The following is a 56,377-nucleotide window of genomic DNA, read 5'->3' as shown; positions in this document are numbered from 1 at the left end:
GCTCGGGCAACGGCGGCGCGTCGACGATCAGTTCGGCCGGCACGAGCACCGCCGCCGTGATGCCGGTGCCTTCGGCCAGCCGCAGCGAAACGTCGATGTGGTGGCGCTGCGCGAGCGTCGCGACCACGTACAGGCCCATCCGGCGCGAGACCTCGACGTCGACGTCCGGCGGGTTGGCCAGGCGCGCATTGGTGCGGTCGATCTCGGCCTGCGGCATGCCGGCGCCGCGGTCGGTGATCTCGATGCGCCAGCCGCCGTCGGGCGTTTCGGCGCTTTCGACGGTGACGGTCGTGCGTTCCGACGAGTAGCGCGTGGCGTTCTCGAGCAGCTCGGACACCACGTGCACGAGGTCGTTCACGGCCTCGCCGCGCACCGCGAGCGTCGGCGCGGAGCCGAGCTCGATGCGCTGGTAATCCTCCACTTCGGACAGTGCGGCGCCCACGATCTCGTCGGCCACCACCGGTCCGCTGTCCTCGCGCACGAGGTCGGTGCCCGAGAGCACCAGCAGGTTCTCGCTGTTGCGGCGCATGCGCGTAGCGAGGTGGTCGAGCTCGAACAGGCCCGCGAGCGTGTCCGGGTCCTGCTCGCCGGCCTCCATGCGGTCGAGCACCGACAGCTGTCGTTCGACGAGATCTTGGCTTCGCTGCGAGAGGTTGACGAACATCGAGTTGACGTTCTCGCGCAGCATCGCCTGCTCGGCCGCGAGCCGCACGGCCTCGCCGTGGACCGCGTCGAACGCCCGCGCGACCTGGCCCACCTCTTCGCGCGTGAACACGGGCACGGGCGCGACGGCCGCGCGGTGGCGCAGGTTCTCCGGCGCCGGATCGGGATCGGTCAGCAGCCGCTGCACGGCCTCGGGCAGCCGGTGGTCGGCCACGTCCAGCGCCGTGCGCCGCAGCACGCGCAGCGGCCGCAGCAGCGAACGCGCGATGACCACGGACAGGATGCCGGCCACGAGCAGCACGGCGAGCACGATGCCGCCGTCCCAGATCGTCGACGTGCGGGCGCGCGCGGCGAGCGAATCGGTCTGCTCCTGGAGCTGCACGAGCAGCGCTTCCTGCACCTGGTGGGCGAGGTTCACGGTGTAGGTGGCCGCGGTGTCCCACTGGTTGGGGTCCAGACCTTGCAGCGACTGGCCGTTCTCCGCCCGGGTCAGCGCCGAGTCGACCATGTCGTTGCCGATGTCGACGACGAGGCCGATCACCGTGTCGTCGTACATCCGCTGCTGGTCTGGCGTCGCGAAGGTGCGGTAGTCGTTGCGCGCGGCGTTGAGCTCGGCCTCGGCGCCCAGCAGCGCGCGCGTGCGGTCGCGGTTGAGGCTGCCCTCGGCGAGCGCCTCGGACATGATCGCGCGCTTGACCGACATCTGGTCCTTGATCCGCGCGAGGGCGTTGCCGGCGAGGCGGAGCCGGGCGAGATCGGGGTCGGACACGTCGGCGGCGGCCATGTCGCTGATGTCGAGCAGGCCGGAGATCAGCTCGCTGTAGGAGCGGAGCACGGCGTCGGCGGGGAACGCGGAGTGCTCGGCGGAGTAGCGCAGGCCGCTGAGCACCCGCAGCCGGTCGTCGCTCTGCTGCAGGCTGCTGGCGGCCACGGCGTCGAGGCGCGGCTTGCTGTCGGCGAGCGTCTTCTCGAACGTGCCGATCGCCTGGTCCACGCGCGTGCGCTGGCCCGTGAGGTCGGTGGTGGCGCCGTGGCGGTTGCCGGCGACGAACCGCACCGTGACGTCGCGCTCGCGCTGCAGCTGGTGCAGGACCTCGGCCACGGTGCTGTCGACACGGCCGCGGGCGGCGAACTCGGCGAGCTGCTGGGCGTCGCGCAGGTCCGTGGTCACGCGCAGGCCCACGAGCCCGATCACGGCGAGCGCGGGGATCAGCAGGACGACGAAGAGCTTGGTCCGCAGGTGCCAGTTGCGAAGGCGCCAGCGGCCCCCGACCTGTCTGGCGGCAGCGGGATCCGTCGCGTCGCCCGTTCGGGGACGCTGGTCGCGACGGCTCACCTAAGCTTCCTTTTCCACCGCGGCACCTCATCCGCGGACGACATCGGGGGTGTCCGGTTCGAGCCTACTCGACAGTAGCTTCGCTCGACCGGATCGGGAAGCCGCACTGGCGGGGTCGCGGCCCTGTCGGGGATCGTATGGGCAGCGGCCCATACGATCCAGCGTGATGGCGAGATTCTCCCGGTGGGTGAGAGCGGATGAACGTGCGTGCACTGGTGTTGCCGCTGGTGGCGGTCTTGCTGGCCGTCAGCGGCTGCTCGCTGTTCGATTCCGGTGACGCGGCGGCGCCGGCGCGATTGGAGCGGACCACCCTGCGCGTGGGCGTTGGCGGGCCGATCGACACCGCCCCCCTGCGCATCGCTGCGGCGGCCGGGAAGTTCCGCGAAGCCGGGCTGAACGTGACGCTCGTGGACCTCGGGACCGAGGACGGCTTGGCGAAACTCGGCTCGGGACAGCTGGACGTGACGTTCGCCAGCGACGTGTCCCTTTTCCGCGCCGCCAACGCCGGGACCGCGTTGCAGCTTCAAGGCGAGGCGTACACGTCGGGCAACAACACGATCGCCCTCGTGACGCTGCCGAACTCCGACTACACCGAGCCGACGGCGAAGAAGTCGCCGAAGATCGCGGTGGACGACCTCGACGACATCGGCGCGCTGACCGCCCGTTCCGTGCTCGCGACCGCCGGCGTCGACGCGGCGAAGATCCACTTCGTGGCCAAGCCGTTCGACCGGATGCCCGACGCGTTGCAGGCCGGCGAAGCCGACGCGGCGCTGATGGTGGAGCCGTACATCACGCGAGCGGAGAAGGAGCTCGGCGCGCAGATCCTCGCCGACGGGTCCAGTGGCGCCACCCTCGACTTCCCCGCTTCGGGCTACGCGACGACCGGCGCGTTCGCGCGCGACAACCCGCGCACGCTGGCCGCGTTCCGCCGCGTGCTCATGCAGGCGCAGCAGACGGCCGCCGACCCGGCGATCGTCCGCGACGCGCTGCCGACGTTCTCCGACATCGACCCGACCACGGCGGCGCTGATCTCGCTGGGCACCTACCCGACCACGCTGTCGGGCATCCGGCTGCAGCGCGTGGCCGACCTCATGCACACGTCGGGCCTGATCACGAGCCGGCTCGACGTGCAGGCGATGCTGCCGGCCGAGGACCAGCCCTAGATGTTCTCGCCCGCGGGCTGCAGGCAGACCGTGCGCTCGGGCGGGCCGGCGTAGACGAGGGCGGTGTCGGCGGCGCCGCAGGAGCTCTCGTCGCTGCTGCCCTGGTGGACGACCGCGCGGGCCTCGGCGTCGGGGTCGCTGCAGGTGACCTTGCTGATCGCGGCCTCGTCGTCGACGTCGCGCAGGCAGTCGCCGGACGACACGTTGAGCGCCAGGCACAGCGTCTCGCGCGGCGTGCTGGTGCGGCTGGAGCTGCTCGTGCTCCGGAAGAGCTGGAAGCGCACGTAGTCGCCGCCGCGGCAGCTCGCGGTGCCGTTTTCGACGTCGTCGACGCGGTAGGTCGCGCGCTGCTCGGAGCAGCTCACACCGTGGTAACTCTGCGTGCCGACACTTTCGTCGGACAGGTACAGGCAGCTGCCCGCCACCGGCGTGCCCGACGAGCGGGCGATCGCGGCCACGCCGAACGCGGCGAGCACGCCGACGCCGAGCGCCACCACGATTCCGGCTGCTACCAGCACCTTTGCGGTGCTCGAGAGCGGCCGGGATGCGCCCGGCCGGGGCGGCACGGCGCCCGGCGGCTGGAACGGGTTGGCGGCCGACGGCACGCCGAACGGTGGTGTGGTCAAAGATCCCCTCCAGCTTTTCCTGCCGATCATCTTGGCACCCGGACGGCCGCGACGGGAGGGGACGGCTCGGGGGAACGTATAAAGGACGGGTGACTGATGGCCCCCTGATCGTCCAGTCCGACAAGACCGTGCTGCTCGAGGTCGACAACCCTCAGGCCGACGACGCGCGGATCGCGATCGCGCCGTTCGCCGAGCTGGAACGCGCGCCCGAGCACGTGCACACGTACCGCATCACGCCGCTGGCGTTGTGGAACGCGCGCGCCGCCGGGCACGACGCCGAGCAGGTGGTGGACGCGCTCACCACGTACTCGCGCTTCCCCGTGCCGCAGCCGCTGCTGATCGACGTGGTCGACGTGATGGGCCGCTTCGGGCGGCTGCAGATCACCAACCACCCCGCCCACGGCCTGGTGATGTCGACCACGGACCGCGCGGTGCTGGAAGAGGTGTCGCGGCACAAGAAGATCAGCCCGATGCTGGGCGCGCGCATCGACGAGGACACGGTGCTCGTGCACCCGTCCGAACGCGGGCGGCTCAAGCAGGCGCTGCTGAAGGTCGGCTGGCCGGCGGAGGACCTCGCGGGTTACGTCGACGGCGAAGCGCACTCCATCGACCTCGACGAGCAGGACTGGCACCTGCGCGACTACCAGCGCCAGGCGGCGGAAGCGTTCTGGGCCGGCGGCTCGGGCGTCGTCGTTCTGCCTTGCGGCGCGGGCAAAACGCTGGTGGGCGCCGCCGCCATGGCACACGCCAAGGCGACCACGCTGATCCTGGTGACCAACACCGTCGCCGGCCGGCAGTGGAAGCGCGAGCTGGTGGCGCGCACGTCGCTGACCGAGGACGAGATCGGCGAGTACTCCGGCGAGAAGAAGGAGATCCGCCCGGTCACGATCGCGACGTACCAGGTCGTGACGCGCAAGACCAAGGGCGAGTACCGGCACCTGGAGCTGTTCGACTCGCGTGACTGGGGCCTGGTCGTTTACGACGAGGTGCACCTGCTGCCGGCGCCGGTGTTCCGCATGACGGCGGATCTGCAGTCCCGGCGCCGCCTGGGCCTGACGGCGACCCTGGTGCGCGAGGACGGCCGCGAGGGTGACGTGTTCTCCCTGATCGGGCCCAAGCGGTACGACGTTCCCTGGCGCGACATCGAGGCGCAGGGCTGGATCGCGCCCGCCGAGTGCACCGAGGTCCGCGTGACCCTGACGGACGCCGAGCGCCTCGCGTACGCGACTTCGGAGCCGGACGAGCGCTACAAGCTCGCGGCGACGGCGATGACGAAGATGCCCGTGATCAAGTCCATTGTGGAGCGTCACGCCGGCGAGCCGACCCTGGTGATCGGGGCGTACCTCGACCAGCTGGAAATGCTGGGCGCGGAGCTGGACGCGCCCGTGATCCAGGGGTCGACGCGCAACAAGGAGCGCGAGGAGCTGTTCGACCGCTTCCGCCGCGGCGAGCTGCGGACGCTGGTGGTGTCGAAGGTGGCGAACTTCTCCATCGACCTGCCGGAAGCGTCGGTGGCCATCCAGATCTCGGGCACGTTCGGCTCCCGCCAGGAAGAGGCGCAGCGGCTCGGGCGGCTGCTGCGCCCCAAGGGCGACGGGCGGCAGGCGCACTTCTATTCGATCGTGTCGCGGGACACGGTCGACACGGAGTACGCGGCGCACCGGCAGCGGTTCCTGGCGGAGCAGGGGTACGCGTACCACATCGTCGACGCGGAGGACCTGCGCCGGCCGCTGTAGTCACTCGTTCACCTAGTCACTGTTTCGGGGTCAGCAGGACGATCGGGATGACGCGCTCGGTCTTCTGCGCGTATTCGTTGTAGAGCGGGAAGATCTCGGCCATCTTCGGCCAGAGCTTCTCGCGCTCTTCGTCGGTCGCCACGCGGGCACGTGCGTCGAACCGCTGGGCGCCGACCTGCACGCCGACGCCGGCCTCGGCTTCGATGTTCTTGAACCAGTCGGGGTGGTCGTCTTCGCCGCCCTTGGAGGCGACCACGACGAAGTCGTCGCCCTCGGTGCCGTAGATCAGGCAGGTGCGGCGGGGCTCGCCGGTCTTGCGGCCGGTGCTGGCGAGGATGAGGGTGTAGAGGCCGTTCTGCTCGTGGCCCTCCCGGCCGCCCGAGCTCACGTACTTGCGGGTCTGCTCGGCGACCCAGTCCCACTTCGAGTCGGTGGCGCGGTCGATGTCCTCGGCGATGGCCATGGTGGTGGTCCTTTCCGGTGCTTGGTCTCTCGTTCGGCCCTGGGACGCAGCCGGTCGGCGGTTCCCGACATCGACCGGACGGAAAAGTACCGGTTTCGCGGTCGCGGTGTTCCCCGGTCGCCGACGAGTGGACTTCGCCTCACCCATCTGTCGCAGTGACCTCACCTGTCACAGCAGCTCGCTCGGCGGTCCTTGACCTGCCGTTTTCCACGTTCACTCGAACGGATGAGCGAAACTTTTCCTGGAAATTGTCGGTCCCTCGAACTACTGTTCGACGTGCAGGACCGAACACCAGTTCGAGGGGAAGCTCATGACGATCGCACCGTTCCGCCCCGGCCTCGGGGCACCGCCGGTCCAGACGTTGCCGCCCGGGCGGTGGCACGGCCGCATCTGGGTGTCCGACGAGCCGCTCGCGCGGCCGCACCGGTACCTGGAGTGCGTCGCGGAGTTCGAGCGCTCCGGGCTCTGGCCCGTGATCATCCCGCACGACCAGCGCTTCGCCGCACGCGGCGAGGACTGGCTCGACGACCGCGGCCGCCTCGCCCCGGCCGGCCACCGCGTCGACTCCGCGGACCCCGCCGCCGCCCTCGCCCGCTGGTGGGACACCTCCTGCTGCGACGGCGCGTGCCTGCGCCCCTTCGGCACCCGCTTCCCCGGCCTCGCGCGCCGCTCCCACCGCCGCGCCGACGCCCTCGCCGAGGCCGGCAACACCGGCTCCATCCTGGCCAACCGCAGCGCCCACCGCCTCGGCCTCGTCCAGACCGACCGCCCGGCCGACATCCCCGCCCACCTCGGCTGGACGGGCATGATCAAGTCCACCGACCAGGTCGCGGAGCTCTCCGCCGTCCTCCGCAGCTGGGAAGACCGCTTCGGCGCCACCCTCCTCTCCCTGGGCTTCGACACCCTCACTCTCTCCGTCTCCGCCCCACCCCGCACCCAGGCCCGCGCCCTCACCGTGGCGGCCGAGCACCGCGCCTTCAGCCTCCCCACGTACCTCTCCCAGCCCGGCACCCTCCGCGAATACGCGAGCGGCCTCGTGCAGACCCGCCTGTGGACCTTCTCGTGGGCCTGACGACCCCCACCCACGCCGGCGGGCATCCGAACTGGATCGGGGCCGCCGATCCAACGCTGGCCGGCCTCCCCCGGAGCCCGGCCGGCGCGCCTGCCGCTGGCCGGCCTCCCGAACCCTGCAGCCCGGCCGACGCACCGACCCCCTGGCCGGTCTCCCAGCCCCCGAGCCCGGCCTGCGCACCCGCCGCTGGCCGGTCTCCCGAACCCCGGAGCCCGGCCGACGCACCGACCCCCTGGCCGGTCTCCCAGCCCCCGAGCCCGGCCTGCGCGCCCACGCTCAACCGACGACTCGCCCGGGGCAGGCCACTGCCCATCACCAGCCGCGCCAGCCGGAGCCCCGGAGTCCGGCCGGCGCACCGACTGTCCGCGGCCGATCCGCGCGGAAAATCCAGCGCCCCTCCATCAGCCGCGTCGGCCGGCCAGCTCCCGGACCCGAGCCCAGCCGTCCGTCGGCTCAAGGCAATCCGCCACCCACCGCCACCCGCGTCGGCCTCCCAAACCCGAGCCTGGCCGGCGCACTCAACCCAAGCCGACGAGCCGCCTGCCGGCTGCCACCCGCCCGCGCCGACCGTTCTCGGGGACCTCAAGTCGAGTCGGCGCACTCAACGCCGTCCGGCGAGCCGCCCTGCGGCGCCATTGGTTTCGCCTGCCCGCGTTGGCTGGCCTCCCGGTCCCCGATTCCGGCCGACGCGCCCACACCTCACGGGACGATCTGCGCGGAAAATCCGCCGCCCCGTCGTGGCTGCGCCAGCCGACTTTCCACACCGCGAGCACGAGCTGCCCATCCAAACCCCGGCCGACGCCCGCCGGCTCCATCACCAGCCACGCCGGCTCTGCCGACCCGAGCCGGCCGATACACCTATCCCGACCGACGACCAACCCCGGGCAATCCACCGCCCACCACGAGCCGCGCCGGTCGGCTCCCGGACCCCGAGTCCGGCCGGCGCACCCCCGTCGCCGTCGTTGGGCGGCGGCGGGGCTAGGTCGTCCGCCGAATCGCCATCACGCTGAGTGAGACAGGACGTGAGACAGATGTCCTCCCGGTTGGGTCGGCTGTCCCGAAGTTCGGTGCGGGTGTCCGGGCGGCGGGAGCGCGGGCGGGTTTACCGGAATCTGCCGAGGGGAATCACGCCGCGGAGGAAGGGGGTGAGGGAGATCGCCGGGATTCGGATCGGGACGTCGGGGTGGCGGTATCCGCCGTGGCGTCGCGAGTTCTACCCCGAGGGGCTGGCGCAGCGCCGCGAGCTGGAGTACCTGTCGCGGCGGTTGAACTCCGTAGAGCTCAACGGGTCGTTCTACTCACTGCAGACCCCCGACCGCTACCGGGCCTGGGCCGACCAGACGCCGGCCGACTTCGTGTTCGCCGTGAAGGGCGGGCGCTTCATCACGCACCTCAAGCAGCTGCGTGACGTCGAGCCGGCCGTCGCCAACTTCTTCGCGTCCGGCGTGCTCGCGCTCGGCGAAAAACTGGGCCCGGTGCTGTGGCAGCTGCCCGCGCGGCTCGAGTTCGACCCCGACCGCGTCGAGACGTTCCTCGGCCTGCTGCCCCGCACCACCACCGAAGCCGCCGCCCTCGGCGCGAAGCACGACGACAAGCTGAAGACACCGCCCCACCTCGAAGCCGGCAAGAACCGCCCCCTCCGGCACGCGCTCGAAGTCCGCCACCCCAGCTTCGTCACCCCGGAAGCCCTCGACCTGCTGCGCAAGCACGACGTCGCCCTCGTCGTCGCCGACACCGCCGGCCGCTGGCCGTACCGCGAGGACCAGACCGCGGACTTCACCTACGTCCGCCTCCACGGCGACGTCGAGCTCTACACCAGCGGCTACACCGAATCCGCCCTGCGCACCTGGGCCACCAAGATCACCGCCTGGCACGCCGACGGCCAGCGCGACGTCCACGTCTACTTCGACAACGACGTCAAAGTCGAAGCACCCCGCAACGCCATCACCCTCTCGAACCTCCTGCACCCCAACCCGCCGCCGGCACAGTGAGCGCACAGTGAGCGCCATCCGGTTGGCTGAGGCGTACGGGTGCAGGTGGTCTGCCTGCTGTCTCTGGGGGTCGGCACGCAGACCACCCGCACCACGTGCCTCTGGCAACTCGCCACACCACACGGCAATCCCCGCGGTGGCCTGGCAATTCTCAGTCTGAACAGGCAATCCACGACGAGACCTGGCAATCCGCCACGCCGCCCGGCACCATGCCAGCCGTCTCGGCAACTTCCCCAGCGTGCCAAACGAGTGGCAGTCGCCAAGTCGACCGGCACCTTGCCAAACCCCGCCGCAACATTCCCCGCTGACCGGCACATCGCCACCGCGACCGGCCTACTGCCGAACCGAATGGCATGCCGGCCTCGAGCGGCGAAACGTCTCGGCCAACTTCACATGAACACCGCGCGGCGGCACGGGAACCGATGGCCCCACGCCGAAGGGCAAGCCGACCGCGGCCGGCAACTCACCCCGAAACCAACGCCGCCAGCTTGGCGCGGACGTCAGCCGCATCCGGATGGGCGAGGTCGGTGAGCAGGCGGGCGGAGCGGAGCCAGCAGTCGCGAGCGGCGGCGGGGTGGCCGAGGCGCAGGTGGGCTGTGCCGAGCTGCGCGAGGACGTCGGCGGCTTCGTAGTGTTCGTCCATCGCGAAGAACATGTCCACGGCGTCCGACATGCACTCGATGCCCTCGGCGGCCCGGCTCAAGCCGAGGAGGGCTTTGGCGCGGGTGGTCAGGGAAAAGCGGCCGTCCAGCGAAGACGGCGCCAAGGCCAAAGCCTCGTCCGCCAGGGCCAAGGCACGCGGGAAATCCCCGAAGCGGCAGCACAAATCCCCCAGCGCACGCAGCACGTTGGCCTCGAAGCCGGTCATCCGCAGGTCCCGCACGATCTCCAGGGCCCGTGTGCCGTGGGCGAGCGCGGCGGGGAAGTCGGACGACGAATCGGCCGCCATCGCCAGGTTGTACAGCGCCCGCGCCTCGCCCTCACGCGAGCCGAGTTCGCGTTGCAGCACCAGCGCTTGCTCGAGGTACCGCCGGGCCGATGCGTAATCGCGCACGACGCCGTCGATCACCCCGAGGCAGTTCAGGATCCCAGCCTCACCGCCCCGGTCACCGGACAACCTCGTGCCGCGCAGAGCCAGCTCGTTGAGCGCCCGCCAGTCGTCGACGCGGGCGCGGCCGGCGAAGTACGTGAACATCAGCCAAGTGAGCTTCCAGCAATGCGCGTACTCCCGCAGCCGGAACGCCAGGTGCACGGCGGCGACGAGATTCCCGTACTCCGCGGCGAACCACGCCAGCCCGGCGTGGTAGTCGGCGAACTCGAGGCCACCGTCCACACGCAACTCCAGCGAGCCGTAGATCCGCTCGGGCCGCATCGCCCGCGAAGCGTTGAACGCCGAAGAAAGATAGAAATCCAACAGCCGCGAGCGCGCCGCCGCCGTCTCCTCCGTACTGTCCACATGGTACGCGAGCTCTGCCGCATACGCCCGGATCAGATCGTGGAACTGGTACCGCCCGGGCTGCGGCTGAGTGAGCAAGTGCGCGGACACGAGAGCGTCCAAAGCCGGCCCTGGCGGCGACCCCAACAGCACCTCGGCGACAGCCGGCGTCACGTCCGGCCCCGAAGGCAAACCGAGCAACCGCAACAATCGCGCCGCATCCGGCGGCAACGCCCGATACGAGTACGAAAACACCGACCGGATGTTCGTCTCCTCGCCATCACCGAGATCGAACAACCCGAGCCGGTCCGGCTCCGCATCCAGCGCATCCACAAAGGACCCCAGCGGGTGGTCCGGGAACTGCGCCGCCCGAACGGCCAGGATCCGGATCGCCAGCGGAAGGCCGCCGCAGTACTCCACAAAGCGTGCCGTGGCACCAGGATCCGCGTTGACGCGATCGACCCCGATCGCCGACGCCAGCAGCTCGACGGCGCCCGCCTCGTCCAGCTCCTCCAGCGCGATCCGGCGCGCGCCGTGCGTCGCGACGAGGCCGCGCAGCTGCCAGCGGCTCGTGACCACGACCAGGCAGCCGGGTCCCGGCAGGAGCGGCCGTACCTGCTCGGTGCTGTTGGCGTTGTCCAGCACCACGAGCAGCCGCCGTCCCGCCGTGTGCGTGCGCCAGGTCGCGGCGCGACCGTCCACATCGGCCGGGATCTGGTCACAAGGGACACCCAGCGACGACAGCAGCGTCTCCAGCGCCGCCAACGGTTCCACCGGCTCGCCCGGACCGTACCCACGCAGGTTCAGGAACACCTGTCCGCCCAGGAACCGGTCCGCGATCTCGTGTGCGAAGTGGACGGACAACGTCGTTTTCCCCATGCCACCCATGCCTTCCACGGAGGCGATGGGGATCGACGTGCTGTCCTCGGCCGGAAGCAACGCGTGCAAAGCTTTCAAGTCCGCTTCACGCCCGGCGAACGTGCCGAGGTCGGCCGGCAGCTGGTGCGGCACCTGTGGCTCGACCGCCGGCTGATAAGGCGCCCCACCCAGCACGAGCCGGTGCACGCGCTGCAGGCCGGCGCCGGGATCGAGACCCAGCTCCTCGGCGAGCACCGCGCTGATCCGCCGGTACACCTCCAGCGCCTCGGCCTGCCGCCCGGAATGGAACAACGCGAGCACGAGCTGCTCGTGCAGCCGTTCCCGCAACGGGTGTTCCCGGGTCAGCCGCGTCAGCTCGGGCACGACGGTGCCGAACTCGCCGACGGCGATCAGCGCGTCGGCCCACAGCTCGCCTACGCGGGTGCGTTCCTCGGCGAGCTGGCCGGCCTCGTCGCGGTGCAGGGCGTCGGACTCCACGTTCTGCAGCGCCGGCCCACGCCACTCCGCAAGTGCGTCCGCGAACAACCCCGCGGCCCGACGATGTTCGCCTTGTTCGAAAGCTGTCCGCCCCCGCGCCGCGAGTGTGCGAAAACGACCAAGATCCGTGAGCAACGGATCAAGCTCCAGGAGATAACCACCACGTTCTGTGCGAATCGCAACACCCGGCAGCGCACGCCGAAGCCGCAGCACGTACGTCTGGAGCGCGCCCTTGGAGCGGCGCTGGTCGTCGTCCCACAGCCAGCGGCCGAGCTCGTCCACGGACACCACGCGGTTCGCGCGCAGGAGCAGCCCGGCGAGCACGATCAGCGGGCGGCTCCCGCCGAGCGGCACGGCGCGGCCCCCGGCCACGACCTCGGCCGGGCCGAGCACCCGGAAGTCGAGGCCGTCCACCCGTCTCATTCTGGCCGGTCGCCGCCCGATCGGCACGTGCCTTCGCCAGTGGCATGATCTGCGGTGATGAAGGTCTACGCGCTGCCCCTGCACAACCGGTTCCGGGACATCACCGTCCGTGAAGGCGTCCTGCTCGAAGGGCCCGCCGGGTGGGGCGAATTCTGCCCGTTCGCGGACTATTCGGACGCCGAGAGCGTGCCGTGGCTGGCGAGCGCCCTGGAGGCGAGCGAGCAGGGCTGGCCCGCGGCGGTGCGCGAACGTGTCGAGGTCAACACGACCGTCCCCGTCGTGCCGCCGGACCGCGCCCACGCGCTGGTCCGCGCGTCCGGCTGCCGCACGGCGAAGGTGAAGGTCGCCGACAAGCGCTCCACGCTCGCCGACGACTGCGCCCGCCTCGAAGCCGTCCGCGACGCCCTCGGCCCGGCCGGCGCCGTCCGCGTCGACGCCAACATGGCCTGGGACGTCGACACCGCCGTCACCGCGCTCGCCGCACTCGACAAGGCGGCCGGCGGCCTGGAGTACGCCGAACAGCCGTGCCGGACCATCGACGAGCTGGCCGCCGTCCGGCGCCGCGTGTCCGTGCGCATCGCCGCCGACGAGTCGATCCGCCGCGCCGAGGACCCGCTGAAGGTCGCCGTCGCCGGGGCCGCCGACATCGCCGTGCTGAAGGTCGCCCCCCTCGGCGGCGTGCGGCGCGCGCTGGAGGTGGCCGAGGCGTGCGGGCTGCCGTGCGTCGTGTCGTCCGCCGTGGAGACCAGCGTGGGCCTCGCCGCCGGCCTGGCCCTCGCCGGCGCCCTTCCGCAGCTCGACTTCGCCTGCGGCCTGGGCACGATGTCCCTGCTGACCGGCGACGTCAGCACCACCTCACTGTCCCCTGTAGACGGTTACCTCCCGGTCCTGCCGCAGGCGCCGGCACCGGACCGGTTCGACGAGTTCGCCGCCGCGCCCGACGTCACAAAGTCCTGGCTGGCACGACTGGAGCGGGTGCGCGCGCTGCGCTGAACCTCAGCGCCACCAGGAGAGGTGGGCGCGGACCAGCCAGGCATCCGCCCACGCCCGGTCCGGCCCCTCGGGCAGCGGAGACCCACCGGCCACCAACGACTCCAGCTCACGCTCCAGCTCCTCGGCCGCCGCCAACGCCTCGGCCTGCGAGTGACGGCCGCGGCGGAGGTCGCGGAGCCAGGTGAGCCACGGGTCGGCGATGGGGAGCGTCAGCCGGCCCGTGCGGAGGAGTTCGACGCCCTGGACGCCGAGGCGGACCATGTGCATGGCGTACTTGGTGTCGAAGCCGTACTTCTCGATGAGCTCCGGGCGGTTGCCGGCTTCGAGCAGGCGGCGGCGCTGGTCGCCGAGGTAGCCGGCGAAGCGCACGCCCGCGCGGCGGGACACGATGCGGTGGGCGTTGGCGCGCAGCTCGCGGCCGAGGTCGGTGAGGTGCACGATCTCCGCGTCCGGGGCGAAGAGCGGCAGCACCATCGTCGGATTGCCGGCGAGCTCGAGGCGCATCCACTTGCGCACCGAGTAGACGATCAGGTCGAGGTCACCCGGGCCCGAGCGCGCGCCTTCGGGCTGGGTGCGGAAGGTGTACTGCTCGAAGCGGCGCATGCCGACGACGTACTCGGCCGGCTCGAGGCACAGGCCCATCTCGTCGCGGTCCTCCTGGCCGTCGACGGCCGTGCCGTGCAGCCCGGAACCCACCTGGCAGCGCAGGATCGTGCCGCGCTCGGCGAGGGCGGCGAATTCGGGGCTGTCGTTGTTCATGCCGGAAGTTGTACCGGCGGCGTCCGACGATGACATCCGAATTTCCCTGACCTCGCCTCAGGGTCGGAGTCCAGGGTCGGTCTCCGGGCCGTTCCCCGATGTGCCGAGGAGCCGCGCGGCGGAGTATTCATGGCATGACGAACAGCGTGTACACCCCGGAAACCAAGAAGCTCTACCGCAGCCGCACCGACCGCATGCTGACCGGCGTGTGCGGCGGCTGGGCCGACTACCTCGGCGTCGACCCGACGATGGTCCGCATCGCGGTCGTGGCCGCGACGGTGCTGTCGGCCGGGATCATGTTGCCGGTTTACGTGGCCGCCGCCGTGCTGACACCCGAAGCCACCCAAGCCGCCTGACCCACCGCGGCCGGGGAGGGCCGCGACACTGGGAGAAGGGGTGGCACGACCAAGGGGGACCGAACGGCCCGGGCGTGGGGAGCGCCTGGGCCGTTCGCTGTGTCCACATCGGACTACCCGGGCATCCGGCGGCCACGGACCGACGGCCCAACAGCAGACAGCACGATCCGACCCGCTTCGCCGCCTGCACGCCGCTGCCACCGGCGCCTGTCGATCCCGCGCCGCACGCAACACAATCACGCCGGCCGGCGCGCACATCGGCACCGCCGACAACCGAGCGACGCCGGCCAAACCACACCCGCCGACACACCGCACGAGCACGCCAGCCGACTTACGACACCGCGCCGCCGAATCGGCCACAGCCACAAACCGACCCACGCTCGCACAAGCACGCCGGCCGAGCTACCACACCGCGTTCACACCAACACCGGTCAAAACGGCATCCACGACCCGACCGCCGGCACGAACTGCAGCCGCCGTACGGGAGCACGCCGCCGACTTGTCACACCGTGTCGCCGCACCGACCGACACCGGTCGAAACCGCGTGCGAAACGGACCGCTGGCACGGACTGAGGCCGACGCGCCGCGAGCGCGCCAGCCGACGACACCGCGCCTCTGTACCGACACCGCACCCGAGACCCGAACCGACCCGACGGCACGAAACCGTGGCCCACAAAGGGAAAAGCCCGGTCCACCGAAGTGGACCGGGCTTTTCCGGATCTAGCGTCAAACAGCAGCCGAACTCAGAAGTCCATGCCGCCCATGCCGCCGGACGGGTCGGCCGGAGCGGCGGCAGCCTTCTCCGGCTTGTCCGCGACGACGGCCTCGGTGGTGAGGAACAGCGCCGCGATGGAGGCGGCGTTCTGGAGCGCGGAGCGGGTGACCTTCGTGGGGTCCGGCACGCCGGCGGCGAGCAGGTCCTCGTAGACACCGGTGGCGGCGTTGAGGCCGTGGCCCTGCGGGAGGGACTTGACCTTCTCCGCCACGACGCCGCCCTCGAGGCCGGCGTTGATGGCGATCTGCTTGAGCGGCGCCTCGACGGCGACCTTGACGATGTTGGCACCAGTGGCCTCGTCGCCCTCGAGCTTCAGGCCCGCGAAGGCAGCCTCGGCGGCCTGGATCAGAGCCACGCCACCACCGGCGACGATGCCCTCTTCCACGGCGGCCTTGGCGTTGCGCACCGCGTCCTCGATGCGGTGCTTGCGCTCCTTGAGCTCGACCTCCGTCGCGGCACCGGCCTTGATGACGGCGACGCCGCCGGCCAGCTTCGCGAGGCGCTCCTGCAGCTTCTCACGGTCGTAGTCGGAGTCCGAGTTCTCGATCTCCGCGCGGATCTGGTTGACGCGACCCTGGATCTGGTCGGCGTCGCCCGCACCCTCGACGATCGTGGTCTCGTCGCGCGTGATCACGGCCTTGCGGGCGCGGCCCAGCAGCGACAGGTCCGCGTTCTCCAGCTTGAGGCCGACGTCCTCCGAGATCACCTGGCCACCGGACAGGATCGCGATGTCCTGCAGGATGGCCTTGCGGCGGTCACCGAAGCCCGGGGCCTTGACGGCGACGGACTTGAAGGTGCCGCGGATCTTGTTGACGACCAGGGTGGCCAGGGCTTCGCCCTCGACGTCCTCGGCGATGATCAGCAGCGGCTTGCCGGACTGGATGACCTTCTCCAGCAGCGGCAGAACGTCCTTGACGTTCGAGATCTTGGAACCGAACAGAAGGATGTAGGGGTCCTCCAGCTCGGCTTCCTGGCGCTCCGGGTCGGTCACGAAGTAGCCCGACACGTAGCCCTTGTCGAAGCGCATGCCCTCGGTGAGCTCGAGCTCGAGACCGAAGGTGTTGCTCTCCTCGACGGTGACGACGCCTTCCTTGCCGACCTTGTCCAGCGCCTCGGCGATCAGCTCGCCGATGGTGCGGTCAGCGGCCGAGATCGAGGCGGTAGCAGCGATCTGCTCCTTGGTCTCGATCTGGACGGCCATCTTGTGCAGCTGCTCGGTGATGGCCTCGACGGCCGCCTCGATGCCGCGCTTCAGGCTGATCGGGTCGGCACCCGCGGCGACGTTGCGCAGGCCTTCGCGCACGAGCGCCTGGGCGAGCACGGTGGCGGTGGTGGTGCCGTCACCCGCGACGTCGTCGGTCTTCTTGGCAACTTCCTTGACGAGCTCGGCCCCGATCTTCTCCCACGGGTCCTCGAGCTCGATCTCCTTGGCGATGGAGACACCGTCGTTGGTGATCGTCGGCGCGCCCCACTTCTTTTCGAGCACGACGTTGCGGCCACGCGGGCCGAGCGTCACCTTGACGGCTTCGGCGAGGGTGTTCAGGCCGCGCTCGAGACCGCGGCGGGCGTCCTCGTCGAACGCGATCAGTTTGGCCATTGCGGTGTGGTCCTCCGGTATTGGGCGCCACCGCCGCGCTGTCTCGTCGAACAACTGTTCGTCGTACGACTGTCAGCGGCGGCAGCAGGACACGTCCTCGGCCAGGCTCGGTGCCCGCGACGGACGACTGACCTTGGCCAGCCTCACCGTCCCGACCTTCAAGCGCGCAGTCGGTGACCGCGCGCCTGGCACTCAACGGCGTCGAGTGCCAATGCCGTGTTTAGCACTCCCACGGTGAGAGTGCAAGAACCGCAGGTCAGTGATCCACGCATGTCACGGCGTGACGATGGCGAAGGCCGGGTCGTCCGGGTCCAGGAGCGCGAGCAGACGTCCGAGAACGGCGAGGTCTCCCGTGTGGTCGAGGTCGTCCGGGCTGCCGCCGGACAGGAGGCCGAGCAGCTGTTCCTTGGTCAACGTGAGGGTCAGGTCGACGTCGGCGGCGGACTTCGGGTTCGCGGTCTGGATCAGCGCGCCGTTGGACAGGGTGGTGCGGATCGTGGTGGCGAGGTCGGTGAAGCGCCACTCGATGGTGAGCGGGTCGGCGGCCGCGCGCGGACCGTCCACACGGATGGCGAGGGAGTCGAAGAGCTGCTCGACCGTGAGCGCCGACGTCATGCCGCCGCCGATGTCGAGGGGCGGCGGGGTGATGCCCTTGCGGAGCTCGAGCGCGCCGACGAGGTAAAAGTTGCGCCAGGTCGGGTTCTCGGCGCCGTAGCCGAGGCGCTGGTAGACGTCGGCCAGCGCGTTCTTGGCGACGGCACTGTCCGGGTCGGCGAACACGGCGTGCTTGAGCAGCTCGGCCGCGAAGCGGAGGTCACCGGCGTCCGCGTACTCCTGCGCCTTGTCGAGGACGGCGGGCACCCCGCCGAGGACGTCCACGTAGCGCGTGGCCAGCGCCTGCGGCGGGTGCTGCCACAGCGAGCTGGGGTGGCCGTCGAACCAGCCGAGGTAACGCTGGTAGATCGCCTTGACGTTGTGGCTGACCGAGCCGTAGTAACCCCGCGCGTGCCACGCGTTCTCCAGCTCCGGCGGCAGTGTGAAGTCCTCGGCGATCTCGATGCCGGTGGCGCCCTGGTTCAGCCGGCGCAGGGTCTGGTCGTGCAGGTACGCGTAGAGATCTCGTTGCTGCGAAAGGAACTTCGCGACACGGGCGGTGCCCCAGGTAGGCCAGTGGTGCGCGGCGAACGCCACGTCGGTGCCGGCGCCGAAGAGCTCGATCGCCTCGTCGAGGTAGTGCGCCCAGACGCGCGGGTCGCGGACGAGCGCGCCGCGCAGGGTGAGGAGGTTGTGCAGGTTGTGCGTGGCGTTCTCGGCCAGGCACAGGGCGCGGCGGTCCGGGAAGTGGAAGTTCATCTCGGCCGGCGCTTCGGTGCCCGGCGTGAGCTGGAAGACGACGCGGACGCCGTCGAGCACCTCTTCCTGCCCGGTCGCGGTGATGTCGACGGTGGGCGCGAGCAGCCCGAGCCGGCCCGTCGACGTCGCGATGCCGAGCCCACCGCTGACCTGGCCGGTGGTGCTCACGTCGAGGGTGATGCCGTACATGTAGGTGGCCCGGCGGCTCATCGCTGTGCCCGCGTACACGTTCTCCGCCACGGCGTTCTCGAGGAAGCCCGCCGGGGCGAGGATCGGGACGTCGCCCGCGCCGTCGGGCAGCACGCCGAGCACGCCGCCGAAGTGGTCGGCGTGCGAGTGGGTGTAGACGACGGCGGTGACCGGCCGGGCACCGCGATGGGCTCGGTAGAGGGCGATCGCGGCCGCCGCGCACTCCTCGGAGATCAGCGGGTCGATCACGATCACGCCGCGACCGCCCTCGACGAGCGTCATGTTGGAGATGTCGAAGCCGCGCACCTGGTAGATGCCGGTGGTCACCTCGTACAGCCCGTTGGTGCGGCACAGCTGCGCCTGCCGCCACAGGCTGGGGTTCACCGTGTCCGGGCAGTCGCCGTCGAGGTAGGCGTACGGGCGCAGGTCGAACACCGCGCGGCCGTCGGCGCCGGTGATGGTGACGGGGTCGAGCGTCGCGACGAACCCGCGGGCGGCGTCCTCGAAGTCCTGCCGGTCACCGAAATCCATGACGAGCCCCCTCGACGTCCGGCGTGTTCCGGGAGTCGAACACGGCCGGGATCCGAGGTGGTCACCTGCCGGAGGTGAGATCGCGGGTCAGCGGCTCGGCTGGATGGGGATCGACGCGGGCGGCGGCTTGAGCGACGGCGAGCCGGACTGCGAACCACTGGGGCCGCCCGGGCCGACGGGGATGTTCGGCGCGGTCGTCGTGGGAGTGGTCGTGCCGCCGCTGCTGTCGCCGCCGAAGAGGAAGATCGCGCCGACGATCAGGCCGGCCAGCACGACGATCCCCAGACCGATCCACAGCCACTTCCGGCCACCGCCACCGCGCGACTGCTGGAACGCACCGGCGCCACCGGCCGGTGACGGCGGACGCAGCCGCATCGGGTCGCCGGGCGGGCCGTAACCCGGGTGCATGCCGGGATAACCCTGTTGCTGGTTGGGGTAGGTGCCGTAACCGGGTTGCTGGCCCGGTTGTCCCGGGTGCCCGTGCTGGCCCGGATATCCCTGCGGTGCTTGAGGTCCTTGCGGCGGCATACCGGGGTAGCCGTAGCCGGGGGGCGGGCCTTGCGGGGGGACGCCGTGGGGCTGGCCGGGATTCTGGCCGGGAATCTGTGGTGCGCCGGACCAGCCGCCGGGGCCGGCCCACGGGTTTCCGTCACCGGGCGTGGGCTGGCCGGGTGCGCCTTGTCCGGGAGCGCCGGGTCCACCTGGGACACCAGGTCCCGACCACTGGGCGGCGTGCGCCGGGTCGTTTCCCTGACCGCCAGGGCTCGCCGCGCCGCCGGGACCTTGCAGCCCGCCCTGGCCGCCTTGCCCCGACCACTGGGCGCCGTGCGCCGGATCGTTCCCGCCCGCGCCACCGGGACCTTGCTGCCCACCCTGGCCGTATCCCGGCTGCTGTCCGAAGGGCTGCACGCCGGCGCCCTCCCCCTGAGCACCGTGCGCACCCTGGCCGCCCGCCGCGCCCGGCGCAGCGAGACCACCCAGCCCGGCCGGACTGTTCGGCTGCCCGCCCGGACCCGGCGGCCCGGGCGGTGTGTCCGACGTCGCGAGCGGTCCCAGCGCCACGCGGGCGGCGGCGACCATCGCCACGCAGTTCGGATACCGGTCGGCGGGGTTCTTCGCCATGCCCTTGCGGATCACGTCGTCGACGGCCGCCGGCAGCGCGACCACGCGCGACACCGAGGGCGGCTCGCCGTTGAGGTGGCCCTTGATCACCGTCGGCACGTCGCCCTTGAACGGCGGGGTGCCGGTGAGGCACGCGTAGAGCACGCACGTGAGGGCGTACTGGTCGGTGCGCCCGTCGAGGGGCTCGCCGCGCAGGTGCTCGGGCGCGGCGTACGTCGGGGAGCCCAGGAAGTCGCCGCCGCGGGTGCGGTGGCCGATGGCGCCGCGGCGGGTGAGGCCGAAATCGGCGACGTAAACGTGCTCGCGGGAAGTTTCCTTGCTGGTGACCAGCACGTTGGCGGGTTTCACGTCGAGGTGGACGAGGCCGCGGTTGTGCAGGGTGTCCAGCGCGTCGGCGACCTGGTCGAGCAGCGCCAGGGCGCGCGCGGGCGCGATCGGGCCCGAGGAGATCAGGCCGGCGAGGTCGCCGCCGTCGACCATGCGCATGGCGATGTAGAGCATGCCTTCGAGCTCGCCGAAGTCGTACAACGGGACGATGTTGGCGTGGTCGATCGCGGACGTGTTGCGGGCTTCATCCACGAACCGTTCGCGGAACTCGGCGTCGGTGCCCAGGTGGTCGCCGATGACCTTCAGCGCCACCTTCCGGCCGAGCCGCACGTCGGTGGCCTGGTAGGTCACGCTCATGCCGCCCTTGCCGAGCACCGAGTCGATGCGGTAGTTGCCCAGCCGGCGACCGGTGAGGTCCCCCGACACATCGCCTGTCACGCTGCGCAGCTTAACGCCCTGCATTCCGCAGCGATGGGCGGTTCGCCCAACCGGTCGGCGACCCCGGAATCAGGAGACCTTGCGGACGTCCGCGGCCTGACTGCGGCCGTCGCGGCCGGACTGGACCTCGAACTCGACCCGGTCCCCTTCGTCGAGCGTCCGGAATCCTTCGGCCTGGATCGCCGAATAGTGGACGAACACATCAGGCCCTTCGGCGGATTCGATGAACCCGTAGCCTTTTTCCGAGTTGAACCATTTGACGGTGCCGACAGCCACGGCGCCCTCCCTCGGGACAAGATCCGCTGTCCGGTAGCGGCTGGAAGTGCAGTTCACGCTACCGGAACTACGCCCTTCGGCAATGGTTGATTCGCAAATTCGTCAGCCCCGGGAAACCCGCCTGTTCCGCGCTTGCACGAGAACGGTGCCCGGTCCGGCGAAATCGAGGACCAGACCTTCGCCGGTGCGCAGCGACTGCGGCCCGCTCGGGTCCACGGCGCGCAGCCGGCACTGCAGCGTGTCCGGGTAGGCCAGCACGTAGTCCGGCCGCACGGTGACCAGTTCACCGGCCGACAGCTCGAACGAGTCGACGGGTCCCGGCGCGGTGAGCACGAGCGGACCGGTGCCGCTGTAGTGGTCGAGGAACCCGGCGTCCGCGCCGAAGAGCTGCTGCAACGGCGCCCACGTCTGGTCGAGGCGCACGGAGGACGGCCGCGCGAGCACGGCGTCGCGGTGCACCGACCAGCCGGTGTTGCCCGTCAGCTCCAGCGGGTAGACGTCGCCCGGCCCGAGCGGGGCGAGGTCGACCCAGCCGCCCTCGGCGGGTGCGGTGAACACGGAGACGCCGGGCTTGCGCGCGCCACCGCGCGCCGACGGCGGAGCGCCTTCGCGCACGCCGAAGCTGGTGGCCAGCATCGTGTCCGACGCCGACTGCACGGCCTCGCCGGGCGCCAGCAGCACGCGCGCGACGCCGAAGTTGGGGGTGTGCCTCGTGTGGACGCGCATGTCAGCGGGAGGGGACGGGCGACGGGATCCGGCTGATCAGCGCCGAGGGGTTGCGCGTCTGCGGCTGCACGCCGTGCGACGAGCCGCGCGTGCCGGCCGCGACGTCGACCCAGCCACCGTTCCGGGGCGCAGTGCAGGCGGAGATGAAAAAGGACTCGTCGCCCGGAAACGCCCGGCCGAGGCCCTTCATGATCCCGCTCCGGGCCCGCGACCGGACGGTCACGCCGTGGCTCGTCGCCGTCATCGCACCCGACTCGACCTGCACGGGTTCACCCGGCGCCGGCCCCAGCCGCGCAACCGCGAATGACGGTTGGTGGCGGACTCGTACCTGCATCGAAACTCCCCTGATCCCCGACTCTTGCCGCGGGAGAGTGTTGCACGCCCGCGCGCGAGGGGGAGGATGGTCCGCGTGATCTCCGTCGACGCCTACCGCGAGACCGTGACCGAGCTGCTCGGCCGCACGCCCGCGACGACCCTGCCCCTCGCCGAAGCCGCCGGGTTCGTCCTGGCCGAGGACGTGCCCGCGGGGGTGTCGCTGCCGCCGTTCGACAACTCCGCGATGGACGGCTACGCCGTGCGCGCGGCCGACGTCGCCGGCGCCGCGGCCGGCTCGCCCGTGACGCTGCCCGTGGCCGACGACATCCCGGCCGGGCGCGTGGACGTCGCGCCGCTGGAGCCGGGCACCGCGCACCGGATCATGACGGGCGCGCCGCTGCCGCCGGGTGCCGACGCGATCGTGATGGTGGAGGACACCGACCGCGGCACCGAGTCGGTGCGGATCTCCAAGGCCGCGTCCTCGGGCGACCACGTGCGGCGCACCGGCGAGGACGTGGAGCACGGTGTGGTGGCCCTGCGCGCCGGCACCGTGCTGGGCCACTCGCAGCTGGGCCTCGCGGCGGCCGTCGGCCTGGCCGAGCTGTCGGTGCACCGGCCGTTGTCCGTGCTCGTGGTGTCGACCGGCACGGAGCTCGTCGAGGCCCCGAACCCGTTGCGGCACGGGCAGATCTACGAGTCCAACAGCGTGATGCTCGCCGCCGCGCTGCGCGAGCTGGGCTGCCGCGTGTCCGTGGTGCGCAGCGTGGTGGACGACGTCGAGGAGTTCCGCAAGATCATCGAGCCGAAGCTCGCGGACGCCGACCTGCTGATCACTTCGGGCGGCGTCAGCGCCGGCGCGTACGAGGTGGTCAAGGACGCGCTGACGGGCCAGGGCGTGCAGTTCCAGAAGATCGCCATCCAGCCCGGCGGGCCGCAGGGCTGCGGCCACTGGAACGGCGTGCCCGTGGTGACGCTGCCGGGCAACCCGGTGAGCGTGCTGGTGTCGTTCGAGGCCTTCCTGCGGCCGGCTCTGCTGTCTGCCATGGGCCACACGGACGTCGACCGCCGCCGGGTGCGCGCGCGGCTTTCCGAGGCCATGACCTCGCCCAGCTCACGACGCCAGTTCCGGCGCGGCTTCTACACCCCCACCGAGGGCGAGGTGACCGGCGTGGTCGGGCCCCGCGGCGGGCCGGGCTCGCACCTGCTGGCGGCGTTCACCCAGGCGAACTGCCTGATCGTGCTGCCGGAGGGGGTTGGCGAGGTGGCTGAAGGGACTGAAGTGGACGTGCTGCTGCTGTAGGGAAGTCCCTGTCGCGGCGCAGCGGGCTCTTGAGGAGGATCCCCAGCGAGGCGAGCTGGACGCCGGCCATGATCAGCATCGTCTCGCGCACGCCCAGCGCTTCGCCGAGGACACCGCCGAGGAACGCGCCGAGCGGGATGGTGCCGTAGTTGACGACGGCGGAGCTCGCGGTGATGCGGCCGAAGAGCTCGGGTGGGCAGTAGGTCTGGCGGAAGGTGCCGACGAGCACGTTGGACCCGACAATCCCGGCGGCGACACCCATCCCCGACAGCACGAACACCGTGAGCCCGGCTCCCGGGCCGGCGAACGGACCGAGCAGCATCGCCGGCGCGGCCAACGCTTCGCACAGCAGGAACGCCCGCGCCGCACCGACGCGCTTGCCCAGCCGCGCGGCCAACGGCGCGCCGGCGATGCCACCGACCTCCGCGATGGCCAGGACCACCCCCACCGCGCCCGGTCCGGTGCCCAGGTCCCGAACGAGGAACACGACCTGGATGGCGGCGTACCCGTCGAGCGCGAGATTCGCCACCGCGGCGGCCGCGATGAGGTACCGCAGGTACCGATCCTGTGCGATAAAGCCGATTCCCTCGGCGATTTCGGTGCGCAGCCGCCTGTTGCCCCGGGGCTTCGGGATTTCCTTCGCCCGGATGAAACGCAGGCACAGCACGGAAATACCGAAACTCACCGCATCGGCGAGCACCCCGGTGACCGGTCCCGCGACGGCCGCGAGCAACCCGGCCAGCCCGGGCCCGCCCACCTGTGCGGCGGACTCGCTGCCCTGGAGCTTCACGTTCGCCTCGAGCAGCTGCGATTGGCTCACGATCACCGGCACGTAACTGCGGTAGGCCAACGAGAAGAACACCTTCGCGAACCCACCGAGCAACGCCGCGCACAGCAGGTACGGCACGGTGAGCCACCCGGCCACATACCCCACCGGGACGGCCGCGAACACCACCATCGACACCACATTGCAGGTCACCATCACGCGCCGCTTGCGCCACCGGTCCACCCACGCCCCGGCCGGCAGCCCCACCACCAACCACGGCACCCACGCGACGGCGGTCAGCAACGCCACCTCGAACGTCGACGCACCCAGGACCAACAACGCGACCAACGGCAACGACGTGCCGGCCACCGCGCTGCCGAGGGTGCTGATGGTCTCGCCGGTCCAGATCAGGCGGAAGTTTCGGTCTCGCCACAGGTTGTCGGTCACGCCCGGCTCACTCACGGGCTCACCGCGCCGACTTCGGCGGATGACGGAGCACTCTCGCGCCGCTTCCCTTGGCGACCAAGGGTTTCCCCCCGCCGAGACCGAACCGGCCCCCACGCCACTTCTCTTGGCAACCAAGGATTTCACCCGCGCGGAGACGGAGTCGGCCTCCGCGGCGCTCCCCATCAAGCCGGGGATTCCGGGCACCCGAGCAAGAACTCCCCGCAGTCCCAAAACCAGCGCCGAAATGCTGCTGCCCCCAGCAACTCACCTCGGGAAGCCCCCACCCATCCTCGGGGGAACGGCCCTTGGCCAGTCTACCGCCCCCCACCGACAAAATGATCTCCAAGGCCGAGTTGTCCACAGCGAAGCCGAGTTGTGGACAAAACGAGAAAGCCCGCCGCCGCAACGAAAAGCGCAACACCGATCACGGCTCCGCAGGAAAGCCCCGCGCGAAAAGAAAGACCGGGCGCCGCTCGACGGAGTCGTCAGGGGCAGGGCGGTCGGTGTACTCCGCGAACAACGCCAAGACCCGTGTGCTCAGTTCCATCACCTCAGCGGCTGACAACCGCGCCCACGTTTCGTTCGTGAACCAGGCGTCGCGCCACTCGGCCGGTTCCGTCTCCAGGGCCGAGAGCCAAGAGCGGGACAGCGAAGCCTGACGGTCGAGTGAGAGGACCTCCGCGGCGTCGCCCACCGGGTCGCCGACGAAGTCCGAAGTGGACCAGGACAGGGCGCGCGAAGGGCGGCGCCACCAGCGTTCGCGGCGGTCGCGGGCGAGTTCGGGGGCCTCTTCGACCAGGCCGGCGGCCGAGAGGACCTTCAGGTGGTGGGAGATGTTGCCGACGGCCGACGCGGTGCGGTCGGCGAGGACCGAAGCCGTGGCGGGGCCGTCGAGCTTCAGCAGGTCGAGCAGGCGCAGGCGGAGCGGGTGGGACATCGCCGCCAGGACACGGGAGTCGCGGATCTGCCGCACGTCGTCGGTCACGATCGACAAGAGTAGTTGTACAACAAGGATTGCACAACTACTCTTGTGTAATCATGGCGCAGGTATCCTCGCCCCCATGGGCTTCTTCACCTGGATCATCTTCGGCGCGCTGGTCGGCTGGCTCGCGAACCTGGTCGTCGGCGGGCCGGACCGGCGCCGCCAGGGGTGTCTGGTCAGCGTGCTCGTCGGGGTGCTCGGGGCGGCGCTCGGCGGCTTCATCTACCGGCTGGCGACGGGTGAGCAGCAGCGCTTCGAGTTCGACTTCCCGAGCTTCGGCGTCGCGATCCTGGGCGCGATCGTCCTGCTGGCGGTGCTGCGGCTGGTCAGCTCGATCGGCAGGCGGTCCCGGCGTGACGACTACCCGCACGACAACTACCGGCGAGACAACTACCGGTAACGGTTTCCACACGAACCGTCAGTAACCCCCGGAATCCGCCTAAACTGGCTAGTTCCGCGTCCGGGTGCATGCGTCGTCGGGGGACGCATGCACCCGGCCCGCCCGGATCGCCTCCCGGACCACGCGCACGGCGTGCGCCGTGTCCACGAGCACGGGCATGGGCGCGGCGGAGATCTCCCGTCGCCAGGCACACAGCAGCTCGGCGAGCGGATCGGGTACGGACATCGCTTCCTCGGCGGACTCAGGCCCGGGACAGGCTCCCGAACGGCAGGTACTACTGAGAGTTGTCGAGGAATTCGATCAGTCGTTACCGGTTTGTGGGCACGCCCACCCGCGCCGGGGAAACCCTGACGGGGGAGCCGCCACCGGCCCTGGACGTGTCCGCCCGCCGACGGGCGGTAGCGTGGTGATTCCCAAATCGGACGTGAAACCCGTCCTCTCCCTCCGAACGCAACGAACAGCGGGGAACCGATCCATGAGCGGCAAGCCCACCGGCAATCCCCTCACGCACGCAGTGCAGCTCGCGCGGGAGACGATCCCGCCGATGCACCCCGCCGGACGCCCGTTCGTCTTCGGCGGGCTGGCGGCGACGCTGGTGCTGCGCCGGTTCTCCAAGCGCCTCGGTGTGGTCGGTGCGCTCGCGACCGCGGCCACCGCCGCGTTCTTCCGCGAGCCGAAGCGCGTCGCGCCGGAGCGGGACAACATCGCCGTGGCCTCGGCCGACGGCCTGGTGTCCCTCATCGAGGAGGCCGTGCCGCCGCCCGAGCTGGGGCTGCCTGCCGAGCCGCGGATGCGCGTGAGCGTGTTCCTGTCGGTGTTCGACGTGCACGTCCAGCGGATCCCGGCCCCCGGCGTCATCGAGAAGGTGGCCTACCGGCCGGGCAAGTTCCTCTCCGCGGACCTGGACAAGGCGAGCGAGGACAACGAGCGCAACTCCGTGCTCATGCGCACCGTCGACGGCCACGAGCTCGTCGTCGTGCAGATCGCCGGCCTCGTCGCGCGCCGCATCCTGTGCGAGATCCACGAGGGCGACAAGGTGGCCGCGGGTGCCACCTACGGCATCATCCGGTTCGGCTCCCGTGTCGACCTCTACCTGCCGCCCGGCAGCCGCGTGCTCGTCGCGAAGGGCCAGCGCACGGTCGGCGGCGAGACGGTGATCGCCGAACTCCCGGCACTGGGAGAAGGCTGATCTCATGGTCCGCGTGACCACCCCGAGCATTCGGCTGCTGCCGAACGCCATCACGGTGCTGGCGCTGTGCGCCGGGCTGTCGTCCGTGCAGTTCGCGCTCACGGGCAACTACGCCATGGCCATCGCGGCCATCGGCATCGCGGCGGTGCTCGACAGCCTCGACGGGCGCATCGCGCGCCTGCTCGACGCGACGTCGAAGATGGGCGCCGAGCTCGACTCGCTGTCCGACGGCATCTCGTTCGGCGTGGCGCCGGCGCTGGTGCTGTACGTGTGGCAGTCGCACGGCGACCGCATCGGCTGGGTGGCTTCGCTGATCTTCGCCGTCTGCATGATCCTGCGCCTCGCGCGCTTCAACACCCTGCTCGACGTCACCGACAAGCCGCCCTACTCCGCGGAGTTCTTCGTCGGCGTGCCCGCGCCGGCCGGTGGCCTGGTCGCCATGCTGCCGCTCATCGCGACGCTGCAGTGGGGCCAGGGCTGGTGGTCCCAGCAGTACGTGGTGATCGCCTGGACGATCGCCGTCGCCGCGCTGCTGATCAGCCGCATCCCGACGCTGTCGCTGAAGACGGTCAAGGTGCCCGCCCGGGCCATCGCACCACTGCTGGTGGGCGTCGGCCTGCTGGCCGCCGCGATCATCCAGTTCCCCCTGGTGGCGCTGGCCATCGCGCTGGTGCTGTACCTGCTGCACATCCCGTACGCGGTGTATCGCAACCGTTGGCTCGCCGCGCACCCCGAGGCGTGGACGGTCCCGCCGCGCGAGCGCCGGGCCATCCGCCGTGCGCGTTCGCAGCGGCGCCTGCGGCTGCGGCCGGCGTCTCGCCGGGTCGCGGGCGCGGCCATGCGCGCCGTGCGGCTGCCGCGCAACGGCTCGGACTTCGTGCGGGCGACGCGCGCGTTGCGGGACCGGGACCACTCGGGCACGGGCAACTCGAACGCGACTTCGGGCCCGAACCAGCGTCGCCGCAGCTGGCGGCGGATCGGGATCCGGCGCCGCTGACGTTCTCGGCCTAGCGCGCCGCCGCGCGCAGGCCCGTGAGCAGCAGGTCGAGCTGGTCGTGGAAGTCCTGCACGCAGTCGACGTCGGCCAGTGACGGCAGCACGCGGTACAGGTTCGGCAGCTCCTCCGGCGTGACCATGCGGCTGAACCAGTCGCCAACGGGCTCGTCGCGCTGCGCCACGCCCCCGGCAACGGAGTCGGCGAGCGCCGCGCCGAACGTGAGTCCCATCAACGACCGGTAGCCGCGGGCCGCGGCCGCCTCGTCGAGCCCGGCGTCGAGCAGCGCGCCCAGCAGGGCGTCGATCACGCGCAACGCACCGGGCGAGCGCGGGTTCGCCTCCTCCGCCGCCAGCGCGCGCACCACGGCCGGGTGCCGCGTGAACGCCGTGTAGAGGCCTTCGGCGAGCCGGCGGACGCGGGTTTCCCAGCTCCACGACGGCACCGGCAGCGGCACGGACTCGAAGACGCGCGCGGTGAGCCCGTCGAGCAAGTCGCCCTTGTTCTTCACGTGGTTGTAGAGCGACATCGCCTCGACGCCGAGACGGGCCGCGAGCTTGCGCATCGACAGCGCGCCCATGCCGTCGGCGCCCACCAGGGCCAGCGCTTCGTCGAGGACTTTTTCCCGCGTCAGGGTTTCGCGCACCACCGTCGAATCTTAGCTTACGGCGTAAGTACTTACGGTGTACACTTACGGTGTAAGTATCGAACTGGAGGGACACCATGGACGCCGAAACGCTGCTCACCACCACCCGGTCCGTCCGCCGCAAGCTGGATCTCGACCGGCCGGTCGACCCGGCGGTGATCGAGGACTGCCTGCGCATTGCCCAGCAGGCACCCGCCGCCGGTGGGCTGCTGAAGGCGCAACGCTGGGTCGCCGTGCTGGACCCCGAGCTGCGCGCCGAGATCGCGGCGATCACCAGGAAGGCCGCGCACGAGGTGTGGCAGCACTACGCGCACCTGGCCGACCCGAGCATGTTCGCCTCCGCCCGCCACCTCGTGGACCACCTCCACCGCGTGCCGGCGCTGGTGCTGCCGTGCATGCCGGGCCGGCCGCCGGCGTCGGCCGCTGAGCAGTCGTCGTTCTACGGCTCGGTCTACCCGGCGATCTGGAGCTTCCAGCTCGCGCTGCGCACGCGCGACCTGGCCAGCTCGCTGTGCAGTTACCACCTCGCCGGCCACGAGCCGGACGTCGCGCGCCTGCTGGGGATCCCGGCCGACGTCACGCAGGTCGGCCTCATCGCCGTGGCGCACTCGACCCAGCGTGAGTTCTCCCCCGCCGCGCGGCCACCGGTGGGCGAGATCCTGTCGTTCGACGCCTGGGCGGGGTCCGCGTCGCTAGGGTGAACGACGTGAGCGACCCGCAGATCACGTTGACCGTCAGGCACACGCCGTCCGCGCTGGATTCCCGGCGCGGAGTCGTGCGGATGCACCCGGAGGTGCTCGACGCGCTGGGCCTGCGAGCCTGGGACGCCGTGCACCTCACCGGCGCTCGCCGCAGCGCCGCGCTCGCCGCGCCGGCCGAGGAGGGCACGCCGGGCGTGGTGCTGACCGACGACGTCACGATGTCGAACCTCGGCGTGTCCGAGGGGTCCGAGATCGTGGTGACGCCGGCCGACGTCGCGGCGGCCAAGACGGTCACGGTCTCCGGATCGCGGCTGGCCAGCGTGTCCGTGCCGCCGCAGACGCTGCGGCTCGCGCTCACCGGCAAGGTGCTCACGCGCGGCGACGCCGTTTCACTGCTCCCCCAGGACCTCGCGCCCGCGCCGGGTTCGGACGTCGCGGCCGTGCGCGGGCAGCTCTCGCGCGCGATCGGCGCGACGTGGACCAACGAGCTGCTCACCGTCACCGCCACGGAGCCCGCGGGGGTGGTCGTGGTGGGACCGTCCACTGTGGTCAGCTGGCGCGACGGCGCCCGCACGGGCGAGACGCCGACCGACACCGTGCCCACGCGCAGCGCGACGGCGCTCGTCCGCAGCACCGCCGTGACGGCGGCCGAGGACTACCTCGAGGCCGAGGTCGTCGAGGAGACCAGGCCGGAGGAGCTCGCGGAACCGATCCCACCCGTCGCCGACCTGGTGGGCGCGGAAGGGGCCGCGCGCAAGCTCGCCGAGTGGTTCGATCTGGCGTTCCACCGGCCGGAGCTGCTGATGCGGCTGGGCACGTCGGCGCACCTGGGGGTGCTGCTGTCGGGGCCGGAGGGCGTCGGCAAGGCGACGCTGGTGCGCTCGGTCGCGCAGGCCGAGAAGGTGCGCGTGGTGTCGCTGGTCGCGCCCAACATCGCCGTGCTGGAGCCGAACGCGGCCCACGCCCGCCTGCGGGAGGCCGTGACCCGCGCCGCCGACGGCGACGGGCCCGGGGTGCTGCTGATCAACGACGTCGACGCGCTCCTGCCGGCCACGCAGCCGCCGCCGATCGCCACCGTCGTGCTGGAGGAGCTGCGGGCGGCCATGCGCCGCGAGGGCCTGGCCGTGGTGGCGACGACGCAGCGCGCCGAGTCCGTGGACCCGCGGCTGCGCACCGCCGACCTGCTCGACCGTGAGCTCGGTCTGCCGCTGCCGGACGCGAAGACCCGCATCGAACTGCTGCGGATCCTGCTGCGTGACGTGCCGGTGGAACCGGGCGCCGACCTGGGCGTGCTCGCCGAGAAGACGCCCGGGTTCGTCGCCGCCGACCTCATCGCCCTGCGCCGCGACGCGGCTCTGCGGGCCGCGCTGCGCCAGCGTGACGTCGCCGAGCCGCGGATCTCGGAGCACGACCTGCTCGACGCGCTCGCCACCGTCCGGCCGATCTCGCTGTCCACTTCGGACAACCTGGCCACGGGCGGGCTGACGCTCGAGGACGTGGGCAACATGGTCGACGTCAAGCAGGCCCTCACCGAGACGGTGCTGTGGCCGCTGCGCTACCCGGATTCCTTCGCCCGCCTGGGCATCGACCCGCCACGCGGCGTGCTGCTCTACGGCCCGCCCGGCGGCGGCAAGACGTTCCTCGTGCGCGCGCTGGCGGGCACGGGCGCGCTCAACGTGTTCGCGATCAAGGGCGCCGAGCTGCTGGACAAGTGGGTCGGCGAGTCGGAGCGGGCCGTGCGCGACCTGTTCCGGCGGGCCGCCGACGCCGCGCCGTCGCTGATCTTCCTCGACGAGATCGACGCGCTGGCGCCGCGGCGCGGGCAGTCGTCCGACTCCGGCGTGGCCGACCGCGTGGTCGCCGCGCTGCTCACGGAGCTCGACGGCGTGGAGCCGATGCGCGAGGTCGTGGTGCTGGGCGCCACGAACCGGCCCGAGCTCGTGGACCCGGCGCTGCTACGGCCGGGCCGGCTGGAGCGGCGCATCTACGTGCCGCCGCCCGACGCCGAGTCGCGCACCGCGATCCTCAAGGCGACGTCGAAGAACACGCCGCTGGCGTCCGATGTGGATCTGGCGGCCATCGCGTCCACCCTGGACGGTTACTCCGCCGCCGACTGCGCCGCGCTCATCCGCGAGGCCGCGCTCACGGCGATGCGCGAGTCGCTGGAGGCGCACGTGGTGACCGCCGCCCACCTGGCGAAGGCGCGGGAGGTCGTGCGGCCGTCGCTGGACCCGGCGCAGCTGGCGACGCTGGAGGCGTACGCGCAGGCCCAGCAGGAACGCTGACGACAACGGGGCCCCACCTTCGCGGTGGGGCCCCGTTGTTTTCGCTGGTCAGCTGCCCTTGTGGGCGCTCTGGTAGTCCTTGGTGATGATCACGATCACGCCCGGGCTCGAGTTCTGGATGCCGTCGAACCGCGGCTGGGCCTGGAACCCGAACTCGGCGGCCAGCTGCTTCGCGGCGGCCTCCTCGTCGGTGCCCGGGCGGTAGTAGGCCGTGGTGTGCGCGATGACGCCCTGCGGGTAGTTGCCGACCTCGGGCACGTTCCAGCCCGACGCGCGGAAGTCCTGGGCGGCCTGCTCGGCGAGGTGCGGGATCGTGGAGTTGTTGTAGACCCGCACGGTCACCCACTTGTTGGACGCCTGCTGGTCGCCGCCCGGCTGACCCGGTTGTCCCGGCTGGCCACCGGGCTGGCCGGGCTGCCCCGGCTGTCCGCTGGGCTGACCAGGCTGACCGGGCTGGCCCGGCTGCCCTGGCTGTCCCGACTGGCCGGCCGGTGGCGACGAGGGCGCCGACGAAGCGGGCGAAGACGGGGCCGACGACGAAGGCGGCGTCGCCGAAGACGACGAGCCTGCTGTCGACTGTTGTGAAGAAGGCGACCCGCTCGAGCTGGTGGGCCCGGCGTTGTTGTCGCTCGATCCGTTGCCCGACAGCGCGGTCACGCCGCCCACGATCGCGGCGATCACGGCGACGCCGATGAGCGCGACGCCCGCGGCCCGCATGGGCCGGGACAGTCCCGAGAAGAAGCTCATGACAGTTCGATCCCCAGCCGCCTGGCGCCGCGCTTGCGCTGCCGGGCGGCGCGCGTCTTGCGCAGCCGCTTCACCAGCATCGGGTCGGCCGCCATGGCCTCAGGCTTTTCCAGCAGTGTGTTCAGCAGCTGGTAGTAACGGGTCGAGGACAGCGAGAACCGTTCCCGGATGGCGTTCTCCTTGGCACCGGCGTGCCGCCACCACTGACGTTCGAACGCGAGGATCTCCACCTCACGCTCGGTCAGGCCGCCCACATTCTCCGGCGGCGACGGCTGCTCCCCAGCCATCGACTCCGCGGCGTCCATGCGGTCCTCGCAATCGGTTTCGGCTGTCCTTCCGCGGGCGCCATTGAACCACGGAACCCACGCCCGACATGGGCATCCGGCGCGGCGCGTCACGGTCCGATCCAGGTGTATCAGACGGGTCCGACTAAACTCGCTGCTCGTGACCGTCCACCCCATCCGCATCGCCGGCGATCCCGTGCTGCACCAGCCGACCCGTGAGGTCACGGAGTTCGACGAGCAGCTGCGCACGCTGACCGAGGACATGTTCGAGACGATGTACGCCGCCGAAGGCGTGGGTCTCGCGGCCAACCAGATCGGCCTCGACCTGCGCCTGTTCGTCTACGACTGCCCCGACGACGAGGGCGTCGAACACCGCGGCCTGGTGGTGAACCCCCAGCTGGAGACCTCCGAGATCCCCGAAACCATGCCCGACCCGGACGACGACTGGGAAGGCTGCCTCTCGGTCCCCGGCGAGTCCTACCCCACGGGCCGCGCCTCGTGGGCGCGCGTGACCGGTTTCGACGTGACCGGCTCGCCCATCTCCGTCGAAGGCACCGGCTACTTCGCCCGCTGCCTGCAGCACGAGACCGACCACCTCGACGGGCACCTCTACCTCGACCGCCTGGTGGGCCGCCACGCGCGCGCGGCGAAGAAGATGCTGAAGAAGAACAAATGGGGCGTCCCGGGCCTGAGCTGGCTGCCCCCGAAGGACGAGCCGGCTGAGGCTTGAGTCGTTTTGTCGATGAGTCTCCCGGTCCTGGGTTGGGGCCGGGAGACTCATCGTTTCAGCGGTTCATCACCCCAGGAAGTGCTCGCTGCTTCGGCGGCAGGCTGCTCGACCGGGTGGTTCTGCGCGACCGACCTGGCCAGGCGGATGTACTGCGCGTGGGTCCAGGCCGGTGGTGTGGCCGAGGCCGTCGGGGTGCCGGGGGTGCGGCCGGGTGAGCCCGAGGGTAGGTGGGGGCTTCCCGAGGTGAGTTGCTGGGGGCACACGCGGCTGGTCGCGCCGGAGTGGTACAGATCGCGGGACGCCGTGATCGGCAATGAAGACGGGGCGGCGCGGACCGTGGAAAGGTAATCGCGCCAGCCGCGGGAGTAGTCGGCGGAAATCGCGCGGAAACTGCGGCTGGCGGAATCCTGGGGATTATTCGTCGCCGCAGCGGCGGACGAACCCATGCCCAGCGCCAAAGTCAGGTGCCGGGAACGCACACCGTCGGCGGTCGTTTGCCCGGCAAGGACGACGTTTCCGGCGGTGGCACGCGAATACGAAACCAGTTTTTACGACGCCAGCAATTGCGTTGCACCATCCGAAACGCCGGCGTATCCGACGGACGTCCGCGAAAACGCCGGAGCGGCCGCTGTGGCACCGTCGGAAGCCGACGCCACCGCGGCGGCAGCGGACGCCGAATCGTCACTGCCGTCGTTGGTCAGGTCCGGGTCGGCCACGGCGTAGAGCGAGAGCGGCCGCCCGGTCAGCGACGTCCAGCAACCGCACGCTCGGAGTCGACAAGTCGGGGTAGCAGACCTCCGACATGCGCCCGCCCTGCAGCGTGAACCACACGTCGCCGGCGCGGTCGCGGGCCGTGCCGAAGCCCGTTTTGTCCGCCGGCAGCCAGCTCGGATGGGTACCGGCCCACCTGGCGCGTCACTCTGAGCCGCCGAGGCGGCCGGGACCGCGCTCATCGCCAAGACTGCCACCAAACCCGGTGAGCAGGACTTTCCGCAACGGGCCACCCCCAAAGTCGTCAAAGGTGATCGTCACGTGAACTCCTCGCGGCCGCATGCTCCGATCCGGTGAAGAACACACCGGTCGACAAGTCGCCTTGTGCTCGCGTGATCCGCCGTGGCATGGTCGAGGGACAACCTCATAACCAACGCGGGAGCTCGCGCCTTGGCGGGCTGAGAGGGCGGCTGGTGTCTGTCTGTGGACACCCGGTGCCGCCGACCGCATGAACCTGACCGGGTAATGCCGGCGTAGGGAGTGAACGTCGTTGACGACGCTGGAGAACGAGCCTGCCATCACGCCTTCCGTGACCACGGGGCCGATCACCGGTTCGCACAAGGTCTACCACCGCACCGAGTCGGGCCTGCGGGTTCCGGCGCGGCGCATCGACCTGTCGAACGGTGAGCACTTCGACGTGTACGACACGTCCGGGCCGTACACCGACCTGGACGCGAAGATCGACGTCCACAATGGACTTCACCCGCTGCGCGCGGGCTGGGCCGACGGCCGCGCGCACAACACCCAGCTCGGCTGGGCCAAAGCCGGCGTGATCACGCGTGAGATGGAGTTCATCGCCGCGCGTGAGCGGTGCTCACCCGAGTTCGTGCGCGACGAGGTCGCGCGCGGGCGGGCGGTGATCCCCGCCAACCGCAAGCACCCGGAGAGCGAGCCGATGATCATCGGCAAGAAGTTCCTGGTGAAGATCAACGCCAACATGGGCAACTCGGCCGTCTGGTCCTCAGTGGAGGAAGAGGTCGACAAGATGGTGTGGGCCACCCGCTGGGGCGCCGACACGATCATGGACCTGTCGACCGGCAAGCGCATCCACGAGACGCGCGAGTGGATCGTCCGCAACTCCCCCGTGCCCGTGGGCACCGTGCCGATCTACCAGGCACTGGAGAAGGTCAACGGGGAGCCGGAGAAGCTGTCGTGGGAGGTCTACCGCGACACGATCATCGAGCAGTGCGAACAGGGTGTGGACTACGTCACCGTCCACGCGGGAGTGCTGCTGCGCTACATCCCGCTCACCGCCCGTCGCGTGACCGGCATCGTGAGCCGCGGCGGCTCGATCATGGCCGCGTGGTGCCTCGCGCACCACAAGGAATCGTTCCTCTACACCAACTTCGAGGAACTCTGCGAGATCCTGCGCAAGTACGACGTCACGTTCTCCCTCGGCGACGGCCTGCGTCCCGGCTCGATCGCCGACGCCAACGACCGCGCGCAGTTCGCCGAGCTCGAGACCCTCGGTGAGCTCACGCACATCGCGCGCGAGCACGACGTGCAGGTGATGATCGAGGGCCCCGGCCACGTGCCGATGCACAAGATCAAGGAGAACGTCGAGCTGGAGGAACAGCTCACCGGCGAGGCACCGTTCTACACCCTCGGTCCACTCGCGACGGACATCGCGCCGGCGTACGACCACATCACCTCCGCCATCGGCGCGGCACAGATCGGCTGGTACGGCACGGCGATGCTCTGCTACGTCACGCCGAAGGAGCACCTCGGCCTGCCCAACCGCGACGACGTGAAGACCGGCGTGATCACCTACAAGATCGCCGCGCACTCCGCCGACCTCGCCAAGGGCCACCCCCACGCGCACGAGTGGGACGACGAGCTGTCCAAGGCCCGCTTCGAGTTCCGCTGGAACGACCAGTTCAATCTGGCGCTCGACCCCGACACCGCGCGCTCGTACCACGACGAGACGCTGCCCGCGGAGCCGGCGAAGACCGCGCACTTCTGCTCGATGTGCGGCCCGAAGTTCTGCTCGATGCGGATCACCCACGACGTGCGCAAGTACGCCGAGGAACACGGGCTGTCCACTGTGGAGGCCATCGAGGCCGGCATGGCGGAGAAGTCGGCCGAGTTCGGCGAGCAGGGCAACAAGGTCTACCTCCCGGTCGTCGGGCAGTAGCTCCACCAGCAATCAGAGGCAGTAGTCATGACCGAAACCCCCCGCACCGCCCTCACCATCGCCGGATCCGACTCCGGCGGTGGTGCGGGCGTGCAGGCCGACCTGCGCACGTTCTTCGCCCACGGCGTCCACGGGCTCGTCGCGCTCACGGCCGTCACGGTGCAGAACTCGCTCGGCGTGCAGGGCTTCACCGAGATCCCGGCCGACGTCGTCACGGCGCAGATCAAGGCCGTGGCCGGCGACATGGGCGTGAACGCGGCGAAGACCGGCATGCTCGCCACGGCCGACATCATCCAGGCCGTGGCGAAAACGCTTGACGAGGTCCACATCGGACGCGACACGGACACCCCGTTCGTCGTCGACCCGGTGGCCGCGTCGATGACCGGTCACGCGCTCCTGCGTGAGGAGGCGCTGGAGGCCATCCGCACGGAGCTCTTCCCGCGCGCCACGCTGATCACGCCGAACCTCGACGAGGTGAGGCTGCTCACCGGCATCACGGTCACCGGCGCGCAAACCCAGCGCGCGGCGGCGGACGCGTTGCTGGAGTTCGGATCCCGGTGGGTGCTGGTGAAGGGCGGGCACCTGTACGAGGCCGAGGACTGCGTGGACCTGCTCACCGACGGCACGGACGTGCTGGAGCTCAGCGGCGTGCGCATCGACACCGACAACACCCACGGCGGCGGCGACACGATGGCCTCGGCCATCACGTCGTCGCTCGCCAAGGGCGCCGACGTGCCGACGGCCGTGACCGAGGCGAAGCAGTTCATCGCACGCTGCGTCGCCGAGGCCTACCCGCTCGGCGCCGGGGTGGGGCCGGTGTCCCCGTTCTGGCGGCTGGCCGACTGAGCGGCCACACTGGACCCGTGACCGACGACGCCGCCGCCCGCGCTTTGTGGGCCCAAATGCCTTTGGACCTGCAGTTCGAGGTCGACCAGCTGGTCTCGGCCAACAAACCGGCCGCGGCCCTGAAGGTGATCCGGAAATGGGGCCTGGACCCCAAACCGGGCATCGCCGAGAGCAGGGCCGTGACCGACTACCGGAAAAGCGTGCTGAAGCCACCGCCGCGCTTCTCCTGAGTCCGAACTGGACGTTCCGTGCGGTACGGGAGGAAAACCCCCGGACCGCACGGAATCAGTTCACAGGGCCGAGTGAGCGCGTGTCGTAGGTGCTGCGCGCGTCGCGGATCCGGTCGAAGTTCGACTGCGACCACGTGCTCAGCGCCACCAGGTGGGCGCTGACCTCGGCGCCCATCGGCGTGAGCGCGTACTCCACCGTCGGCGGCGTGGTCGGGAAAACCTTGCGGCTGACGAAACCGTCGCGTTCGAGGTTTCGCAGGTTCTGCGTGAGCATCTTCTGGCTGATGCCGCCGACGGCGCGGCGCAGCTCGCCGAAGCGGTGCGGCCCCTGCTCAAGTACGCCGAGCACGAGCGCGGTCCACTTGTTCGCGAGCAGGTCGAGCACATCGCGGCAAGGGCAGCTCTTCAGGTAGACGTCCCAGGATCCGTGCTGGTCACAGGTGGTTTCCATCAGGTACCTACTTTACCGGAAAGTGCCTTCTGGCGAAAAGTGACCACCTCACCCAGCATAGGGGGCAACCAACCGGAAGGAGAGACCCGAAATGCGCGTGGTGACCCAGCGGGAGTTCGGCGGCCCGGAGGTGCTGCGGGTGACCGAGACCGACCGCCCGGCGCCGGGCCCGACCGAGGTGCTGGTGCGCGTGCACGCCGCCGGCATCAACCCCGTCGACTGGAAGTCGCGGGCGCACCCGGTGTTCCTGGGCGAGCCCCCGTACACGCTGGGCTGGGACGTGTCCGGCGTCGTCGAAGAGGTGGGTTTCGGGGCCACCGGCGTGAAACAGGGCGACGAGGTGCTCGGCATGCCGTGGTTCCCGCGCGAGGCCGCGGCCTACGCGGAGTACGTGACGGCGCCGTCGCGCCAGTTCGTGCGCAAGCCGGCCGGGCTGTCGCACGCGGAGGCGGCCGGGTTGCCCCTGGCGGGGCTCACGGCATGGCAGGCGCTGGTGGGCGTGGCGGAAGTCCGGAGTGGACAGCGGGTGCTCGTCGACGCGGCGGCCGGCGGCGTGGGCCACCTCGCCGTGCAGATCGCCAAGGCGCGTGGTGCGTACGTGCTCGGCACGGCCAGCGCGGCGAAACACGATTTCCTGCGGTCGCTGGGTGTGGACGAGCCGATCGACTACCGGGACGAGAACGCGACGCCGGCGGATCTCGACGTCGTGCTCGGGCTCGTCGGCGAGGACAGCGATCTGCGCTGGCTGCCGGCGCTGAAGGAGAACGGCCTGCTCATCAGTGTCCCCAGCGGAGTCGGCGAGAGGGCTCAGGAGAAGGCGGCCCAGCGGGGCGTGCGGACGGCGCCGATCCTCGTGGAGCCGGACCGCGTCGGGCTGCTCGGGCTGGTGGAGCTCGTCGAGGCCGGGAAGCTGAAGGTGCACGTGGACCAGACGTTCCCGCTCGAAGACGCGGCGAAGGCCCACGAGGTGGGCGAAGGCGGCCGGGTCACCGGGAAACTGGTGCTCACCGTCTGATGTGGACGCACAATGGCCCCTCGCCTGGCGAGGGGCCATTGTGGACTGTCCAGGTGGAACTCAGCCGCGGGTGTCGACCTGCGGCAGCACCGTGGTCAGACCCGTCCAGTCGGACGTCACCACGGAGGCGTGCTGCGCCGCCAGCTCGGCCACGCGCTGGTTGGCCTGGTCGACGGTCGGGTTGTGGTCGTCGATGGCCGGGGCGACGTTCTGGCCGTCGGTCATCACCACGTAGTAGTGGTTGTCGTCGTACCAGCCCGGGCCGGTCTGCGTGACCCACGCGTTGGCGTCGCCGTCGAAGACCACGAACCACGGCTTGAGGTTGGCCGCGTACTTGTCACGCGGGTCGCCGCCGACGGCGCCGTGGACGGTCGGGAAGATCTGGACGTCACCGAGCTTGCCCGCGTTCTTCTGCGCCAGCAGGTAGTTCGCGTACTCGACGTCGGTGTGCAGCGTGTCGGTGGGGTTCTGCTCCTCCACCGTGCCCGGGATGATCTCGGTCATCACCTTGCCGTGCAAGGCGTCCACGGTGGGCCAGTTGTCGGCCTTGGCCGCGTCGTCGAGCGTGGCGTAGCTGCCGAGGAGGTCGGCCGGCTTGAAGACGGCGCCGCCGAGGTGGGCGCGGAAGGCCGCGTCGAGCTCGTCCGGGCCCATGCCGGTGTTGTCCGAGAAGCCGGTCTTCATCTCGAGCTTCAGCGTGAGCGGCGTGTGGTCCGGGTGGGCCGCGAGCCAGATGCGGATGTCGTCGAGGCAGTACTCGAGGTTCTTGTTCGTGCCGCCCTTGTACAGGTCGGCGGTCGTCGACGCGGCGACGCAGTTGTTGCTGTTGCCCAACGGGTTCGAGTGGCTGACCTTCCACTCGTGCGTGATGAAGTCCGGCCACACGTCGAGCTCGATCAGCGACGAGCCGTTGTCCAGCGCCTGCGCGAGGAACGGGTACGCGGCCGGGTCGTAGGTGTTGTGCACGCCGACCGTGGTCACGTGCGAGAGTTTCGGACTGTCCGCGTTCGCCACGGCTGCCCCGGACAACGAGGCGGCGACGAGCGCGCCGACCGTCACGACCACTGAAGCGAGTTTCATCCTGACCCCTTCACCCACCGATAGTGCGATGGCACTCACACTGTGCCACCGTGATGGACTGTGGATGAAGGACAGCTGACCAAATGGACTAGACCAGAAGTCGGAAAGTGCCCATGACTGAAAACCCGAGCCCGCCGTCGGCCTTGACCATCGCCGGTTCCGACTCCGGTGGCGCAGCCGGACTCCAGGCCGATTTGCGGACATTCCTCACTTGCGGGGTGCACGGGCTCGTCGCCGTGACGGCCGTGACGGTGCAGAACACGTTGGGAGTCCACGATCGCGCGGACATCCCGCCGCACGTCGTCGCCGGCCAGATCGAGGCCGTCGCGTCGGACATGGGTGTGGGCGCGGCGAAAACGGGCATGCTCGCGTCGGCGCAGATCATCCACGCGGTGGCGACGGCTTGTGACAACGCGGGCATCGGGCGGGACCACGACGTGCCGTTCGTGGTCGACCCGGTGGCCGCCTCGATGACCGGCCACCCGCTCTTCGACGCCGACGGCCTGTCCGCGCTGCGCGAGGAACTGCTGCCGCGCGCGACCGTGCTGACGCCGAACCTCGACGAGGTGCGCCTGCTGACCGGGTTGACCGTGACCGACCGCGAGGGCATGCACACCGCGGCGGTCGCGCTGCACCGCCTGGGCCCGAAGTACGTGCTCGTGAAGAGCGGCCACCTCGTGTCCGACCCGGAGTGCGTCGATCTTCTCTTCGACGGCGCCACGTTCGTCGAGCTGCCCGGCCCGCGCTTCAACACCCCGCACACCCACGGCGCGGGCGACACCATGGCTTCGGCCCTGACGGCCGGGCTGGCCAAGGGGATGTCGGTCGTGGAGGCCGCCCGGTACGGCAAGTGGTTCGTGTCGCACGCGGTCGAGCACTCGTACCCGATGGGCGCGAAGGTGGGACCGGTGTCGGCGTTCTGGCGGCTGGCGCCGGAGGATCGCTAGCCGGCGCCCGCAGCGGCAGGCCGGTCGAGCTGTGTCCGGAAGGGCGCCTCCGACGGCAGCTAGCTGTCGTCGGAGATCAGGGCCTCCAGGGCCGGCAGCGCGACCGTGAGGGCTTCGCGGTATTCGGGGCTCAGCTTGTCGAGGCGGCGGTTGAGCTCCTGCACGCGGGTGGACCGCACGCCGGACACGAGGCGCTCGCCCTCTTCCGTCGCGCGGGCGAGCCAGGCGCGGCGGTCGACGGGGTCGGACTCGCGCGTGACGTAGCCCGCCTCGACGAGGGTGGCGATTATGCGCGACATCGTGGCCGCCGCGACGCCCTCCTTCGCGGCGAGGTCGCCGAGGCGCAGCTGACCGAAGTGGACGAGCGTGGCGAGAGCTGAGATCGCGCCGTGGCCGGGCCCGGGGACCCCCGCCTGCCGCAACGAGCGCGACAGCCGTCCCACGGCCAGGTACAACCTGCCCGAGACGTCCTGGACCGAGGATAGAGTCACGGCTGGCTCCTCCTGCCGCTGTTGCCCGCCGCCTTTGCGCCGGAAGGGTGTCGTCCACCATAAGGCCTGCCGGTGCACGTTCGGCGTTAAGCGCGGACGAAATCACCGACCGGCGCGCCCAATGCGGCCCACTTGCACCAGGCGGCTTACCCGCCTTTACCCCGGGAGGGCGAAACCAGCGGTCAGCGGGGCGGGCTCGTCGCGTGAGCCCAGAACCGCTGCGGCACCCGGCCCGCGTCGCGCGCCAGGCGGCCCGCCTCGACGCCCGCGCGCATGGCCGCGGCCATGCGTTCCGGGTCCTTCGCGCGGGTGACCGCGGTGGACAGCAGCACCGCGTCGCAGCCGAGTTCCATGGCGAGGCAGGCGTCGGAAGCGGTGCCGATGCCCGCGTCGAGGATGACGGGGACCATGGCGCGCGCGACGATCAGCTCGATGTTGTGCGGGTTGCGAATGCCGAGGCCCGTGCCGATGGGGGCGCCCAGCGGCATCACGGCGGCGCAACCCGCTTCCTCGAGCCGCAGGGCGAGCACGGGGTCGTCGTTGGTGTACGCGAGCACGGTGAAGCCGTCGGCCGCCAGTTGCTCCGCGGCGTCCAGGGTTTCGAACGGGTCGGGCAGCAGGGTGCGGTCGTCGGCGTGGACCTCGAGCTTGATCAGGTCCGTGTCGAGCGCCTCGCGGGCCAGCTGGGCGGTGAGCACGGCCTCCGCGGCGGTGCGGCAGCCGGCGGTGTTGGGCAGCAGCTTGATCCCGAGGCGCCGCACGAGACCGAGCACGCCGGTGCCGCCGTCGGCGTCGGCCTTGCGCATGGCGACGGTCGTCAGCTCGGTGCCCGACGCGACCAGCGCGCGTTCCAGCACCGACAGGTTCCCGGCACCACCGGTCCCGATGATCAGCCTCGACGACAGCTTGTGTTCGCCGATGACCAGCGCGTCGTCCATCGTCAGCCTCCCTGCACCGCGGTCAGCACGTCGATGTTCGCGCCCTTCGGCACCACCGACGCCTCCCACGCGCCCCGGCGCACGACCTCGCCGTTCACCGCGACGGCCACGCCCTGGCGGGTCACGTCGAGCGCGTCGAGCACCTCGGACACGGTGGCGCCGTCGGGGAACTCGCGCCAGCTCCCGTTGACCTTGATCTCCATCAGACTCGCTCCTTCTCCAGCAAACGGGCGGGCGCGGCCGCCCCGATCTCGTCCGGCGGCGCCTCGCCGGCCAGCCAGGCGACCACGGCGTCGGCGGTCACGGGGGCCATCAGCAGGCCGTTGCGGTGGTGGCCCGTCGCCGCGTACACGCCTTCGCCGAGCTCCCCGATGTACGGCAGCGCGTCGCGGCTCCCCGCGCGCAGCCCGGCGGCGATCTCGACGAGCTCGTACTCCGTGATGCCCGGCAGGATCCGTTCGGCGCCTTCGAGCAGCTCCCGCACGCCACGCGCGGTCACGGCCTCGTCGAAGCCCGCTTCGTACTGCGTCGCGCCCAGCACCAGCTCGCCGTCGGCGCGCGGCACGAGGTAGATCGGCCGGCCCTCGACCATCGCGCGCACCGTGTACGGCGGAGGCGGCAGACAGCCTCGGCGCGGCCGCAGCCGCAGGATCTCGCCCTTGAGCGGCCGCACGGCGTCGGCCAGCAGCGGGTGCAACGCGCCCGTCCACGCGCCGGCGGCCAGCACAGTGCGAGTGTCCGGACCGGTCACGTCGTCGAGCGAAGCAATCCGTGAGGTGGAGAACTCGACCCCGCGCTTCGAGCACGCCGCCAGCAGCGCCGTCAGCAGCTTCCGGTTGTCGACGGCCAGGTCACCCGGCACGTGGAGCCCGCTGCGCACCGCACCCAGGCCCGGCGCGAGCCGCCGCGCCGCCCGCCCGGTGAGCCGCTCGACGTCGCGACCCAGCGACGTCAGGTACTCGGCGAGGATGTCGAGGTGCCCGGCGTCGGCGCTGTCGAACGCGACCACGATCGTCCCGTGTTCGGCCAGCCCCGGGTCCGTGCCCTCCGCGGCGAGGTCACGCGCGAACGCCGGCCAGCGCCGCAGCGACTCCTCGCCCAGACTGAGCACGTGCTCCTCACCCGGCCACGCCTCCGTGACGGGCGCCAGCATGCCGCCGGCCACCCAGGACGCGCCGCGCGCGGGTGCCGGATCGACCACCGTGACGCGGTGGCCGCGAGCCGCCGCGCGCCAAGCCGCGGACAGGCCGATGACACCGCCGCCGACGACGGTGAGGTTCTCGCTCATGGGAATCACGCTCCCTGCGCCGGCATGACCCGGATCAGGTTCCACGGTCGGAGCGGCAGCTCCCTCTCAGCCCGTGCCTCGGGCTCCCGTGCGGACCACCCCACTCTAGTGCGCGGGTAACGTCCCCGCCATGCCCGCCCTGACCGGATCACAGATCCGCACCCGCCTGGCCGATTCGCGGCTGTACCTGTGCACCGGCGCCCGCTCGTCGCGCGGCGACCTCGCCGAGTTCGTCGACGCGGCGCTGGCCGGCGGCGTCGACATCGTGCAGTTGCGCGACAAGACGAACGGCGCCCCGCTCGAGGCCGCGCAGGAGATCGCGGCACTCGAGGTGCTCGCCGAAGCGTGCGCGCGCCACGGTGCGCTGCTGTCGGTGAACGACCGCGCCGACGTCGCCCTCGCCGTGGGCGCCGACGTGCTGCACCTGGGCCAGGACGACATCCCCGTGCCGCTCGCGCGCCGCATCCTGGGCGACGACGTGGTGATCGGCCGTTCCACGCACTCGCCTCAGCAGGCTACGGCGGCGGCCGCCGAGGACGGCGTGGACTACTTCTGCACCGGCCCGTGCTGGCCGACGCCGACCAAGCCCGGCCGGTACGCGCCGGGCCTGGACCTCGTCCGGGCCACAGCCGAAACCGGTACCGACCGGCCGTGGTTCGCGATCGGCGGCATCGACACCGAACGGCTGCCGGAGGTGCTCGCCGCCGGCGCGACGCGGATCGTCGTGGTCCGCGCCATCACCGACGCCGAGGACCCGAAGGCGGCCGCGCAGGCGCTGAAGTCCCGGCTCGCTTAGGGGGTCGGGGTCGCCGAACCCGCCTTCGTCTGCGGCGCGCTCGGCGTGGTCGACGCCGCCCCACCCGTGCTCGACGGCGGCGGAGCGCTGTCCGAGCTGCTCGAAGACGTCGGGCTTTCGCTCGTCGACGTGCTCGACGACGAGGACGACGGCGGCGGGGTGTTCGACTCGGTCTCGCTGGGCGGCGGGCTGTTCTGCGACGTGGCAGGCGGGTTGTCATCCTGCTTCTGTTGCTGGCTCGTGCCCGGGTTCCCATGGGTGAAGACGCCGGATCCCACCTTGCCGTGCAAGGCCAGCTCCGCCCCCACCGCCACGGCGATCGCGATAGCCGTCGCGACCACACTCGTCCCGATGATGATCGGCCAGCGCAGCTTCCTCAGCTTGTCACCGAAGGATTCCTCCGGCTCCGGCTGCTGCGGCCCGGTGAGTTTCGAGATCCGCACCGTCGGCATCTCCGACGGGTCGAGCGGCAGCAGCACGGTGGGCATCTGCGCCGGATCGTCGACCGGCGACAGCCCGGACTTGCTCCCCTTGCGCTGCCCGGCGGTCACGAGCGCCGCGCGCGCCTTCAGCGCGGCCTCGCGCGTGCGCTGCAGCGAACGCAGGTACAGCTCGGCGCCGACCGTGGTGATCACGCTCGCCACCCCGGCCCCCACCACGGTGCCCGCCACGCCCAGCGTCGAGCCCAGCAACGCGGCCGTGACGGCGGCCAGTGCCGTCGCCACCACCTGCGCTGGGCGGAAACTCTTCTTCTCGCCCTGCTCCGACGTCTTTTCCTGCTGCTGACTCATGATCCCGATCTACTAGTGCCCGGCCACTTCCCCTGCGGTGTTCAACGAGTAAGGCGCGCGAGGAACTCCCCGCGTTGCCCATCCGTGAGCGAGGACACGTTGACCGTCCACAATGGATGGACTATGGCTCACATTTTCCTGACATACTCACCACATGCGATTGGTGACGATCTCCGATATCGAGGCCGCGGCAAAGCGGGTAGCCGACCACGCCGTGCGCACGCCGCTGCTGCGCCAGCACTGGGCCGAAGGCGAACTGTGGCTCAAACCCGAGAGCCTGCAACAGATCGGGGCGTTCAAGATCCGCGGCGCGTACAACGCGATCGCCTCACTCGACGACGCTGAGCGCGCACGTGGCGTGGTCGCGTATTCCAGCGGGAACCACGCCCAGGCCGTCGCCTACTCCGCCAACGCCTTCGGCATTCCCGCCGTGATCGTGGTGCCGGACGTGGCACCGCGCTTGAAGGTCCAGGCTACGCGCGGCTGGGGCGCGGAGGTGATAGAGGTGCCGATCGCCGAGCAGGAACCGGTCGCGGCCGCGCTGGCGAAGGAGCGCGGGCTCACCTACATCCCGCCGTTCGACCACCCCGACGTGATCGCGGGCCAGGGCACCGCGGGCCTGGAAATCGCCACCGACCTGCCGGACGTCGACACGGTGCTCGTGCCGGTGAGCGGCGGCGGGCTCGCTTCCGGCGTCGGCACGGCGATCAAGGCGCTGTGCCCCGGCGCGAAGGTCATCGCCGTCGAGCCCGAGCTGGCCGGCGACACCGCCGAGAGCCTGCGCGCCGGCCGCCGCGTCGAGTGGCCGATGGACCGGCGCGCCCGCACGATCGCCGACGGCCTGCGCGCCCAGCCGTCCGACCTGACCTTCGCGCACTTGCAGAGCGTGCTCGACGGCATCGTCACCGTGACCGAGGGCGAGATCCGCGACGCCACGCGCGTGCTGGCCCGCCGGGCGCGGATCGTGGCCGAGCCCAGCGGCGCGACGGCCACCGCCGCGTACCTGCACCACGCCGGCGAGCTGCCGGGCGGCAAGACGGTGTCGGTGATCTCCGGCGGCAATGTCGACCCGGCGCTGCTGGCCGAGCTGCTTGCCTAGGGGTCAGTCGCGCGGCGGGCCCGGGCGGACGTGGGTCGGCGGTCCCTCCACTCCGCAGTGGAAGCACTCGCCGGGGTGGGGTGACTCGTCGTCCACGGTCCGCTTGGGCGCCGCGGCGCCGTCGGGAACGCCGGCAGGGGCGCCGGAGTCGTCCGGAGAACCGAGCACGCCGTTGTGAATCCCCAACGCGATGAGGCCTCCGGCGATCGCCAGGACGGCGCAGATGAGCAGTGCCATGCGCCAGCCGGCCGTCAACGCGACGGGGTCGCGGTAGGCCGAACCGGTGAGTCCGGCGGCCGCGGGGAGCACCGCGACCGCAAGAAGACCACCCGTTCGGGCGATCGCGTTGTTCACACCGGACGCGACACCGGCGAAGCGGTCGGGGGCCGCGGCGAGCACCGTCGCGGTCACCGGCGCCACCGTGCACGCGAGTCCGAGGCCGAAAACGACCACCGCGGGGAAGACCGAACCGAGGTAGGAGAACCCCGGTCCGACGCGGATCAGCAGCAGCATGCCGATGCCGATCACGATGGGTCCGACCACCAGCTGCAGCCGCGGCCCGATGCGCTGGGCCAGCGCGCCCGAGCGGCCCGAGAGCAGCAGCATGATGATCGTGATCGGCAACCCGGCCAGGCCGGCGAGCGTCGGCGGGTAGTTCAGGGAAACCTGCAACTGCAGGACCAGCAGCATCATCACGGCGCCGAGGGCGGCGTAGACCACGAACGTGAGCGCGTTGGAGAGCGTGAACGTCCGGTCGCGGAACAGGCTGGGCGGCACGAGCGGTTCACGGGAGTGGTGCTGCAGCCAGAGGAACACGCCCATCCCGGCGATACCGGCGACCAGGGCGACCAGCACGATCGGGTCGCCGATGCCGCGGCCGGGCGCTTCGACCAGCGCTCCGGTGATGCCCGCGAGCCCGATCGCGCCCGTCGCGGCGGCTGTGAAGTCCGGGTGGCCGGTGGCCGTCTCGTCGCGCGACTCGGGCACGAACTTCAGCGCCATCAGCACCACGACGATGGCCAGCGGCAGGTTGATCAGGAACGCGAGCCGCCAGGACCAGACCTGCACCAGCACGCCGCCGATCAGTGGTCCGACCGCGGCGGCCAGACCACCCAGCCCGGACCACGCGCCGATCGCGCGCGCCCGGTCGTTGTGCGCGAACGACGACTGCAGGATCGCCAGCGAGCCCGGCGTCAGCAGCGCGCCGCCGATGCCCTGGATGATCCGGAAGACCACCAGCTCCGTGGTCGAGGTGGCGATCGAGCACAGCCCCGACGCGACGCCGAACCAGACCACGCCGATCAGGTACACGCGGCGCCGGCCGTAGCGGTCGCCGAGCGAGCCGGCCACGAGGATCAGCGCGGCGAGCGCCAGCATGTAGCCGTCGAGGATCCACTGCAGGCCGGCGACGGTGGCGCCGAGCTCCTCGCCGATCCGGGGCAGCGCGACATTGACGATCGTCCCGTCGAGCATGGCCATGCTCGAGCCGAGGATCGTCGTCCACAGCACCCCGCGCGCCAGCGGGGTGCCCCAGCGGATCCCGCTGCCGGTCGTCGTCACGGTGCGATCACCACGCACGCTCGAAAGTCATGCGCACACGGTGTCGCGACGCCGGTCCGGGCGCAACCACCCACGCCCGGCCCGGCGAGTGCTCGTGGGCCCACCGGCCCGGCTCACGGCAGCAGCGTCGTGACGAACTTGTAGCGGTCGCCGCGGTACACCGAGCGCGCGAACTCCACCGGCTTGCCGTCGGTGGCGAACGAGTGCCGCGTCAGCATCATCACGGGCATGCCGACGTCCGCGCCGAGCATCTCGGCTTCCTGCGGGCCGGCGAGCGACGTCTCGATCGTCTCCTCGGCGCGCTCCAGCTCCACGCCGTAGTGCTCACGGAGCACCGCGTAGAGCGACCCGCCGGCCGAAATGTGCTTGCGCAGCCCGCGGAAGCGCCCGAGCGGCAGGTGCGTCGTCTCCAGCGCCATGGGCTGGGAATCGGCCAGCCGCAGACGGCGAAGGCGAAGAATTTTCGCACCCTGGCGGATCGCGAGCAGTTTCGCGAGTTCGCCCTCCACGGGCAATTCCTCGAGTTCGAGCAGTTTCGACGACGGCTTCAGGCCTTGCTTGCGCATGTCCTCCGTGTACGAGGACAGCTGCAGCCGCTGCGCGAGCTTCGGCTCGGCCGCGAACGTGCCCTTGCCTTGAACGCGATGCAAGCGGCCCTCGGCCGTCAGGTCCGCCAGCGCCTGCCGCACGGTGGTGCGCGACACGGTGAACTCGCCCGCCAGCGCCCGTTCCGTCGGGATCGGCGAGCCCGGCGGCAGAGCGTCGAGCAGATCCAGCAGGTGCTGTTTCAGCGCCCAGTACTTGGGTTCGCGCTGTCCGCGCACACCCGCCGTGGTCCCCGCCTCACTCGCGGGGGATGTCTCCAACATGACCGGCTCCCTCAGCTTTCCCTCACTATCGCGCCACTTCCCCGTCAAGAAACGTACCCTTCACCACAAACGCTCCGCCCGGCTAGCATTGGTCTAGACCTGACCGCACGCCGCTCAGCACACCCGGGACCGCGGTCCCGGCGGAGAGGAAAGTGATGACCCAACAACATCCCGGCGAGCACATGGCCGCGGAAATCTCGGAGCAGCCTGCCGTACTGGCCGGGCTCGTCGAGCGGCAGGGGGAAATAGCCGAAGTAGCTGAAAAGATTTCACAAAAGCCGCCCCGTTTCGCCTTGCTCGCCGCCCGCGGTTCGAGTGACCACGCCGCGTTGTACGCCAAGTACCTGATCGAGGTCCTCCTGGGTCTTCCCGCGGGTCTCGTGTCACCGTCCACCGCGACGCTCTACGGCGCGCGGCCGGACCTGAAGGACGTGCTCTTCGTCACCGTGAGCCAGAGTGGCGGCTCGCCCGACCTCATCGAGGTCACCGAAGCAGCCCGGCGCCAGGGCGCCCTCACGGTGTCGGTCACGAACACGCCGGACTCGCCGCTGCGCGCGGCGGCCGAGCTGGGCGTGGACATCGGCGCCGGCCTGGAGAAGGCGGTGGCCGCGACCAAGACGTACTCCGCGACGCTGCTCGCGCTGTACCTGTTCGTCGACGCCGTGCGCGGCGGCAAGGCGGCCGACGCGCAGAAGCTCGGCGACCTCGCCCAGCAGACGCTCGACGGCGCGACCGAAGGCGTGCAGCGCGCGGTGGACCGCTACCGCTTCGTCGACCGCGTGCTGACCACCGGCCGCGGCTACTCCTACGCGACGGCGCTCGAAGGTTCGCTGAAGCTGGCGGAGACGAGCTACCTCGCCGCCCGCGCGTACAGCGGCGCGGACCTGCTCCACGGCCCGGTCGCGGCGGTCGACGGCGAGACGGCCGTGCTCGCCGTGACCAGCGCGGGCCACGGTGGCGCGGCGATGGGCGAGGTGCTCGAGGCCGTCGGCAAGCGCGGCGCCGACGTGCTCGCGGTCGGGTCCGCGTCGGCCGACGTGCCGGCGGCGCTGCGGATCCCCGTGGCCCCGACGGCCGAGGAGCTCGCGCCGATCCTGGAGATCCTGCCGATCCAGCGCATCGCGCTCGGGCTTTCGCTCGCGCGCGGCGGCGACCCGGACAGCCCGCGTGGGCTGCTGAAGGTGACCAAGACCCGGTGAGTCTCGTCGTGGGCGTGGACGCCGGTGGCACGTCGACGCGAGCGATCGCGGTCGACGCCACCGGCGCCGTGCTCGGCTCGGCGACGGCCGGCGGCGCCAACCCCAACTCGCACCCGCCGGCGGAGGCGGCCGCGCGCATCGCCTCGGCGATCGAGCGGGCGCTGGGCGGGCGCACCGACGTGCGCGCCGCCGTGGTCGGGCTGGCCGGGGTGAGCAAGCTGTCCGACCCCACCGTCGCGGCCGTGTTCGCCGAGGCGTGGCAACGGATCGGTTTGGACGGTGCGGTTCGGACGGTGGCCGACGCCGAGGTCGCGTACGCGTCGGCGACGTCGGCCCCCGACGGCACCGTGCTCGTGGCGGGCACCGGCTCGATCGCCGGGCGCATCCGCGACCGGCGGATGACCGCCACCGCGGGTGGCTACGGCTGGCTGCTCGGCGACGAGGGGTCGGCGTTCTGGCTCGGGCGTGAGGCGGTGCGATCCACTTTGGAGGCGCTCGGCCGCGGGCCGGCGCTCACCGGGCTGCCGGCCGCCGTGCTCGCCGAGGCCTTCGGACCGTCTCCTGTGGACTCCCGCGACGACGGGGCCATTTCAGACAATCCCGATTTCCCCAATTCGCTTGTCACGGAAGCGAATCGGTTGGCCACCGCGCGTGCGCTCATCACGAAGGTCAACGCCGAAGCGCCGATCCGGCTCGCCCGGTTCGCGCCCCTCGTGAGTGCCGCGGCGGCCGCCGGAGAGTCCTCCGCGACGGAAATCGTGGCCCGGGCAGCCGATCTTCTGGTCGCCACGGCCCTCGCCACGCGCGACCCGGGCGAGAAAACTCCCGTGGTGCTCGTGGGCAGCGTCCTCACGGGAACGGGACCGGTGGGACCGCTCGTGCGGGCCGGGCTGGCCGGGCTCGACGTGCTGACCAGCTCCGACGGAGTGCTCGGCGCCGCGTGGCTGGCCGCCGTGGACGCCTGGGGAGAGACGGCGGCGCGGCCTTCGGCAAGGTGAATACGACCAAAACCTGGTTCGAAGTGTTCAAACCGTCGACTCAACCCCTCCGGGCCGGGTACCGTAGGCATCGGCCCCCGGACCCTCCCCCCTCGCCGGGGGCCGCCTTATGTCCTGGGTCCGTCTTCCGAACCCGGTTCCGGCGCGAGCCGCAGGCCCGGGTGCCCGGCCGGCAGCGCCTTGTACAGCACCCAGCCGCTCACCGCCACGGTCGCCGCGACCAGTGGCCACGAGAGCGCGGTGCGCGCGATGCCGAGGGCGACCACGTGCTCGCCCCACCACAGCAGGCCGTAGACCACCACGCGGATCAGGTACTGCAGCACCCACACCCAGCTCGCCCACGAGTACGCGCGCAGCAACGCGGGGTCACGGCGCCAGCGCGTCTTCTGTCCGATCAGGAGCCCGACGATCACGCCCAGCAGCGGCCACCGCACGACGATGCTGGCGGCGAAGAGCAGGGCGCTCGCCGCGTTGGAGAGCAGCTGCAGCAGGAAGAAGTCCTCCGCACGGCCGGTGTGCAACGCGATGAGCGCGGCGATCACGACGGCCGCGAGACTCACGACGACGGCACGCGCCTTGTCGCCGCGGATCAGCCGGTAGGCGCCGAGCACCACGGCCACCCCGATGGCGACGATCGCACCCCACGAGATCGACTGCCCGGTGGCCAGCCAGCCCACCACGAAAGCGACCGGCGGAATGCTGGCGTCGATCGCCCCTCGGCGGCCGCCGAGGATCTGCGCGAGCGACTCGCGCGAAGGCGTCGTCTCGTCCGTCACATCCCCAGCCTGCCGGATACCGGGGTAGCAGGCCCGAAGCGGGAGACCTTCGCCACACAGCGTGTCCGATCAGTGCTCGACTGAGCGGTTCGTCACCCCGGATCGAGGTGAAAATCCCGTAATACAGGCGCGCGAGGATCCGACAAGATAAGAGACTGTGACTTCCGGCTGAACCAGGGGTGGCGGCCGGGAAGGATACGGGGACGTCCGATTGTTAGTTGTGGTGTACAACTTAACGCGGGGCAGGCGCGGCTAGACCGGGAAGGGGATCCCAGCGTGTACGGAATCGACAGTTACGTGGCGATCGGTGACAGCTTCACCGAAGGCCTCAACGACGAGCTGCCCGACGGCTCCTTCCGGGGCTGGGCCGACCGGCTCGCCGAGATGCTCGCCGCGGGGCGGCCCGACTTCCAGTACGCGAACCTGTCGCTGCGCGGCAAGATGCTCGACGAGATCATGGACGAGCAGCTGCCGATCGCGCTCGAGGTCAAGCCCGACCTGGTCACGCTGTGCGCGGGCGGCAACGACGTGATCGTGCCCGGCGCGGACGTCGACGCCATCGCGGCCCGGTTCGAGGCCGGCGTGGTGAAGCTGCGCGAGGCCGGCATCCCGGTCGTGATCTTCAACGGTCCCGACACCAAGGCGCTCTCGGTGATGAGCGTGCTGCGCGGCAAGATCGGCATCTACAACACCTATCTGTGGGCGATCGCGGCCCGCCACGGCGCGAAGATGGTCGACCTCTGGACCATGCAGCCGCTGCACGACCGGCGCGCCTGGAGCGACGACCGCCTGCACTTCACGCCCGACGCGCACCGCCGCATCGCGCTGCTGACCGCCGAGGTGCTCGGCGTGCCCGTGACCGAGGACTGGCGCGAGCCGTACGCGCCGACCGCGGAGCCGGCCACGTGGATCACCTCGCGCCGCTCGGACCTCAACTGGACCAAGACGCACCTGCTGCCGTGGATCCGCCGCCAGCTCAAGGGCGAGTCGATGGGTGACGGGCTGTCACCGAAGCGGCCGCGGCTCTCGCCGCTGGTGCAGGCCGAGGCCGCCGCACTGGAGCTCGACGTGCGGGACTTCCAGGACAACGCCACCGCGTCCTGACCAGGCTCAGGTTCGGGTCAGCGCCACCCGAATGGCGCGCCCGACCAGGTCGCCAACGGGCCGTGACCGGCCTATGGTCCCTTTATGTCCGGTGCTCGCGGTTGGCTCCGCCTGATCCCCGTCGCGGTGCTGGTCACGGCTGTGCTCGCCGGGGTGGTCACGTGGGTGCGGGCCGACGGGATCGAAGGCGACCTCACGGGACGATCACGCTCCGCGCTCGTCGCGGCCGGGATCCGGGGCGGCGACGTGTCGTTCTCGGGCCTGCAGGCGACGTTGTCGGGTTTCCCGGCGGACCAGGCCGGGCGTGCGCTGGGGATCGTGCAGGGTGTCGAAGGGGTCGAGTCCGCGGCGGTTTCCGGTGGTGCGGCGCCGAATCCGCCTTCCGTGACGTCCACGCCGCCTGCCACGACGAGCGCGCCGCCGAGCAGCAGTACGCCGCCGAGCACGACTTCGTCCGCGCCGCCGACCGATCGCGCCGGGGTGCAGAAGGAGCTGGACGCGCAGCTGGCGGACACGCCGATCGAGTTCAAACCGAACTCCGCGCAGCTCACGCCGGCGGGTACCCAGGCGGCGCGTGCCGTCGCGAAGCTGCTGAAGGACGCGCCCGACGACCTGCGCTACCGGATCACCGGGCACGTCGGCGAAGGTCCGGGCGGTCGGGCGTCGGCGGTCCGGCTTTCGCAGAGCCGGGCGCGCGCGGTGATGCGGCTGCTGACGGCCGGCGGAGTGCCGGCCAACCGGCTGCTGGTGCGGGGCACCGGAACGGCCGCGCCGGGCGAAGGTGGGGACCGGCGCGTCGAGATCACGGTCGAAGAGAGGTGATGGCGGATGCTCTGGCTCTTCGGGCAGATCTGGCTGTGGCTGCTCGTCGCGTTCCTGCTGGGGGCGCTGGTGATGTGGCTGATCATGCGGGCGGGGCGGCCGAAGCGTTCTCGTGAAGCCGATTCGATTCCGGCCGCGGGTTCGACGTCGGGCTCGTTGCCCGACGTCCCGGAGCCGAGCGACGCCGAGCGGACGCAGTACATCCCGGTGCCGAGCTACGACTACGACGAGCAACCCGAACGGGTCTACAACGACTACCCCGAGGTGGACCCGGACGAGCCGTACACCCCGGACGAGGCCCCCGGTCACCACATCGGGCGACTCCCGGACCCCGAACCGCACCTCTCGGGTGACCTGAACTGGCCGGCCGCCGAAGAGCCCGTGGACGCGTGGCCGCACGACGACGAGCCCCACGAGTCCGCGCCGCGCCGACCTGGGCGAGGTGGCTGACACCCACCTGGTAAGTTCGGCTACGCACTGTGAGCAGCGGTGTGCGCGGGAGCCGTGAGCCTCTCGTCGAGGTTCGCGAGGTCAGGAGGTCCGATGCCGCTCCCGCACTGGACGCCGCAGAACCTGCTGCCGCCGGGCCGTCACCAGGCCGATCTCGCCGACGTCTACGAGCGGCTCGTGTTCGACGCCCCGCACCAGAACGATCGCGAGATCCTGTTCAGTGCGCTCAACAGCTACCTCGGCGTCGCCCGCCGGGTGATCTCTTCGGGCCGCGCGTGGATCGGCGGCGCGTTCGTCACACGCACCGGCTACCCGCCGCGTGGCCTGGACGTGGTGCTGCTGCCCGACGAGTGGGGCGCGCTCAAGCGGCTCGACGACGAGGGGCGAACGGCGCTGTACGGCCTGCTCACGCTGCGCGGGGTGATCGTCGGGCAGCCCGCGATGTACCTCGAGCAGGTGCAGCCGGTGGGCGGGATGCTCGACGGGTTCCTGTGCCGTCCCGGCGACGAGGACGTGTGGGCGACCGTGTGGGCCGAAGGCGGCAAGGGGTTCCCGGAGATGGTCTGGTGAGGAACGAGTTCCGGCGCATCGCCGACGAGATCCCCGGCGGCACGTGGCTCGACGACCTCGCGCGCGCGTCGGCGATGGCGGCCAACGCGAAGTTCGAGCGCACGTCTCGCTCGCCGCTGCTGCACGTGTCGGTGATCGGCGAGACGCACATCGACGCGTACACGTTCTCCGACATCAGCCGCGCGCTTCAGGACGCGACGGCGAAGATCGGGCACATCATCCGCAACCCGTCCAACGAGGTCACCTTCGTCCAGCAGGCTGACCGCGACAAGGCGCCGCTGATCCAGAAGGGCCAGGCGGGCAACGCGATCTTCTTCGGCTTCCCCGAGCCGGCGCTCGACGACGCGCTGATCCACGACGGAATCGAGACGTTGTCCGAGCGCGCGGTCAAGGAGCTCTGCGATTTCCTGCCCGCCAACGGTTCCGACGACGGCGCGCTCGACGCGGTACTGCTGCAGCGCGACACCGTGCGCAACGCAGTGAGCGACATCGTCAACGCGGTGAGCAAGCACGCCGGCATCGGCATGGCGCTCACGCCGACTGCGGGCGAGCACGTGACGCGCAGCGTGACGACCGAGCAGGCGCGGATCCTGCGGGACAGCCTGCGCGAATCGCGCGAGGCCGTGGGCTACGAGACCGTGTCCGGCCGCCTCGACGGCGTCCGCACGCGGCGGCGGATCTTCTACCTGGAGCGCGAGTCCGGCGGCACGATCCAGGGCGCCGTCGCCGAGGACCTGCTCGACCAGATCAAGGAGAACCTCGACCGCCCGGTGACCGCCCGCCTGCGCGTGGTCCGGACGACGACCATCGACGGCCGCCGCGGCCGCCCGGTGCACGAACTGCTCGAGATCACGCCCGAAGTGAGCTTGTTCGACCACTGATTTCGCGCGCTTCGTTCATTCACGGCGCCGATAATGTGTATACGCGGCGCATGCGCAATTGGGTTTCTCTGCTCACGCGCTGACGTGCGGGATGGTAAATGACCGGTGCCTGTTCGGTGCGGTGAATAGATGACGTTTTCTGCTATGTAACGATTTCGCCTTCCACTGGTCGGCGTGGGTTAACGTCGTCGCACTTCGACCCGGAAGGCCCCCACGCATGACCTCCCCCGACCCGCGGCACCCGCCCGCTCCCGCGCGCCACGGCCGCTCTTCCGCGCCGCCTGGCACCGGTTCCGAAGGCGCCTCTCCGGGCCGTGATTCCGCGGATTCTTCGCGGCGGGTTGCGGATTTCGGTGCTGCTGCTTCTCGTGGTGGTGGATCCGGCGTTCACGGCGGTTCGGGGGACGGTGCGCGCCGTCGTGGATCTTCGGATTCCGGAATCCTCGGGGGTTCTCACGCCGCTGTGGGTCGCGGTGGACCTTCGGATTCCGGCGCTGCTGCTTCTCGCGGTGGCAGGCCCGGGGCGTCCGGTGAGGGTGCGCCCCGTCGTGGATCTTCGGACTCCGGCGCGTGGCGAGCCGAATCCGCCGTCTCAGCCCACCGCGGCGGCACCTCGGACTCCGGCTCGTGGCGCGTGATCCCGCCCGACCCCCGGATCGCCGCCGCGCCCGGCGGCGTCCTGCCCACTCCGCCGAACCGCACCCCGCCCAAGCCGAAGCCGAACGTCCTCGGCCTCGTCGGCCTGGTCCTCGGGCTGGCGGCCATCGCGGCGGCGTTCG

At 71.0% G+C, this 56,377-nt stretch carries 55 protein-coding genes, 2 pseudogenes and 2 riboswitches (2 of these 59 cut by a window edge); of the genes and pseudogenes, 28 read left to right on the top strand and 29 right to left on the bottom strand.

Annotated features, from left to right (window positions below):
• Positions 1-1,999: the 5' portion of a nitrate- and nitrite sensing domain-containing protein gene (locus AB0878_RS24000; protein WP_366582474.1), read on the bottom strand. The gene continues 749 nt to the left of window position 1, outside the view; 1,999 of the gene's 2,748 nt are visible here — the first part of the coding sequence; its start codon is at positions 1,997-1,999; its stop codon lies beyond the left edge, outside the window.
• 197 nt (positions 2,000-2,196) lie between these two features.
• Between AB0878_RS24000 and AB0878_RS23995 the strand changes: the two genes are divergently transcribed.
• Positions 2,197-3,162 (top strand): ABC transporter substrate-binding protein, encoded by a 966-nt coding sequence (locus AB0878_RS23995; RefSeq protein WP_366582473.1) that lies wholly within the window; start codon positions 2,197-2,199, stop codon positions 3,160-3,162.
• Here AB0878_RS23995 and AB0878_RS23990 read toward each other — a convergent pair.
• Entirely contained in the window at positions 3,159-3,788 is a 630-nt protein-coding gene (locus tag AB0878_RS23990; protein WP_366582472.1) for a hypothetical protein, read from the bottom strand. The two genes, AB0878_RS23995 and AB0878_RS23990, sit on opposite strands and share 4 nt — an antisense overlap.
• Positions 3,789-3,877: 89 nt before the next feature.
• Here AB0878_RS23990 and AB0878_RS23985 point away from each other — a divergent pair, with 89 nt between their 5' ends.
• Positions 3,878-5,524, top strand: coding sequence for a DNA repair helicase XPB (locus tag AB0878_RS23985; RefSeq protein WP_366582471.1), 1,647 nt, complete (start codon positions 3,878-3,880; stop codon positions 5,522-5,524).
• Between the two features lie 16 nt (positions 5,525-5,540).
• On the opposite strand, the gene AB0878_RS23980 is transcribed toward AB0878_RS23985, so the two are convergent.
• Positions 5,541-5,987: a nitroreductase family deazaflavin-dependent oxidoreductase gene (locus AB0878_RS23980; RefSeq protein ID WP_366582470.1), complete on the bottom strand. Its 447-nt coding sequence runs from the start codon at positions 5,985-5,987 to the stop codon at positions 5,541-5,543.
• 310 nt (positions 5,988-6,297) lie between these two features.
• Between AB0878_RS23980 and AB0878_RS23975 the strand changes: the two genes are divergently transcribed.
• Positions 6,298-7,059, top strand: coding sequence for a DUF4253 domain-containing protein (locus AB0878_RS23975; RefSeq protein WP_366582469.1), 762 nt, complete (start codon positions 6,298-6,300; stop codon positions 7,057-7,059).
• Between the two features lie 1,145 nt (positions 7,060-8,204).
• On the top strand, positions 8,205-9,050 hold the full coding sequence (locus AB0878_RS23970) for a DUF72 domain-containing protein (RefSeq protein WP_366582468.1): 846 nt from the start codon (positions 8,205-8,207) through the stop codon (positions 9,048-9,050).
• A 463-nt stretch (positions 9,051-9,513) separates the two neighbouring features.
• Here AB0878_RS23970 and AB0878_RS23965 read toward each other — a convergent pair whose 3' ends face one another.
• Positions 9,514-12,264, bottom strand: coding sequence for a BTAD domain-containing putative transcriptional regulator (locus AB0878_RS23965; protein WP_366582467.1), 2,751 nt, complete (start codon positions 12,262-12,264; stop codon positions 9,514-9,516).
• Between the two features lie 57 nt (positions 12,265-12,321).
• Here AB0878_RS23965 and AB0878_RS23960 point away from each other — a divergent pair, with 57 nt between their 5' ends.
• The gene (locus tag AB0878_RS23960; protein ID WP_366582466.1) at positions 12,322-13,257 is read left to right on the top strand and encodes an o-succinylbenzoate synthase; all 936 of its coding nucleotides are present in this window, start codon (positions 12,322-12,324) and stop codon (positions 13,255-13,257) included.
• A 3-nt stretch (positions 13,258-13,260) separates the two neighbouring features.
• Here AB0878_RS23960 and AB0878_RS23955 read toward each other — a convergent pair whose 3' ends face one another.
• A complete protein-coding gene (locus AB0878_RS23955) occupies positions 13,261-14,016 on the bottom strand; it encodes a nucleotidyltransferase domain-containing protein (protein ID WP_366582465.1) in 756 nt (251 codons plus the stop codon).
• Positions 14,017-14,150: 134 nt separating this feature from the next.
• Between AB0878_RS23955 and AB0878_RS23950 the strand changes: the two genes are divergently transcribed.
• A complete protein-coding gene (locus tag AB0878_RS23950) occupies positions 14,151-14,372 on the top strand; it encodes a PspC domain-containing protein (RefSeq protein ID WP_366582464.1) in 222 nt (73 codons plus the stop codon).
• Between the two features lie 743 nt (positions 14,373-15,115).
• On the opposite strand, the gene groL is transcribed toward AB0878_RS23950, so the two are convergent.
• The 6 genes and pseudogenes from groL to AB0878_RS23920 all read right to left on the bottom strand — a co-directional run.
• Positions 15,116-16,744: a chaperonin GroEL gene (gene groL / locus AB0878_RS23945; protein WP_360593512.1), complete on the bottom strand. Its 1,629-nt coding sequence runs from the start codon at positions 16,742-16,744 to the stop codon at positions 15,116-15,118.
• Between the two features lie 273 nt (positions 16,745-17,017).
• On the bottom strand, positions 17,018-18,817 hold the full coding sequence (locus AB0878_RS23940; RefSeq protein WP_366582463.1) for an alkyl sulfatase dimerization domain-containing protein: 1,800 nt from the start codon (positions 18,815-18,817) through the stop codon (positions 17,018-17,020).
• Positions 18,818-18,904: 87 nt separating this feature from the next.
• Positions 18,905-20,704, bottom strand: coding sequence for a protein kinase (locus AB0878_RS23935; protein ID WP_366582462.1), 1,800 nt, complete (start codon positions 20,702-20,704; stop codon positions 18,905-18,907).
• A 69-nt stretch (positions 20,705-20,773) separates the two neighbouring features.
• Positions 20,774-20,980 carry a cold-shock protein gene (locus tag AB0878_RS23930; RefSeq protein WP_204093028.1) on the bottom strand — a complete coding sequence of 69 codons (207 nt, stop codon included), beginning with the start codon at positions 20,978-20,980 and terminating at the stop codon, positions 20,774-20,776.
• Between the two features lie 102 nt (positions 20,981-21,082).
• Positions 21,083-21,706: an AIM24 family protein gene (locus tag AB0878_RS23925; protein WP_366582461.1), complete on the bottom strand. Its 624-nt coding sequence runs from the start codon at positions 21,704-21,706 to the stop codon at positions 21,083-21,085.
• Between the two features lie 94 nt (positions 21,707-21,800).
• Positions 21,801-22,040: pseudogene (locus AB0878_RS23920) on the bottom strand (AIM24 family protein); the annotation flags it as partial.
• 75 nt (positions 22,041-22,115) lie between these two features.
• Here AB0878_RS23920 and glp point away from each other — a divergent pair.
• The gene (glp, locus tag AB0878_RS23915; protein WP_366582460.1) at positions 22,116-23,321 is read left to right on the top strand and encodes a gephyrin-like molybdotransferase Glp; all 1,206 of its coding nucleotides are present in this window, start codon (positions 22,116-22,118) and stop codon (positions 23,319-23,321) included.
• Here glp and AB0878_RS23910 read toward each other — a convergent pair.
• Together AB0878_RS23910 and AB0878_RS23905 are read right to left on the bottom strand one after the other, a co-directional pair.
• A complete protein-coding gene (locus AB0878_RS23910) occupies positions 23,236-24,549 on the bottom strand; it encodes an MFS transporter (protein ID WP_366582459.1) in 1,314 nt (437 codons plus the stop codon). The genes glp and AB0878_RS23910 overlap by 86 nt on opposite strands.
• A 409-nt stretch (positions 24,550-24,958) precedes the next feature.
• Entirely contained in the window at positions 24,959-25,522 is a 564-nt protein-coding gene (locus AB0878_RS23905; protein WP_366582544.1) for a helix-turn-helix domain-containing protein, read from the bottom strand.
• Between the two features lie 73 nt (positions 25,523-25,595).
• On the opposite strand from AB0878_RS23905, the gene AB0878_RS23900 reads away from it, so the two are divergent.
• Complete coding sequence (locus tag AB0878_RS23900; RefSeq protein ID WP_366582458.1) at positions 25,596-25,916, top strand: GlsB/YeaQ/YmgE family stress response membrane protein; 321 nt, start codon at positions 25,596-25,598, stop codon at positions 25,914-25,916.
• A gap of 48 nt (positions 25,917-25,964) precedes the next feature.
• Here the strand turns inward: AB0878_RS23900 and AB0878_RS23895 are convergent, their stop codons facing one another.
• On the bottom strand, positions 25,965-26,141 hold the full coding sequence (locus AB0878_RS23895) for a hypothetical protein (RefSeq protein ID WP_366582457.1): 177 nt from the start codon (positions 26,139-26,141) through the stop codon (positions 25,965-25,967).
• Between the two features lie 250 nt (positions 26,142-26,391).
• On the opposite strand from AB0878_RS23895, the gene AB0878_RS23890 reads away from it, so the two are divergent.
• On the top strand, positions 26,392-27,105 hold the full coding sequence (locus tag AB0878_RS23890; protein WP_366582456.1) for a phosphatidylserine decarboxylase: 714 nt from the start codon (positions 26,392-26,394) through the stop codon (positions 27,103-27,105).
• Positions 27,106-27,109: 4 nt separating this feature from the next.
• Positions 27,110-28,102, top strand: coding sequence for a CDP-diacylglycerol--serine O-phosphatidyltransferase (gene pssA / locus AB0878_RS23885; protein ID WP_366582455.1), 993 nt, complete (start codon positions 27,110-27,112; stop codon positions 28,100-28,102).
• Positions 28,103-28,112: 10 nt separating this feature from the next.
• Here pssA and AB0878_RS23880 read toward each other — a convergent pair whose 3' ends face one another.
• Positions 28,113-28,748: a TetR/AcrR family transcriptional regulator C-terminal domain-containing protein gene (locus AB0878_RS23880; RefSeq protein WP_366582454.1), complete on the bottom strand. Its 636-nt coding sequence runs from the start codon at positions 28,746-28,748 to the stop codon at positions 28,113-28,115.
• A gap of 74 nt (positions 28,749-28,822) precedes the next feature.
• Here AB0878_RS23880 and AB0878_RS23875 point away from each other — a divergent pair, with 74 nt between their 5' ends.
• Together AB0878_RS23875 and AB0878_RS23870 are read left to right on the top strand one after the other, a co-directional pair.
• The gene (locus AB0878_RS23875) at positions 28,823-29,446 is read left to right on the top strand and encodes a nitroreductase family protein (RefSeq protein WP_366582453.1); all 624 of its coding nucleotides are present in this window, start codon (positions 28,823-28,825) and stop codon (positions 29,444-29,446) included.
• 5 nt (positions 29,447-29,451) lie between these two features.
• Entirely contained in the window at positions 29,452-31,731 is a 2,280-nt protein-coding gene (locus AB0878_RS23870; RefSeq protein WP_366582452.1) for an AAA family ATPase, read from the top strand.
• Between the two features lie 48 nt (positions 31,732-31,779).
• Here the strand turns inward: AB0878_RS23870 and AB0878_RS23865 are convergent, their stop codons facing one another.
• Positions 31,780-32,478, bottom strand: a complete 699-nt coding sequence (locus AB0878_RS23865; protein WP_366582451.1) for a LytR C-terminal domain-containing protein — start codon at positions 32,476-32,478, stop codon at positions 31,780-31,782.
• Positions 32,475-32,783: a DUF3263 domain-containing protein gene (locus AB0878_RS23860; protein ID WP_364190498.1), complete on the bottom strand. Its 309-nt coding sequence runs from the start codon at positions 32,781-32,783 to the stop codon at positions 32,475-32,477. The genes AB0878_RS23865 and AB0878_RS23860 overlap by 4 nt, the downstream gene beginning before the upstream one ends.
• A gap of 139 nt (positions 32,784-32,922) precedes the next feature.
• Between AB0878_RS23860 and AB0878_RS23855 the strand changes: the two genes are divergently transcribed.
• A complete protein-coding gene (locus tag AB0878_RS23855; RefSeq protein ID WP_366582450.1) occupies positions 32,923-33,492 on the top strand; it encodes a peptide deformylase in 570 nt (189 codons plus the stop codon).
• A gap of 47 nt (positions 33,493-33,539) precedes the next feature.
• On the opposite strand, the pseudogene AB0878_RS23850 reads toward AB0878_RS23855, so the two are convergent.
• Positions 33,540-34,208: pseudogene (locus AB0878_RS23850) on the bottom strand (hypothetical protein).
• On the bottom strand, positions 34,174-34,374 hold the full coding sequence (locus AB0878_RS23845) for a hypothetical protein (protein ID WP_366582543.1): 201 nt from the start codon (positions 34,372-34,374) through the stop codon (positions 34,174-34,176). The pseudogene AB0878_RS23850 and the gene AB0878_RS23845 overlap by 35 nt, the downstream one beginning before the upstream one ends.
• Positions 34,375-34,628: 254 nt before the next feature.
• Positions 34,629-34,760, top strand: a riboswitch (TPP riboswitch).
• Between AB0878_RS23845 and thiC the strand changes: the two genes are divergently transcribed.
• From thiC to AB0878_RS23830, 3 genes are all read left to right on the top strand, one after another.
• Positions 34,754-36,397 carry a phosphomethylpyrimidine synthase ThiC gene (gene thiC / locus AB0878_RS23840; RefSeq protein ID WP_366582449.1) on the top strand — a complete coding sequence of 548 codons (1,644 nt, stop codon included), beginning with the start codon at positions 34,754-34,756 and terminating at the stop codon, positions 36,395-36,397. It overlaps the preceding riboswitch by 7 nt.
• A gap of 27 nt (positions 36,398-36,424) precedes the next feature.
• On the top strand, positions 36,425-37,243 hold the full coding sequence (thiD, locus tag AB0878_RS23835; RefSeq protein ID WP_366582448.1) for a bifunctional hydroxymethylpyrimidine kinase/phosphomethylpyrimidine kinase: 819 nt from the start codon (positions 36,425-36,427) through the stop codon (positions 37,241-37,243).
• Between the two features lie 17 nt (positions 37,244-37,260).
• Positions 37,261-37,473: a hypothetical protein gene (locus AB0878_RS23830; protein ID WP_366582447.1), complete on the top strand. Its 213-nt coding sequence runs from the start codon at positions 37,261-37,263 to the stop codon at positions 37,471-37,473.
• A 55-nt stretch (positions 37,474-37,528) separates the two neighbouring features.
• Here AB0878_RS23830 and AB0878_RS23825 read toward each other — a convergent pair whose 3' ends face one another.
• Positions 37,529-37,924 carry a helix-turn-helix domain-containing protein gene (locus AB0878_RS23825; protein WP_366582446.1) on the bottom strand — a complete coding sequence of 132 codons (396 nt, stop codon included), beginning with the start codon at positions 37,922-37,924 and terminating at the stop codon, positions 37,529-37,531.
• 91 nt (positions 37,925-38,015) lie between these two features.
• Between AB0878_RS23825 and AB0878_RS23820 the strand changes: the two genes are divergently transcribed.
• Complete coding sequence (locus tag AB0878_RS23820) at positions 38,016-38,939, top strand: NADP-dependent oxidoreductase (RefSeq protein WP_366582445.1); 924 nt, start codon at positions 38,016-38,018, stop codon at positions 38,937-38,939.
• A 60-nt stretch (positions 38,940-38,999) separates the two neighbouring features.
• On the opposite strand, the gene AB0878_RS23815 is transcribed toward AB0878_RS23820, so the two are convergent.
• Positions 39,000-40,019, bottom strand: a complete 1,020-nt coding sequence (locus AB0878_RS23815; RefSeq protein WP_366582444.1) for a phosphatidylinositol-specific phospholipase C domain-containing protein — start codon at positions 40,017-40,019, stop codon at positions 39,000-39,002.
• 113 nt (positions 40,020-40,132) lie between these two features.
• On the opposite strand from AB0878_RS23815, the gene thiD (AB0878_RS23810) reads away from it, so the two are divergent.
• Positions 40,133-40,966 carry a bifunctional hydroxymethylpyrimidine kinase/phosphomethylpyrimidine kinase gene (gene thiD, locus AB0878_RS23810; RefSeq protein ID WP_366582443.1) on the top strand — a complete coding sequence of 278 codons (834 nt, stop codon included), beginning with the start codon at positions 40,133-40,135 and terminating at the stop codon, positions 40,964-40,966.
• Between the two features lie 59 nt (positions 40,967-41,025).
• Here thiD (AB0878_RS23810) and AB0878_RS23805 read toward each other — a convergent pair whose 3' ends face one another.
• The 4 genes from AB0878_RS23805 to thiO all read right to left on the bottom strand — a co-directional run bounded on the left by AB0878_RS23805 (position 41,026) and on the right by thiO (position 43,683).
• On the bottom strand, positions 41,026-41,457 hold the full coding sequence (locus tag AB0878_RS23805) for a MarR family transcriptional regulator (protein ID WP_285972041.1): 432 nt from the start codon (positions 41,455-41,457) through the stop codon (positions 41,026-41,028).
• Between the two features lie 182 nt (positions 41,458-41,639).
• Complete coding sequence (locus AB0878_RS23800) at positions 41,640-42,395, bottom strand: thiazole synthase (RefSeq protein WP_366582442.1); 756 nt, start codon at positions 42,393-42,395, stop codon at positions 41,640-41,642.
• A gap of 2 nt (positions 42,396-42,397) precedes the next feature.
• A complete protein-coding gene (gene thiS, locus AB0878_RS23795) occupies positions 42,398-42,598 on the bottom strand; it encodes a sulfur carrier protein ThiS (RefSeq protein ID WP_366582441.1) in 201 nt (66 codons plus the stop codon).
• Positions 42,598-43,683, bottom strand: a complete 1,086-nt coding sequence (thiO, locus tag AB0878_RS23790; RefSeq protein WP_366582440.1) for a glycine oxidase ThiO — start codon at positions 43,681-43,683, stop codon at positions 42,598-42,600. Before thiO ends, thiS begins: the two co-directional genes overlap by 1 nt.
• Positions 43,678-43,783: riboswitch (TPP riboswitch) on the bottom strand. (Overlaps the previous gene by 6 nt.)
• A 30-nt stretch (positions 43,784-43,813) precedes the next feature.
• On the opposite strand from thiO, the gene thiE reads away from it, so the two are divergent.
• A complete protein-coding gene (gene thiE / locus AB0878_RS23785; RefSeq protein WP_366582439.1) occupies positions 43,814-44,479 on the top strand; it encodes a thiamine phosphate synthase in 666 nt (221 codons plus the stop codon).
• Here thiE and AB0878_RS23780 read toward each other — a convergent pair.
• Entirely contained in the window at positions 44,476-45,270 is a 795-nt protein-coding gene (locus AB0878_RS23780) for a hypothetical protein (RefSeq protein ID WP_366582438.1), read from the bottom strand. The two genes, thiE and AB0878_RS23780, sit on opposite strands and share 4 nt — an antisense overlap.
• Positions 45,271-45,424: 154 nt before the next feature.
• Here AB0878_RS23780 and AB0878_RS23775 point away from each other — a divergent pair, with 154 nt between their 5' ends.
• On the top strand, positions 45,425-46,369 hold the full coding sequence (locus AB0878_RS23775; protein WP_366582437.1) for a threonine/serine dehydratase: 945 nt from the start codon (positions 45,425-45,427) through the stop codon (positions 46,367-46,369).
• 3 nt (positions 46,370-46,372) lie between these two features.
• Here the strand turns inward: AB0878_RS23775 and AB0878_RS23770 are convergent, their stop codons facing one another.
• Both AB0878_RS23770 and AB0878_RS23765 read right to left on the bottom strand, forming a co-directional pair.
• Complete coding sequence (locus AB0878_RS23770) at positions 46,373-47,929, bottom strand: MFS transporter (RefSeq protein WP_366582436.1); 1,557 nt, start codon at positions 47,927-47,929, stop codon at positions 46,373-46,375.
• A 113-nt stretch (positions 47,930-48,042) separates the two neighbouring features.
• Entirely contained in the window at positions 48,043-48,798 is a 756-nt protein-coding gene (locus AB0878_RS23765) for a GntR family transcriptional regulator (protein WP_364049734.1), read from the bottom strand.
• A 155-nt stretch (positions 48,799-48,953) separates the two neighbouring features.
• On the opposite strand from AB0878_RS23765, the gene AB0878_RS23760 reads away from it, so the two are divergent.
• Both AB0878_RS23760 and AB0878_RS23755 read left to right on the top strand, forming a co-directional pair.
• Positions 48,954-49,997, top strand: a complete 1,044-nt coding sequence (locus tag AB0878_RS23760; protein ID WP_366582435.1) for an SIS domain-containing protein — start codon at positions 48,954-48,956, stop codon at positions 49,995-49,997.
• On the top strand, positions 49,994-50,995 hold the full coding sequence (locus AB0878_RS23755; protein ID WP_366582434.1) for a BadF/BadG/BcrA/BcrD ATPase family protein: 1,002 nt from the start codon (positions 49,994-49,996) through the stop codon (positions 50,993-50,995). The genes AB0878_RS23760 and AB0878_RS23755 overlap by 4 nt, the downstream gene beginning before the upstream one ends.
• 107 nt (positions 50,996-51,102) lie before the next feature.
• Here the strand turns inward: AB0878_RS23755 and AB0878_RS23750 are convergent, their stop codons facing one another.
• On the bottom strand, positions 51,103-51,771 hold the full coding sequence (locus AB0878_RS23750) for a DUF3159 domain-containing protein (protein ID WP_366582433.1): 669 nt from the start codon (positions 51,769-51,771) through the stop codon (positions 51,103-51,105).
• 276 nt (positions 51,772-52,047) lie between these two features.
• Between AB0878_RS23750 and AB0878_RS23745 the strand changes: the two genes are divergently transcribed.
• From AB0878_RS23745 to AB0878_RS23720, 6 genes are all read left to right on the top strand, one after another.
• Positions 52,048-52,875, top strand: coding sequence for an SGNH/GDSL hydrolase family protein (locus AB0878_RS23745; RefSeq protein WP_366582432.1), 828 nt, complete (start codon positions 52,048-52,050; stop codon positions 52,873-52,875).
• An 84-nt stretch (positions 52,876-52,959) separates the two neighbouring features.
• Positions 52,960-53,697, top strand: coding sequence for an OmpA family protein (locus AB0878_RS23740; protein WP_366582431.1), 738 nt, complete (start codon positions 52,960-52,962; stop codon positions 53,695-53,697).
• Between the two features lie 6 nt (positions 53,698-53,703).
• Positions 53,704-54,147, top strand: a complete 444-nt coding sequence (locus AB0878_RS23735; RefSeq protein WP_366582430.1) for a LapA family protein — start codon at positions 53,704-53,706, stop codon at positions 54,145-54,147.
• Between the two features lie 93 nt (positions 54,148-54,240).
• Positions 54,241-54,717, top strand: coding sequence for a hypothetical protein (locus AB0878_RS23730; protein ID WP_366582429.1), 477 nt, complete (start codon positions 54,241-54,243; stop codon positions 54,715-54,717).
• Entirely contained in the window at positions 54,714-55,598 is an 885-nt protein-coding gene (locus AB0878_RS23725; RefSeq protein WP_220244693.1) for a hypothetical protein, read from the top strand. The genes AB0878_RS23730 and AB0878_RS23725 overlap by 4 nt, the downstream gene beginning before the upstream one ends.
• A gap of 634 nt (positions 55,599-56,232) precedes the next feature.
• Positions 56,233-56,377: the beginning of a hypothetical protein gene (locus AB0878_RS23720; protein ID WP_366582428.1), read on the top strand. The gene runs 506 nt beyond the window's last position; the window shows 145 of its 651 coding nt (coding positions 1-145); the start codon lies at positions 56,233-56,235; its stop codon lies off the right edge, out of view.

It is taken from the genome of Amycolatopsis sp. NPDC047767, from assembly GCF_040704195.1.
In the GTDB taxonomy this organism is placed as follows: domain Bacteria; phylum Actinomycetota; class Actinomycetes; order Mycobacteriales; family Pseudonocardiaceae; genus Amycolatopsis.
Note: the sequence above shows the minus strand (reverse complement) of the source record. Positions and strands in the feature narration are given on the sequence as shown.

Coding starts and splice junctions, on each gene's coding strand:
- AB0878_RS23950 (WP_366582464.1), top strand. CDS start 14,151: ATGACGAACAGCGTGTACACCCCGGAAACCAAGAAGCTCTACCGCAGC.
- AB0878_RS23900 (WP_366582458.1), top strand. CDS start 25,596: ATGGGCTTCTTCACCTGGATCATCTTCGGCGCGCTGGTCGGCTGGCTC.
- AB0878_RS23780 (WP_366582438.1), bottom strand. CDS start 45,270: ATGAGTCAGCAGCAGGAAAAGACGTCGGAGCAGGGCGAGAAGAAGAGT.
- thiD (WP_366582443.1), top strand. CDS start 40,133: ATGACTGAAAACCCGAGCCCGCCGTCGGCCTTGACCATCGCCGGTTCC.
- AB0878_RS23820 (WP_366582445.1), top strand. CDS start 38,016: ATGCGCGTGGTGACCCAGCGGGAGTTCGGCGGCCCGGAGGTGCTGCGG.
- AB0878_RS23740 (WP_366582431.1), top strand. CDS start 52,960: ATGTCCGGTGCTCGCGGTTGGCTCCGCCTGATCCCCGTCGCGGTGCTG.
- AB0878_RS23865 (WP_366582451.1), bottom strand. CDS start 32,478: ATGAGCTTCTTCTCGGGACTGTCCCGGCCCATGCGGGCCGCGGGCGTC.
- thiD (WP_366582448.1), top strand. CDS start 36,425: ATGACCGAAACCCCCCGCACCGCCCTCACCATCGCCGGATCCGACTCC.
- AB0878_RS23730 (WP_366582429.1), top strand. CDS start 54,241: ATGCCGCTCCCGCACTGGACGCCGCAGAACCTGCTGCCGCCGGGCCGT.
- thiS (WP_366582441.1), bottom strand. CDS start 42,598: ATGGAGATCAAGGTCAACGGGAGCTGGCGCGAGTTCCCCGACGGCGCC.
- AB0878_RS23975 (WP_366582469.1), top strand. CDS start 6,298: ATGACGATCGCACCGTTCCGCCCCGGCCTCGGGGCACCGCCGGTCCAG.
- AB0878_RS23960 (WP_366582466.1), top strand. CDS start 12,322: ATGAAGGTCTACGCGCTGCCCCTGCACAACCGGTTCCGGGACATCACC.
- groL (WP_360593512.1), bottom strand. CDS start 16,744: ATGGCCAAACTGATCGCGTTCGACGAGGACGCCCGCCGCGGTCTCGAG.
- AB0878_RS23925 (WP_366582461.1), bottom strand. CDS start 21,706: ATGCGCGTCCACACGAGGCACACCCCCAACTTCGGCGTCGCGCGCGTG.
- AB0878_RS23760 (WP_366582435.1), top strand. CDS start 48,954: ATGACCCAACAACATCCCGGCGAGCACATGGCCGCGGAAATCTCGGAG.
- AB0878_RS23875 (WP_366582453.1), top strand. CDS start 28,823: ATGGACGCCGAAACGCTGCTCACCACCACCCGGTCCGTCCGCCGCAAG.
- AB0878_RS23955 (WP_366582465.1), bottom strand. CDS start 14,016: ATGAACAACGACAGCCCCGAATTCGCCGCCCTCGCCGAGCGCGGCACG.
- AB0878_RS23995 (WP_366582473.1), top strand. CDS start 2,197: ATGAACGTGCGTGCACTGGTGTTGCCGCTGGTGGCGGTCTTGCTGGCC.
- AB0878_RS23825 (WP_366582446.1), bottom strand. CDS start 37,924: ATGGAAACCACCTGTGACCAGCACGGATCCTGGGACGTCTACCTGAAG.
- thiO (WP_366582440.1), bottom strand. CDS start 43,683: ATGAGCGAGAACCTCACCGTCGTCGGCGGCGGTGTCATCGGCCTGTCC.
- AB0878_RS23965 (WP_366582467.1), bottom strand. CDS start 12,264: ATGAGACGGGTGGACGGCCTCGACTTCCGGGTGCTCGGCCCGGCCGAG.
- AB0878_RS23815 (WP_366582444.1), bottom strand. CDS start 40,019: ATGAAACTCGCTTCAGTGGTCGTGACGGTCGGCGCGCTCGTCGCCGCC.
- AB0878_RS23775 (WP_366582437.1), top strand. CDS start 45,425: ATGCGATTGGTGACGATCTCCGATATCGAGGCCGCGGCAAAGCGGGTA.
- pssA (WP_366582455.1), top strand. CDS start 27,110: ATGGTCCGCGTGACCACCCCGAGCATTCGGCTGCTGCCGAACGCCATC.
- thiE (WP_366582439.1), top strand. CDS start 43,814: ATGCCCGCCCTGACCGGATCACAGATCCGCACCCGCCTGGCCGATTCG.
- AB0878_RS23890 (WP_366582456.1), top strand. CDS start 26,392: ATGAGCGGCAAGCCCACCGGCAATCCCCTCACGCACGCAGTGCAGCTC.
- AB0878_RS23860 (WP_364190498.1), bottom strand. CDS start 32,783: ATGGACGCCGCGGAGTCGATGGCTGGGGAGCAGCCGTCGCCGCCGGAG.
- AB0878_RS23940 (WP_366582463.1), bottom strand. CDS start 18,817: ATGGATTTCGGTGACCGGCAGGACTTCGAGGACGCCGCCCGCGGGTTC.
- AB0878_RS23765 (WP_364049734.1), bottom strand. CDS start 48,798: ATGTTGGAGACATCCCCCGCGAGTGAGGCGGGGACCACGGCGGGTGTG.
- AB0878_RS23980 (WP_366582470.1), bottom strand. CDS start 5,987: ATGGCCATCGCCGAGGACATCGACCGCGCCACCGACTCGAAGTGGGAC.
- AB0878_RS23895 (WP_366582457.1), bottom strand. CDS start 26,141: ATGTCCGTACCCGATCCGCTCGCCGAGCTGCTGTGTGCCTGGCGACGG.
- AB0878_RS23800 (WP_366582442.1), bottom strand. CDS start 42,395: ATGGACGACGCGCTGGTCATCGGCGAACACAAGCTGTCGTCGAGGCTG.
- AB0878_RS23735 (WP_366582430.1), top strand. CDS start 53,704: ATGCTCTGGCTCTTCGGGCAGATCTGGCTGTGGCTGCTCGTCGCGTTC.